This is a genomic window from Rhodocaloribacter litoris, assembly GCF_011682235.2.
GTDB lineage: Bacteria > Bacteroidota > Rhodothermia > Rhodothermales > ISCAR-4553 > Rhodocaloribacter > Rhodocaloribacter litoris.
Map to the genome: position 1 here is coordinate 1,072,280 of NZ_CP076718.1, position 56,833 is coordinate 1,129,112.

General features: G+C 68.6%; 51 protein-coding genes (2 of these 51 cut by a window edge). 25 read left to right on the forward strand and 26 right to left on the reverse strand.

Annotated elements, in window-relative coordinates:
• The 6 genes from GQ464_RS04505 to GQ464_RS04530 all read left to right on the forward strand — a co-directional run.
• Positions 1-95: the final stretch of a FlgD immunoglobulin-like domain containing protein gene (locus GQ464_RS04505; RefSeq protein WP_166975803.1), read on the forward strand. Its footprint begins 1,090 nt before the window's first position; only the last 95 of its 1,185 coding nucleotides appear in the window; its start codon lies beyond the left edge, outside the window; its stop codon occupies positions 93-95.
• Between the two features lie 68 nt (positions 96-163).
• A complete protein-coding gene (locus GQ464_RS04510; RefSeq protein WP_166975806.1) occupies positions 164-604 on the forward strand; it encodes a lasso peptide biosynthesis B2 protein in 441 nt (146 codons plus the stop codon).
• On the forward strand, positions 601-1,623 hold the full coding sequence (locus GQ464_RS04515; protein WP_166975809.1) for a hypothetical protein: 1,023 nt from the start codon (positions 601-603) through the stop codon (positions 1,621-1,623). The genes GQ464_RS04510 and GQ464_RS04515 overlap by 4 nt, the downstream gene beginning before the upstream one ends.
• A 110-nt stretch (positions 1,624-1,733) precedes the next feature.
• The gene (locus GQ464_RS04520; protein WP_166975812.1) at positions 1,734-2,228 is read left to right on the forward strand and encodes a SixA phosphatase family protein; all 495 of its coding nucleotides are present in this window, start codon (positions 1,734-1,736) and stop codon (positions 2,226-2,228) included.
• A gap of 125 nt (positions 2,229-2,353) precedes the next feature.
• On the forward strand, positions 2,354-3,955 hold the full coding sequence (locus GQ464_RS04525; RefSeq protein ID WP_166975815.1) for a CHAD domain-containing protein: 1,602 nt from the start codon (positions 2,354-2,356) through the stop codon (positions 3,953-3,955).
• Between the two features lie 22 nt (positions 3,956-3,977).
• Complete coding sequence (locus GQ464_RS04530; RefSeq protein WP_166975818.1) at positions 3,978-4,739, forward strand: ParA family protein; 762 nt, start codon at positions 3,978-3,980, stop codon at positions 4,737-4,739.
• Here the strand turns inward: GQ464_RS04530 and GQ464_RS04535 are convergent.
• On the reverse strand, positions 4,729-5,361 hold the full coding sequence (locus GQ464_RS04535) for a DNA-3-methyladenine glycosylase (RefSeq protein WP_166975820.1): 633 nt from the start codon (positions 5,359-5,361) through the stop codon (positions 4,729-4,731). The genes GQ464_RS04530 and GQ464_RS04535 overlap by 11 nt on opposite strands.
• A 176-nt stretch (positions 5,362-5,537) precedes the next feature.
• Here GQ464_RS04535 and GQ464_RS04540 point away from each other — a divergent pair, with 176 nt between their 5' ends.
• The gene (locus GQ464_RS04540) at positions 5,538-6,641 is read left to right on the forward strand and encodes a DUF4097 family beta strand repeat-containing protein (RefSeq protein ID WP_166975824.1); all 1,104 of its coding nucleotides are present in this window, start codon (positions 5,538-5,540) and stop codon (positions 6,639-6,641) included.
• A 21-nt stretch (positions 6,642-6,662) separates the two neighbouring features.
• On the opposite strand, the gene GQ464_RS04545 is transcribed toward GQ464_RS04540, so the two are convergent.
• Positions 6,663-8,762: a thioredoxin domain-containing protein gene (locus GQ464_RS04545; protein WP_166975827.1), complete on the reverse strand. Its 2,100-nt coding sequence runs from the start codon at positions 8,760-8,762 to the stop codon at positions 6,663-6,665.
• Between the two features lie 195 nt (positions 8,763-8,957).
• Here GQ464_RS04545 and GQ464_RS04550 point away from each other — a divergent pair, with 195 nt between their 5' ends.
• Positions 8,958-9,800, forward strand: coding sequence for an SPOR domain-containing protein (locus GQ464_RS04550; RefSeq protein ID WP_166975830.1), 843 nt, complete (start codon positions 8,958-8,960; stop codon positions 9,798-9,800).
• Between the two features lie 23 nt (positions 9,801-9,823).
• Here GQ464_RS04550 and GQ464_RS04555 read toward each other — a convergent pair whose 3' ends face one another.
• Together GQ464_RS04555 and rho are read right to left on the reverse strand one after the other, a co-directional pair.
• Entirely contained in the window at positions 9,824-11,047 is a 1,224-nt protein-coding gene (locus GQ464_RS04555) for a site-2 protease family protein (protein ID WP_228350593.1), read from the reverse strand.
• A gap of 118 nt (positions 11,048-11,165) precedes the next feature.
• Complete coding sequence (gene rho, locus GQ464_RS04560; protein WP_166975833.1) at positions 11,166-12,278, reverse strand: transcription termination factor Rho; 1,113 nt, start codon at positions 12,276-12,278, stop codon at positions 11,166-11,168.
• A 541-nt stretch (positions 12,279-12,819) separates the two neighbouring features.
• Here rho and GQ464_RS04565 point away from each other — a divergent pair.
• From GQ464_RS04565 to GQ464_RS04625, 13 genes are all read left to right on the forward strand, one after another.
• Positions 12,820-13,614, forward strand: coding sequence for an alpha/beta fold hydrolase (locus GQ464_RS04565; RefSeq protein ID WP_166975836.1), 795 nt, complete (start codon positions 12,820-12,822; stop codon positions 13,612-13,614).
• Positions 13,615-13,647: 33 nt separating this feature from the next.
• Complete coding sequence (locus GQ464_RS04570; RefSeq protein WP_228350594.1) at positions 13,648-15,279, forward strand: UDP-N-acetylmuramoyl-tripeptide--D-alanyl-D-alanine ligase; 1,632 nt, start codon at positions 13,648-13,650, stop codon at positions 15,277-15,279.
• Between the two features lie 77 nt (positions 15,280-15,356).
• Positions 15,357-15,959: a ribonuclease HII gene (locus GQ464_RS04575; protein ID WP_166975839.1), complete on the forward strand. Its 603-nt coding sequence runs from the start codon at positions 15,357-15,359 to the stop codon at positions 15,957-15,959.
• 121 nt (positions 15,960-16,080) lie between these two features.
• Positions 16,081-17,109: an SMP-30/gluconolactonase/LRE family protein gene (locus tag GQ464_RS04580; protein WP_166975842.1), complete on the forward strand. Its 1,029-nt coding sequence runs from the start codon at positions 16,081-16,083 to the stop codon at positions 17,107-17,109.
• Positions 17,110-17,696: 587 nt separating this feature from the next.
• Positions 17,697-18,863, forward strand: a complete 1,167-nt coding sequence (locus GQ464_RS04585; RefSeq protein WP_166975845.1) for an RNA-guided endonuclease InsQ/TnpB family protein — start codon at positions 17,697-17,699, stop codon at positions 18,861-18,863.
• A 200-nt stretch (positions 18,864-19,063) separates the two neighbouring features.
• Positions 19,064-19,453 (forward strand): response regulator, encoded by a 390-nt coding sequence (locus GQ464_RS04590; protein WP_166975848.1) that lies wholly within the window; start codon positions 19,064-19,066, stop codon positions 19,451-19,453.
• A gap of 187 nt (positions 19,454-19,640) precedes the next feature.
• Positions 19,641-21,110, forward strand: a complete 1,470-nt coding sequence (locus GQ464_RS04595; RefSeq protein ID WP_166975851.1) for a sensor histidine kinase — start codon at positions 19,641-19,643, stop codon at positions 21,108-21,110.
• Between the two features lie 413 nt (positions 21,111-21,523).
• On the forward strand, positions 21,524-23,857 hold the full coding sequence (locus GQ464_RS04600) for a nitrite/sulfite reductase (protein ID WP_166975854.1): 2,334 nt from the start codon (positions 21,524-21,526) through the stop codon (positions 23,855-23,857).
• Between the two features lie 28 nt (positions 23,858-23,885).
• Positions 23,886-24,491, forward strand: a complete 606-nt coding sequence (locus GQ464_RS04605) for a hypothetical protein (RefSeq protein WP_166975857.1) — start codon at positions 23,886-23,888, stop codon at positions 24,489-24,491.
• Complete coding sequence (cobA, locus tag GQ464_RS04610; RefSeq protein ID WP_166975860.1) at positions 24,488-25,303, forward strand: uroporphyrinogen-III C-methyltransferase; 816 nt, start codon at positions 24,488-24,490, stop codon at positions 25,301-25,303. The genes GQ464_RS04605 and cobA overlap by 4 nt, the downstream gene beginning before the upstream one ends.
• Positions 25,304-25,323: 20 nt before the next feature.
• Entirely contained in the window at positions 25,324-26,049 is a 726-nt protein-coding gene (locus GQ464_RS04615; RefSeq protein WP_166975863.1) for a phosphoadenylyl-sulfate reductase, read from the forward strand.
• Between the two features lie 26 nt (positions 26,050-26,075).
• Complete coding sequence (locus tag GQ464_RS04620) at positions 26,076-26,741, forward strand: precorrin-2 dehydrogenase/sirohydrochlorin ferrochelatase family protein (protein WP_166975866.1); 666 nt, start codon at positions 26,076-26,078, stop codon at positions 26,739-26,741.
• 335 nt (positions 26,742-27,076) lie between these two features.
• The gene (locus GQ464_RS04625) at positions 27,077-28,306 is read left to right on the forward strand and encodes a DEAD/DEAH box helicase (protein WP_166975869.1); all 1,230 of its coding nucleotides are present in this window, start codon (positions 27,077-27,079) and stop codon (positions 28,304-28,306) included.
• 67 nt (positions 28,307-28,373) lie between these two features.
• On the opposite strand, the gene GQ464_RS04630 is transcribed toward GQ464_RS04625, so the two are convergent.
• From GQ464_RS04630 to dapB, 3 genes are all read right to left on the reverse strand, one after another.
• Positions 28,374-29,225: a 2,3,4,5-tetrahydropyridine-2,6-dicarboxylate N-succinyltransferase gene (locus GQ464_RS04630; RefSeq protein ID WP_166975872.1), complete on the reverse strand. Its 852-nt coding sequence runs from the start codon at positions 29,223-29,225 to the stop codon at positions 28,374-28,376.
• A gap of 129 nt (positions 29,226-29,354) precedes the next feature.
• On the reverse strand, positions 29,355-30,251 hold the full coding sequence (dapA, locus tag GQ464_RS04635; protein WP_166975875.1) for a 4-hydroxy-tetrahydrodipicolinate synthase: 897 nt from the start codon (positions 30,249-30,251) through the stop codon (positions 29,355-29,357).
• Complete coding sequence (gene dapB / locus GQ464_RS04640; protein ID WP_166975878.1) at positions 30,248-31,030, reverse strand: 4-hydroxy-tetrahydrodipicolinate reductase; 783 nt, start codon at positions 31,028-31,030, stop codon at positions 30,248-30,250. The genes dapA and dapB overlap by 4 nt, the downstream gene beginning before the upstream one ends.
• A 182-nt stretch (positions 31,031-31,212) precedes the next feature.
• Here dapB and GQ464_RS04645 point away from each other — a divergent pair, with 182 nt between their 5' ends.
• Positions 31,213-31,890: a hypothetical protein gene (locus GQ464_RS04645; RefSeq protein ID WP_166975881.1), complete on the forward strand. Its 678-nt coding sequence runs from the start codon at positions 31,213-31,215 to the stop codon at positions 31,888-31,890.
• 20 nt (positions 31,891-31,910) lie between these two features.
• Here GQ464_RS04645 and GQ464_RS04650 read toward each other — a convergent pair whose 3' ends face one another.
• Positions 31,911-32,369 carry an OsmC family protein gene (locus GQ464_RS04650; protein WP_166975884.1) on the reverse strand — a complete coding sequence of 153 codons (459 nt, stop codon included), beginning with the start codon at positions 32,367-32,369 and terminating at the stop codon, positions 31,911-31,913.
• 191 nt (positions 32,370-32,560) lie between these two features.
• Here GQ464_RS04650 and GQ464_RS04655 point away from each other — a divergent pair, with 191 nt between their 5' ends.
• Complete coding sequence (locus tag GQ464_RS04655; RefSeq protein ID WP_423816183.1) at positions 32,561-33,139, forward strand: HD domain-containing protein; 579 nt, start codon at positions 32,561-32,563, stop codon at positions 33,137-33,139.
• Between the two features lie 22 nt (positions 33,140-33,161).
• On the opposite strand, the gene paaZ is transcribed toward GQ464_RS04655, so the two are convergent.
• The 15 genes from paaZ to GQ464_RS04730 all read right to left on the reverse strand — a co-directional run bounded on the left by paaZ (position 33,162) and on the right by GQ464_RS04730 (position 50,749).
• A complete protein-coding gene (gene paaZ, locus GQ464_RS04660; protein ID WP_166975890.1) occupies positions 33,162-35,228 on the reverse strand; it encodes a phenylacetic acid degradation bifunctional protein PaaZ in 2,067 nt (688 codons plus the stop codon).
• 66 nt (positions 35,229-35,294) lie between these two features.
• The gene (locus GQ464_RS04665; RefSeq protein ID WP_166975893.1) at positions 35,295-35,909 is read right to left on the reverse strand and encodes an acyltransferase; all 615 of its coding nucleotides are present in this window, start codon (positions 35,907-35,909) and stop codon (positions 35,295-35,297) included.
• Positions 35,910-35,998: 89 nt separating this feature from the next.
• Positions 35,999-36,526, reverse strand: a complete 528-nt coding sequence (locus GQ464_RS04670; protein WP_166975896.1) for a four helix bundle protein — start codon at positions 36,524-36,526, stop codon at positions 35,999-36,001.
• A gap of 110 nt (positions 36,527-36,636) precedes the next feature.
• Positions 36,637-37,842 carry a 3-oxoadipyl-CoA thiolase gene (gene pcaF, locus GQ464_RS04675; protein WP_166975899.1) on the reverse strand — a complete coding sequence of 402 codons (1,206 nt, stop codon included), beginning with the start codon at positions 37,840-37,842 and terminating at the stop codon, positions 36,637-36,639.
• A 153-nt stretch (positions 37,843-37,995) separates the two neighbouring features.
• Positions 37,996-38,436: a hydroxyphenylacetyl-CoA thioesterase PaaI gene (paaI, locus tag GQ464_RS04680; protein ID WP_166975903.1), complete on the reverse strand. Its 441-nt coding sequence runs from the start codon at positions 38,434-38,436 to the stop codon at positions 37,996-37,998.
• A 356-nt stretch (positions 38,437-38,792) separates the two neighbouring features.
• Positions 38,793-39,986, reverse strand: a complete 1,194-nt coding sequence (locus GQ464_RS04685) for a 3-hydroxyacyl-CoA dehydrogenase NAD-binding domain-containing protein (RefSeq protein ID WP_166975906.1) — start codon at positions 39,984-39,986, stop codon at positions 38,793-38,795.
• A gap of 54 nt (positions 39,987-40,040) precedes the next feature.
• A complete protein-coding gene (locus tag GQ464_RS04690; RefSeq protein WP_166975909.1) occupies positions 40,041-40,832 on the reverse strand; it encodes an enoyl-CoA hydratase-related protein in 792 nt (263 codons plus the stop codon).
• Positions 40,833-40,957: 125 nt separating this feature from the next.
• Positions 40,958-41,941, reverse strand: a complete 984-nt coding sequence (locus GQ464_RS04695) for a TorD/DmsD family molecular chaperone (RefSeq protein ID WP_228350595.1) — start codon at positions 41,939-41,941, stop codon at positions 40,958-40,960.
• 134 nt (positions 41,942-42,075) lie between these two features.
• A complete protein-coding gene (locus GQ464_RS04700) occupies positions 42,076-43,002 on the reverse strand; it encodes an alpha/beta fold hydrolase (RefSeq protein WP_166975915.1) in 927 nt (308 codons plus the stop codon).
• A complete protein-coding gene (locus GQ464_RS04705; RefSeq protein ID WP_166975918.1) occupies positions 42,999-44,513 on the reverse strand; it encodes an acyl-CoA synthetase in 1,515 nt (504 codons plus the stop codon). The genes GQ464_RS04700 and GQ464_RS04705 overlap by 4 nt, the downstream gene beginning before the upstream one ends.
• Complete coding sequence (locus GQ464_RS04710; protein ID WP_166975921.1) at positions 44,510-45,985, reverse strand: sodium:solute symporter family transporter; 1,476 nt, start codon at positions 45,983-45,985, stop codon at positions 44,510-44,512. The genes GQ464_RS04705 and GQ464_RS04710 overlap by 4 nt, the downstream gene beginning before the upstream one ends.
• A gap of 10 nt (positions 45,986-45,995) precedes the next feature.
• Positions 45,996-46,970, reverse strand: coding sequence for a 3-oxoacyl-ACP synthase III family protein (locus tag GQ464_RS04715; protein ID WP_166975924.1), 975 nt, complete (start codon positions 46,968-46,970; stop codon positions 45,996-45,998).
• Between the two features lie 4 nt (positions 46,971-46,974).
• Complete coding sequence (gene fabG / locus GQ464_RS04720) at positions 46,975-47,718, reverse strand: 3-oxoacyl-ACP reductase FabG (protein WP_166975928.1); 744 nt, start codon at positions 47,716-47,718, stop codon at positions 46,975-46,977.
• 2 nt (positions 47,719-47,720) lie between these two features.
• On the reverse strand, positions 47,721-50,150 hold the full coding sequence (locus tag GQ464_RS04725; protein ID WP_166975931.1) for a TonB-dependent receptor: 2,430 nt from the start codon (positions 50,148-50,150) through the stop codon (positions 47,721-47,723).
• 95 nt (positions 50,151-50,245) lie between these two features.
• Positions 50,246-50,749, reverse strand: a complete 504-nt coding sequence (locus GQ464_RS04730; RefSeq protein ID WP_166975934.1) for a GbsR/MarR family transcriptional regulator — start codon at positions 50,747-50,749, stop codon at positions 50,246-50,248.
• A 186-nt stretch (positions 50,750-50,935) separates the two neighbouring features.
• Between GQ464_RS04730 and GQ464_RS04735 the strand changes: the two genes are divergently transcribed.
• Both GQ464_RS04735 and GQ464_RS04740 read left to right on the forward strand, forming a co-directional pair.
• Positions 50,936-51,439: a MarR family winged helix-turn-helix transcriptional regulator gene (locus tag GQ464_RS04735; RefSeq protein WP_228350597.1), complete on the forward strand. Its 504-nt coding sequence runs from the start codon at positions 50,936-50,938 to the stop codon at positions 51,437-51,439.
• Between the two features lie 75 nt (positions 51,440-51,514).
• On the forward strand, positions 51,515-52,063 hold the full coding sequence (locus GQ464_RS04740; RefSeq protein ID WP_166975937.1) for a YceI family protein: 549 nt from the start codon (positions 51,515-51,517) through the stop codon (positions 52,061-52,063).
• A gap of 73 nt (positions 52,064-52,136) precedes the next feature.
• Here the strand turns inward: GQ464_RS04740 and GQ464_RS04745 are convergent, their stop codons facing one another.
• From GQ464_RS04745 to GQ464_RS04755, 3 genes are all read right to left on the reverse strand, one after another.
• On the reverse strand, positions 52,137-53,339 hold the full coding sequence (locus tag GQ464_RS04745) for an NAD(P)/FAD-dependent oxidoreductase (RefSeq protein WP_166975940.1): 1,203 nt from the start codon (positions 53,337-53,339) through the stop codon (positions 52,137-52,139).
• 51 nt (positions 53,340-53,390) lie between these two features.
• On the reverse strand, positions 53,391-54,023 hold the full coding sequence (locus GQ464_RS04750) for a helical membrane plugin domain-containing protein (RefSeq protein ID WP_166975943.1): 633 nt from the start codon (positions 54,021-54,023) through the stop codon (positions 53,391-53,393).
• A gap of 203 nt (positions 54,024-54,226) precedes the next feature.
• Positions 54,227-56,833, reverse strand: the 3' portion of a protein-coding gene (locus GQ464_RS04755) for a molybdopterin dinucleotide binding domain-containing protein (RefSeq protein WP_166975946.1). 315 nt of this gene lie beyond the right edge of the window; the window shows 2,607 of its 2,922 coding nt (coding positions 316-2,922); the start codon falls outside the window, past its right edge; it ends in the stop codon at positions 54,227-54,229.

The following is a 56,833-nucleotide window of genomic DNA, read 5'->3' on the forward strand; positions in this document are numbered from 1 at the left end:
ACGAAGCAGGCGACGCGGTGGCCGGTGGCGTCTACCTCTACCACCTGGAGGCCGGCGGCCATACCGAAGGCCGGCTCATGACCCTCGTCCGCTGACCCGCCGAACCGGTGACGCAACCCGGCGTTCGATGCTTTCCCCGACAGCCAGAAAACGAGAAGCACGGGTGTTTGGTCGCATACGGCAGTGGCACCGCCGGCTGGGCGGCTTCCGCCTGCGGGATCTGTGGTGGGGGCTACAGATCCTCGGGCTGGTGACGCTGGCCACCCTGGTCAAGAGCCGGGTGTCCATTCCCCGGCTCGTACGCCTCTTCGACGCACGTCCCCGCCCCACGCCGGGCGGCGACTGGCAACGCCTGAACCTCATCACACGGGGCCTGCTCCGCCGCACCCTCCGCCGCGACTTCTGCCTGCCTCACGCGCTCGTCCTCTTCCACTTCGGCCGACGATGGGGCTACCCGACCCGCATCTTCATCGGTGCCCGCAAAAACGAGCACGGGCTCGACGGGCACGCCTGGGTTCGTATCGACGGCACGGCCGTCCCCGGCCTGACGCCACCCGAGAACGCTTTCACCACCTTCTACGCCTACCCCGAAACGCCCTCGTGAACCGTCTCGCTGCCGAACGCTCCCGCACTTACAAACTCCATGGCCTCGCCCTGACGATCCACACCGACGAGGAAATCCTCCACACCGCCGTGGGTCGCCTGCTCGGTCTGCTGCGGGCCCATCCGGCGACCGGCGGGGCAGCCGGGGGGCTGACGCTGCGCTTTGCCCGCACCCTCGGCGCGGTCCCTCCGGATGCCGTCCTCGTGGATACGCATGAGCGCGGAGTGGAAGTACTCTCGGCCCGTACCGGCCGGAAAACAGCGGAGCCGCTCTACCTGCGCCTCGACGACTCTACGGTCGAACTGGCCCCGGCGCAGGGGACGGCCACGTTCCGGCTTGCCTCGGAGATCTATGACGAAGAGGGCGTCCCCCATCCCGGCCCCCTCTTCGACCTGCTGATCCTGAGCCTGCTGATCCTTTTCCAGCCCCGCGGCCTCTATTTACTGCATGCCGCCTGCCTTGTCCACGAAGAGGCCGGCGTGCTCCTCTCGGCCCACAGCCGCAGCGGCAAGTCGACGCTGGCCACCGGCCTGGTCTGCGCCGGATGGCGCTTTCTCTCAGACGACATCCTGCTGCTGCACGAGCAACCCGCCGGCGTCGAAGCCCTCGGCCTGGGCACGCAGTTCCGCCTCCTTCCGGACACGCTCCGCCGTTTCCCCGGCCTCGCCGCCCGCCCGGATGCCGCCCCCTTCGTCGTCGAAAAACACCACCTCGACGTCGACGTGCTCTTTCCCGGTCGCTATACCCCCCGGTGCCTGCCCCGCGTGCTGGTCATCCCCGAGCTCGCCGACCGCCCGGACAGCGAGCTCCAGCCTCTGCCGGCCTCGAAGGCCCTGCTGCATCTGCTCGGTCAGACCACCCTCCTTTTGCGCGACCGCCACCTGGCCCGGCGACACCTCGCCACCCTCAAGCGCCTGGCCTCGCAGGTCCAACCCTACCGCCTCCAGGCCGGCCGCGACCTCTACGACGATCCCGCGAAGGTCGCCACGCTCCTGACCCCGCTCCTCAAACACCTCTGAAGACGAACCGACACGGTTTCGGGTGCGTTGAGCGCCCATCAACACGCACAATCCTTTGACCCAACCCGGCGGCGGATAGCCTGCAATCCGAAACCTGGACCTCCGATGCCATGAAAACCCTTCTTTTCTTCCGCCACGGCAAATCCGACTGGGAAGCGGCCTACGACCACGATCACGAGCGCCCGCTGGCGAAACGCGGGCGGAAGGCTGCCCGGCGCATGGGACGCTTCCTTGCGGGCATCGGGCAGTACCCGGACGCCGTCATCACCTCATCGGCCGTACGGGCCCGGGCGACGCTGGAACTGGCAGCCGAGGCCGGAGCCTGGCCGGCCTGCCCGGTCCGGGTGACCCGGGCACTCTATGAAGCGGCGCCCGACGACCTGCTGCGCGAGGTGCGCCAGGAAACCGATGACACCGGCCGGCTGATGCTCGTCGGGCACGAACCCGCCTGGTCGCAGACCATCAGCGCCTTCATCGGCGGCGGGACGCTCCGCTTTCCGACCGCCGCTCTGGCCCGCATCGACCTGAACGTCGCCCACTGGGCCGACGCGGCCTTCGGCCAGGGCACCCTGATCTGGCTGGTGATCCCGAAGGCCCTGCCCTGACGTGCCGTCCCCTGGCCGGCCTCCGGATGCGGCCCCGGGCACCTTTCCGATTCCCTCGCGGGTACCGTACCTTCACCCGGCGCATACCGCCCTGGAACCCCCCGCCGTTCTTCGATTTTCCGAGCATGCCGGATCGCCTGCGCACGTTCTTGCTGGCCGAACCTGCGGACGTCCCGGCGCGGACGCGCCAAGAAACCCTGGCCGAGGCCCTGCAGGTTGCCTTCCGCACCACCGCCGAAGGTCCCTTCCGGCTGGTGCGCCGCTACCTCGACACGTTCGACGGACGCGTCGAGGCGGCCGGGGGGGGTCTCTTCGTGGAAACGCCGGCACCTCCACACCGGGACGGGCCCGCCTTCATACTCCGGTGGGAAACGCACACGCCGCCGGCCCCGCAGCACAGCCTCCCGGTCGAGTCGGTTCCGGAGCGAGCCGGCGACCTGCCGCCGGGCCCGTTCCGCACGGCCCTGGCGACCGTCATCGCCCCCCGGATCCTCCTGCCGGTCTTCGAGGTGGCACGCACCGCCCGGCGCCTGGAGGTCCGCAACCCCGCCGGTAAGGTCGTGGCCCGGCTCTTGATTGCCGGCCCCGGCACCGTCCGGGCACCTGACACGGACCAGACGGCCACGCTGCCCGGGCTCGTGTGGCTGTTCCCGGTGAAAGGCTACCCGAAAGCAACACGCGCACTCCTTCGCTTTCTCCGGGAATGGAAGCACCTCACGGAAACGGAGGCCCACGAGTTCGAACTCGCCCGGGCCGCCCTGGGCCGCCCGCCCCGCCGTGCCGTCCAACCCGGCGCCGGTCTGGAACCCGGAGAACGCGCCGACCGGGCCGTGCGCCGCCTTCTGGGCCACCTCCTCGACACCCTGCGGGTCAACGAGCCGGGCCTCCGCGACGGACGCGACCCCGAGTTCCTCCACGACTACCGCGTTGCCCTCCGCCGCACCCGCACGGTGCTCGGCCAGCTCAAACGCCTCTTTCCGCCGGAGGCGCTGGCGACCTTCCGCGCCGAATTCAAGTGGCTGGGCCAGATCACCGGCTCCGTGCGGGACCTCGACGTCTACCTCCTGCGCATGGACGCCTACCGCAGCCACCTGCCTGCACCCATCCAGCCCGACCTGGACCCGCTCGCCGCCTTCCTCGAACGACGGCGACGTGAGGCCCATGCCACCCTGGTTGCCGCGCTGGACTCGCCCCGCTACACCGCCCTCGTGCACGACTGGCGCACCTTCCTGGAAGCTCCCGTACCTGAACCGCCCCCGACCCCGGAGGCCGGCGCCCCGATCCGCGACGTCGCAGCCCGGCGGATCTGGCGTGCCTACCGGCGGGTGTTGAAAAAAGGCCGCGCCGTCACCCCGGCCTCCCCCCCGGAAACGCTCCACGCCCTGCGCATCGCCTGCAAGAAGCTCCGCTACCTGCTCGAAATCTTTCACCCCCTCTTCCCTTCCAAACCCGTCAAACGTCTCGTCAGGGACCTCAAGGCCCTGCAGGACGTGCTCGGAGAGCACCAGGACTTCGCCGTGCAGCAGGAAACACTCCAGACCTTCGCCCGGCAGATGGCCGCCGAAGGAACGGCCCCCGCCGAGACGCTCACGGCCATGGGACGCCTCGAAGCCCACCTGGCCGACCGGCAGCGACAGGCCCGCGAGGCCTTCGCCGCGTGCTTCGACCGCTTCACCCGGCGCAAAAACCGCGACCGCTTCACCCGGCTTTTCAGGCCGGCCTCCTGACGCCCACCCAGCCGCTTCCACCATGCAGCTCCTCGCCGTGTACAACCTCAAGGGCGGCGTCGGCAAGACCGCCACCGCCGTCAACCTGGCCTACCTCTCCGCCCGCGACGGATACCGCACGCTGCTCTGGGACCTCGACCCCCAGGGCGCCGCCAGCTTCTACTTCCGCATCAAACCCCGGATCGACGGCAAGCTGCGACACCTCATCAGAGGCAAAATCACCCCCGAAGCCCTCGTCAAAGGCACCGACTTCGAACGGCTGGACCTGCTGCCGGCCGACTTTTCCTACCGCCACATGGACCTGGTCCTGAACGAGACCGGAAAACCGGAGCGCCGGCTCGGCCGGCTCCTGCGTCCCCTCGCACCGCAGTACGACCACCTCGTCCTCGACTGCCCGCCCGGCATCTCGCTCGTCTCCGAGAGCATCTTCGGCATTGCCGGCCTGCTGCTCGTGCCGTTGCTGCCCACCCCGCTCTCCCTGCGCACGTTCACCCAGCTCCGCCAGTACCTGAAGCACCAGCCCTTCCCCGACCTCAGCGTGCTTGCTTTCTTCACCATGGTGGACCGGCGCAAGCGGCTGCACCGGGAGGTCTGCACGGCGTTCCTGGACCGCGACGACTTCCTCAAAACGACCATCCCGTATGCAAGCGTCGTCGAACGCATGGGGGTCGAGCAGGCCCCGCTGCCCCACTATGCCCCCCGTACGGAGGCCGCGCAGGCCTATGAAGCCCTCTGGGCCGAACTCCGCGGGCGCCTCTGGAAACCGGCCGGCCCTACGACCTGACACGGTTCCCATGCCGCACCGGTGTGACGCACGGGTGGCCGGGGATGACGAAACGATACGGCAGGTCCCTTCCGAAACGCACCCCGACGCGCGGCGTCGCCACGACGGCGGGCGGCGGCGCACCTTGCGCCAGGTAGAGCGGCGGCCGGGTGAGGTCGGCTCCGTGATGCCGCCGGTCGAGGTCGAAAGCCTGGCAAAGCCGCCCCGGCCCGGCCGCCAGGCCGGCCTCATGCCGGGCCGCCGGGCGACGCGCCCACATGACATGCACCCCCTCCTCCGGCGCGACGGCGCGGATCAGTACACCTCCCGCCACGCCCTCGGGCTCGGTGACGACGTTGAGCAGCCAGTACACATGTACCCGGTAGAGGTAGGCCGTGCCCGGGCGGCCGAAAAAGTCCAGGGCACGCCCCTCCGGGCGGACCCGCTCCGCCACGGGATCGAAGACGCCCCAGCTCCGCCATGCAGGATCGTCCGCCGGGTACGCCTCCGTCTCCACGATGGTGCCAGCCCGCCGCACGCCGTCCGCATGCTCGTAGACGAGCCGGCAACCGACGAGCGCCCGCGCCACCTCTACCGTGGAACGTGCAAAAAAGTCACGGTCGAGCGGGGATGGACGATGCATCGGAAACTGGAGAAATTGCAGATCGGCTATAGCGATGGTCGCCGGCTTTGACTGTATGAAAGAGCTGGATTCTTCCCGAGGGCCCGTAACCCATCAGGCTGCTGCCCCGTAAGGCCCTGCGACGGTCTTACGCCGGCAGATGCTCTCTTCTTCCCCGTCACCCAGCCCCCTGCGTCATGAAAGCAAAGCTGATCTACCTGCTCCTTGCCGCGCTCGCCGTGCTTGGCGGCCTGAATGTTTTCCAGAGCCTGCAGGACCGGCTGCGGCCCCACGAGGAGTACATCGCCGTCGAGCACGTCGACTTCGATAAGCGGCAGACCGTCCACAGGGAAAAAGTCGTCGCCTCGTTTCCGGTCGATGACGACGCGGGCGGCGAGGTGGTTATCGACAAACGTTTCAAGGTGAAGCCCGGCGAGCGCCTCCTCGTCGAAGTGCCCCATACGGACGTGGTCATCGAGACGGGCACCGGCGACGAAGCCCATATCCGCCTGACGCTCGACGGATCCGACATGAAACGGGCACGCGAGGTTTTCGAGGAGATGGACTTCCGCATAGAACAGACGGGCGACGCGGTCCGCGTTACGGCCACGTCGCCGCGAGGGGGCTGGTCCCGGGACGACGTGGGCGGGGCCGAGTTCGATCTGCTCATCCGCATTCCCACCCGCTTCAACGTCGAGATCGCGACGAGCCACGGCGATCTCGTCCTCGCAGACCTCGAAGGAGAGGCCCGTGTCCGGACGTCCCACGGCGACCTAGAGGCCGGTCGCCTGCAGGGCAACCTTCTCCACCTCCAGACCTCGCACGGGGACCTGTCCGCACACCGGCTCTCCGGCGAGGTGGTCCACCTGCAAACGTCGCACGGTGACCTTGCCGCGCGGGAGGTCGTCGCCACCCGGTTCGAGGCGTACACCTCGCACGGGGACATCGCGCTGGGCGACGTCGAAACCGCCGGCCTCAAAGCCCGCACCTCGCACGCCGACTTGCGTATCGGCCGGCTGGAAGGCCGGGCCGACCTGGCCAACGCCCACGGAGACATCGAGGTCTTCATGGTCAAACCGGCGGAGGCGACCCTTCAGACGAGCCACGGCGACATCCACCTGAGTTTCCCGGAATCCTTTGCGGCCGACATCGACCTGCGCGGCGAGCGGGTTCACCTCGGCGGCGCCGGTCCCTTTTCCGGCGACCTCGAAAAAGACCGGGCCCGGGGTCGCCTGGGCCGCGGCGGCCCGCCGATCACGGCACGCACCTCGCACGGCCGCGTCACCCTGGCGCATCACTGAACGGCGGCGCTCCGGGCTCCCTCAGGCATCTCCCTTGCGGGTCGTTTCGAGGTGGGCGAGCAGCTCCGCCGGTTCCGTCGCCGGCCGGTGGCAGGCAAAGTTCCGGCAGACGTAGGCCGCGGCCCGGCCGTCCACCGGGTGCTGGGCGGCGGTGAAGGGGGCCAGGCGGGTGATCGCCGCATCGCCCGGCGGGCGCAGCAGGACCACCTTGTTGGGCAGGTACGTCCGGCGAAGCACGTCGAGCAAGGTGCGGGTGTCCTCGGCCCCGGGGTCGCCGGCGACGACCACCTCGTAGGTGGGACCGGCGGCAAAGTCGAGTGCGAGGAGAAAGCCGGTGAAGGCCGAAGGCATCCGCTTCACGAAGGAGCCGGCCCACTCGCCGAGCGCCGCGGCCTTGCGCTCGAGGGCGGCATCCCCGGTGAGCCGGGCCAGCCGCAACAGGTTCAACATGGCGACGGCGTTCGCCGAAGGCAGGGCGCCGTCGTAGACGGGTTTCTGACGCGCCGGCAGGGCCTCGCCGTCCTCCGGCGTGAGGAAGAAGCCGCCAGCGGCCTCGTCCCAGAAGTGTTCGAGCAGGGTGCGGTTCAGGGCCAGCGCCGCTTCGAGGAACGTGGTGTCGAACGTCGTTTCGTACAGTTCGATCAGGCCCCAGACGAGGGCGGCATAGTCGTCGGCCAGGGCGGGGATGCCGGCCTGGCCCCGCCGCCAGCGGTGCAGGAGGCGTCCTTCCGGTGTGCGCATCGTCGAGAGGAGGAAGCCGGCGGCCCGCCGGGCGGCTTCGGCGTAGGCCGGTGCGTCCAGGACGCGGGCCGCCACGGACAGCGCGGCGATCATCAGCCCGTTCCAGTCGGTAAGCACCTTGTCGTCCTTCTCCGGATGCACGCGCCGCGCCCGGTGCGCAAAGAGCCGTTGCCGTAGCTGCTCCCACCGTGCGCACAGCGTCTCCACGGGTATCCCCTGCGCCGCCGCCGTCTCCTCCAGCGGCCGCCCCAGGTGCAGGATGTTCTCCCCGGTCCGTTTTCCGGTCGCCTCCTCTGCAAAGTTGCCTTTTTCCTCCACCTGGAAGAGCTCGATCACGAACGCGGCGTCCTCGGGTCCCAGGACCTCGCGCAGCTCGCCGGCGGTCCAGAGGTAGAACTTGCCCTCGCGCTCTTCACTGTCCGCGTCCTCGGCGGAATAGAAGCCGCCTTCGGGCGCCGTCATGTCGCGCAGGACGTACGTGAGCACCTCGCGCACCGTCCCGGCGAAGCCTGCCTCTCCGGTCGCCTGGTAGGCTTCCGCATAGGCCATGACGAGCAGTGCCTGGTCGTAGAGCATCTTTTCGAAATGCGGGAGCACCCAGCGGGCGTCGGTCGCATAGCGGTGAAAACCGAAGCCGACGTGGTCGAAGAGGCCGCCGAGGCGCATCTGCCGCAGCGTGTGCGTGGCCATGTGCAAGGCCTCCGGCTCACCCGTGCGCTTCCAGTAGCGGAGGAGGAAGAGCAGGATGTGGGGCGAGGGAAACTTCGGGGCCCGGCCGAAGCCGCCATGCCGTGCGTCGAACTGCCGGGTGAGCTGGTGAAAGGCGATCCGGAGCCAGTCTCCGTCCATCTCGACGTTTTCCTCCAGCGGGCGGGTGGTCTGCCGGAGCGCGGCGGTGATCTCTTCGGCCGAGGCCTCGACCTCGTCGCGACGCTCACGCCAGAGCCGGGCGATCCGGGGCAGGAGGTCCAGCATCCCGATCCGCCCGAAACGGCTCTCCTTCGGCAGGTAGGTGGCCACGAAGAACGGTTTCTTCTCCGGCGTCATCACTACGTTGAGCGGCCATCCGCACGCATTGCCGATCATCTGGCACACCGTCATGTAGAGATGGTCGATATCCGGCCGCTCTTCCCGGTCCACCTTGATCGAGACGAAATGCTCGTTCAGCAACGCGGCGACGTCCTCGTCCTCGAACGACTCGTGCTCCATCACGTGGCACCAGTGGCACGTGGCATAGCCGATGGACAGGAAGATGGGCTTGTCTTCCGACCGGGCTTTCTCGAAAGCCTCCTCGCCCCACGGAAACCAGTCCACCGGGTTGAACCGGTGCTGGAGCAGGTAGGGACTCTGTTCGCGGGCAAGACGGTTGGGGCGCGGCATAATCGGAATGGGAGAACGGGTGTCGCAGGGTCCACCGGCACCGGTCGAACGAGACGCGGCCCGGAAGGTGGTTATAAGCACCGCTCCCGGCTTTGTGCCCCGTTCCCGGCCCGGCGGGTTCCGGGCAGGCCGGAGAGAACATGGGCGGGCCGGCGGGCGTACCGGAGACACCTCCGCCGCCCAGACCATACCTTCATGACGGCACGTCCTTCCCTGCTCGCCATCGGCCTGAGCCTGATGTTGCTGGCCGGCTGCCGGGCCACCCGCCCGGACACGGCACCGGCGCCCCCGGAAGAGACCACCCTTTCGAAGATCCCGGCCGGCGCGCACGGCACGGTGCCGGCGAAGGACGCCCCGCGTTCCCGCTTTGGCAGCGGCCTGCAGGGCCTGGCCCTCGGCGCCCTGGCCGGCACCCTCACGAGCTTCGGCGTCCTGCTCTTCGGCGACTCGCACGAGAAGGCCCGGCTCGGCGTCAGCACCCTGATCCCGGCCGGCGGTGCGATCGGCTTCGTTGCCGGCCTGGTCCTGGGCGGCAGGCGTACGGAGACGGACGGACCGGCCCCACCCCTTCCGGTGATCCCGGATACGCTGCACGTCCAGGCTCCGCTCCCTCCGGCCGCCGACACCGTCGCGGTGGATCCCCGGCCCCTGCCCACCCTGCCCATCGGCCCGCCGGCTTCCGACACGGTGCACGCCGCCCTGCCCGACACTGCCGCCGCGCCGGCCGCCGTCACGGCAGACACGGTTCGCACCCCGGCGCCCGAGCCCCGCACCCGGGAAGACCTCCCCCCGCGGCGCGGCTGGACCATCGTGGTGGCCTCCCTCCGGGACCGGGACACCGCCGTGCAGGTGGCCGGCCGCTACCGCACGCTGCTGCAACCGCACGGCCTGGAAGCGGGCGTCCTGGAAAGCCAGGTGAACGGTGTCGTTCACTTCCGCGTCATTGTCGGCCCCTTCACCTCGCTGCAGGCCGCCACGTCGGCCCGGCGCCGGCTGGCAAACGTCCTGCCTCCGAGTGCCTGGCTGCTCCGGCATTGATCCCCTCCCGAAGAAGCCAGCCCTCAGACGAAGTAGAGGGGGCGCAGGCTGAAACAGAGGAAGAAGATGAGGATGCAGAGATAGCCGAGCCACCGGCGACCCGGCGTCAGCGGCTCCGGCTGGAGCACGGGCGGGTGCTCGACGCGTACCAGAAAGACGAGCAGCAACGAGAAGACCAGCCATCCGCTGTAGCCGAAGCGCTGCATCGCCGGTCCCACCCACTGGCTGGCCGCCACCAGCAGCATGATGCCGAAGAGCACCGGCGCGATGATGCGGTGGTCGCCCTCGAACACCCGGTTCAGGTAGAGAAAGAGGATGGCCGAAAGGAGGAGCCAGGCCAGGACCGGCCCGCCCCATTCGTGGATGGCGGCCAGCAGCACGTCGTCGGTATCCATGAAGCCGATGGCGCCGGAGACGAGCAGCAGCATGAAGAAGCCGTGAGCCAGGCGCCGGTGCCACACCGGCCCCACCAGGGCATAGAGAATGTGCCCGCCGTCGAGCTGGCCGACCGGCAACAGGTTGAGCGCCGTGAAGAACAGCCCCAGCCATCCGGCGAAAAGCACCGGGTAGTGATACAACTCGTACATCGGCGGGACTTCGGGAAAGAGCCGGGCCAGTAACCAGAACAGCGGCGTCTGCCCGACGACCAGGCGCAGCCCCTCGGTGCCCGGATCCGCCGGCAACATCTCCTCCGGGAAGGTGCCGTGCTGCCGGACGTAGTCCTTCAGGACCTCGTGCCCCCCCAGGTCGAAAACGTATGCGGGGGGGGGCAGGGTGGCCAGGGCATAAAAGAGCACCCCCAGGGCCACGACGAAGCCCGCCAGCGGCCCCGCCGCCCCGATGTCGAAGAGCTTGCGCGTGCTCGGGATCGGCTCGCGGATGCGGATCACCGCCCCGAACGTGCCGATCCCGATGAACGGCGCGGGGATGTAGTACGGAAGCGAGGTATCGACACCGTGTCGCCGCGCGGCCACGTAATGACCGAACTCGTGCACGGTCAGGAAGAGCAGCAGCGCCACGGCAAAGCGCAACCCGTCGAGCAGGAAGGCACCGAGCCCGGCCTGTTCGTATACCAGGACCCGCCCGGCCCACGTACCGCCGGCCTGCACCGTGGCCGCCAGCGTCAGCAGGAAGAGCAGCAGGTGCAGCCAGTAGCGGTCCCGGTGCTTTCGCTTCGGTGCCTCCCGGCGGCCGGCGAAGCGGCCGTCCTGCACATACGAAAACTCGGTCCGGGTTGTGGGTTCCACGTACGCTTTTCCTCTCGTTGAAACGCCGGGTCGTGCCGCCGGGCCGGCCATCCTGCCGCGTTCCCCGGCCGCGTGCCCGGCTCTCTACGCTTCCTGCAGGCGAAGGTTCACCGCGGCGTCAGAGCGCGGGAATCAGTTCGTCGAGCAGTTCCTCGTTGGAGGCCGTCTTCTGGATGTGCCGCATGAGGGCCTGCATGGCCTCGATCGGATGCCGGGTGTTCAGCGCACGGAAGAGCCGGTGGTGCTGGTGCACCTTGTCCCCCAGCAGCAGCTCCTCGTTCCGCGTGCCGCTCTTGCGCAGGTTGATGGCCGGAAAGATCCGCTTGTTGGCCATCTCGCGGTCGAGCACGATCTCGGCGTTGCCGGTGCCCTTGAACTCCTCAAAGATGACCTCGTCCATGCGGCTGCCCGTCTCGATGAGCGCCGTGGCGATGATCGTCAGCGAGCCGCCGCCCTCGATGTTGCGGGCCGCCCCGAAGATGCGGCGGGGAATCTGCATGGCGCGGGCGTCGAGACCGCCGGAAAGGGTGCGCCCGCTGCCCTCGACGTACAGGTTGAACGTCCGCCCCAGCCGCGTGAGCGAGTCGAGCAACAGGACCACGTCCCGCCGGAGCTCGACCAGGCGCTTGGCATATTCGAGGGCCAGCGTCGAAACGCGCACGTGGTTGTCCTCTTCCCGGTCGTTCGACGAGGCAAAGATGGTGGCCGGGGTGGAGCGTTTGAAGTCGGTCACTTCCTCCGGCCGCTCGTCCACCAGCAGCGCCACGAGCTCCACCTCGGGATGGTTCTGCGCGATGGCCGCCGCCATCTGCTTGAGGATGTACGTCTTGCCCGTGCGCGGCGGCGCCACGATCAGCGCCCGCTGCCCCTTTCCGAGCGGCGCCGCCAGGTCGATGACACGCATCGTCACATCGCCCGGCCCCGTGACCAGGTTGAGCTTCTCGTTCGGATAGATGATCGAGCCGGACTCGAAGTCACGGGTGCGCGCCCACGTCTCGGGCGGCACGCCCATCACCTTGTGCACACGGTGCACCTGCAGGTCTCCCTTCCGACCGGGGCGCAGGGTGCCTTCCAGCAACACGCCGTCGCGGAGCTTGTGCTTGCGAATCAGCGGCGGCGGCATGAAGGCATCGTTCGGTCCCTTGGGCAGATCGTGGCGAAATTCGCGGATGAACCCGAACTTCTTGTCCCCGATCATCTCGAGCATGCCCGTGAACGGTTTCTCAGCCATAAACGTGTTTGGATGTGTGAATAACACGTGCCGATCCGGTGCACCTCCTGCCAGAACACAGCGGCACCCCCGGAAGACACAACCCGGAAAGAAAATCGAGATCCGAACCGGATCCTGCGAAGCAAACCATGCCGTCGACCGGCTACCTGCTCTGTGGCGCGGCGAAGCCTGCCGCGTCCCCGGATGCCCCTCCGATCCCGTCGTCCTGCGGGAACATATCACGGCCCTCCCTCTCGCCACACGACGAGCACACCTCCTCGGAAATAACGCAAAACGGACCCGGCACGGCTTCTCAAGCAAAGACAGGGGCGACGTCGTCCGTTCGTCACATGCGGGCCCTGGGAACCCTCCGGAAAAAGCCCCGTGACGAACGCTCGAAAACCGGCCAGGATAGAGGCGCCGACGCTGTGTCGTGTGGAACGACGGCGCCCCTGGATGGTTTCCGACCCGGTCTCCGGGAGACCGCGCCGGCTCAAACGACCGGACCCGGCGCCCGGTGCCACGACGCCCCCCGGCCTCCTCCACCGCGTTGCATGCCCCTATGTCCACGACGCCTGCCTTCGGTTACGAACAGCTGTACCTGGAACGCAGTGGCCCCGAGGAAGGCCCGCCGGTGCTGCTCCTGCACGGATGGGGCAGCCGGGCCGCCCTGATGCGGCCCGTGGCCGAGGCCCTGTCCGATCGCTACCGGATCTACAACCCGGACCTGCCCGGACACGGGCACTCGCCGCCGCCGCCCGAGCCCTGGGGCGTGCCCGAACACGCCGCCCTCGTGCAGGCCCTGATCACCGGCGAGATGAACCCGCCCGTGACGATCGTCGGCCACTCGAACGGCGGGCGGATCGCCCTCTACCTGGCCAGCGACCCGGACACGGCCCCGCTCGTCCGGCGGCTCGTGCTCGTCAGCCCCTCCGGCATCACCCCCCGCCGAACCTGGCGCTACCATGCACGCCGTGCCCTGGCCCGCACCCTCAAGGCCCCCTTCGAACTCCTCCCGGCCCCGCTCTCGGACCACGGCCTGGACTGGCTCCGGCACTCGCTCGTCTGGAAAGCCCTGGGCTCGTCGGACTACCGCGCCCTCGACGGGGTCATGCGCGGCACCTTCGTCAAAACCGTCAACTGCCACCTCGACGACCGGGTGCACCGCATCACCGTCCCGACGCTGATCTTCTGGGGCGACCGGGACACGGCCGTCTCGCGCGAACAGATGACCCTGCTCGAAACCCGGATCCCGGACGCCGGCCTCGTCGTCCTCGAAGGCGCCGGCCACTACGGCTACCTCGACGACCCGGACACCTTCATCGCCGCCACCCGGTATTTCCTCGAACACACCTGACGTACGCCGTCGTCTTCCGCACGCGATCCCTCGATGATCCTGATCTACGTTCTCGCCGTCGTCGCCACGCTGTTCGCCGCCTGGAGGGCGGGGCGGCGGCTGCGGTTCTTCCTCCATCTGTTTCAACTCGAAGGCTACAAGCCGGCGGGCTACCTGAAGTGGCTCCGGGAACGGCTCCGGGACGCCGTCTTCCGCCGCTCCCACGCGGCCGGCCTCGGCCTGCTCGCCCTGGCCGGTGCCGGGTACCACCTGCTCCGGGCGCCGTTCTGGACGACGGTGCTCGTGCTCCCGGCCTGGGCCGTCGCCTTCGCCTCATCCCGGCGATACCGGCGGGCACGGGAGAAAAAGCCGCTGGCCTACACGAACCGGATGAAACGGCTCCTGGGTGTGGCCGCCCTGCTGGCGGCGGTGCCGGTCCTGACGGGACTGCTCCTCGCACTTCGGAGCGGCGGGCTCGACGGCTTCCTCCCCTATCTGGCCGGTCTCTTCGTGGCCGATCTGGGCGGGCCGCTCTGGGTCCTTCTGGCCGCATGGCTCCTCGGCCCGGTCGAACGGTCCATCCAGGAGGGCTTCAAGCGCCGGGCGCGTCGCCGCCTTGCCCGCCGCCCCGACCTGACGATCATCGGGGTGACGGGCTCCTATGGCAAGACGAGCGTCAAGTTCATCATCGCCGAGCTGCTCGGCTGGCGCTACCAGGTGCTGGCCTCTCCCGGCTCATACAACACCCCGATGGGCCTCTGCCTGGTCGTCAACGAACGGCTACGCCCGGAACACCAGGTGCTCGTGCTCGAATACGGCATCCGCCATCCGGGCGACATCCGAGAGCTGTGCGAGATCGCCCGGCCGGACCTGGCCGTGGTCACCACCGTGGGGGTGGCCCACCTCGAAACGATGGGGTCCATCGAAAACATTGCCCGGGAGAAGGGCAGCCTGCTCGAACACATGAAACCCGGCGGCCCGGTCGTGCTCAACGCGGACGACCCGCGCGTGGCCGCCATGGCCGCGCGGGCCAGCGGGCCGGTCTGGCGCGTCTCGGTCGAGGGGCATCCGGAGGCCGACATCATCGCCCGCGACCTCCGCTACGGGCCGGAAGGCACCACCTTCGTCGTCCGAGACGAGACCGGGCGCGAAGCCACCTTCCACACCAGGCTGCTCGGCAAGCACAACGTGCTCAACATCCTGCTGGGGGTGGCCGTCGGGCGGGCCATGGGACTGCGCCTGCGCCAGATGGCCCACGCCGCGGCCCGCCTGCGCCCCGTCGAACACCGGCTCCAGCTCCGGCAAGAAGGCCCCGTCACCGTCATCGACGACGCTTTCAACAGCAACCCGGTCGGGGCCCGCAACGCCGTCGAGATCCTGGGGCAGTTCAACACGGGCCGCCGCATCATCGTCACCCCCGGCATGGTGGAACTGGGCGAACGACAGTGGGAGGAAAACCACCGCCTCGGCACCCACATCGCCCGCCACGTGGACCTGGCGATCCTCGTCGGCGAGAAACAGACCGCCCCCATCCGGGAAGGCCTGCGGGAAGCCGGCTTCCCGGACGAGCAGATCCGCGTCTTTCCCGGCTTGTTCGCCGCCCGGGACTTCCTGAAGACCTACCTCCGCCCGGGCGACGTGGTGCTCTACGAGAACGACCTGCCCGACCAGTACGACGAAGCCTGACGGCGGCTTGCGTTTGAGCGACGGCCCGGCGTAACATGACGCCCCGCCCACGCTCGGACGAACCTGCCCACCCCACGATGCCGCCGACGACCGCGACGGAACGGGACCTCTGGAACCGGGGCTACCGGCTGGTCGCCGGCGTCGACGAAGCCGGGCGCGGCTGCCTGGCCGGGCCTGTGGTCGCCGCCGCCGTCATCCTCCCTCCCGAGGCCGCCATCCCCGGCCTCGACGACAGCAAAAAGCTCTCGCCGGCCCGGCGCGAGGCGTTGCTCTCCACGATCCAGGCCGAAGCCGTCGCCCTCGGTGTGGGCCTGTGCTCCCCCGCCGAAATCGACCGGATGAACATCCTGTGGGCGGCCCTGGAGGCCATGCGCCGGGCCGTGGCGGCGCTCACCCCGTCCCCGGACTACCTGCTGATCGACGGCAACCGCTGCTTCCCGCACTGCACCTACCCGTTCACGACGCTCGTCCGGGGAGACGCCCGCAGCCGCAGCATCGCCGCCGCCTCCATCGTCGCCAAAACCACCCGCGACCGCATCATGCACGACCTCGACCACCACTTTCCCCAGTACGGCTGGCGCCGGAATGCCGGCTACCCCACACGCGACCACTACGAAGCCCTGGCCGCCCACGGCCCGACCCCGCTTCACCGCCGCTCCTTCCGGCTCTCGCGCGACTGAAAGCCGGAGGTGGCCTTCGCCCCCGCCGGTCACCACGAAGGCTCGACGGCCACAGAACACGCCGGAATTTTCAAATCCCGAAATTCGTACACAGCCCGCCGATACCGATCCGGGACAGACCATGCGAACCCCCGCCCGCCTGCTGCTCGCCACCGGCCTCCTGGCGGCCGCCGCATGCAGCCCCCAGACCGAACCGCCGCCAGAAACGCCCCGCACCACCGGCCGGGTCGAACGCCTCGACGCCCGCCTCGACGAACTGGTGCCGCCCGGTGCCGTCTTTGAGATACTGGCCGAAGGATTCGAGTGGGCCGAAGGACCCGTCTGGCGAAAAACGGAAGGCTACCTGCTCTTCACCGACATTCCGAAGAACACCATCTACCAGTGGTCCGGGAACCGGGGCCTGCAGGTCTTTCTGCGTCCCTCGGGTTACACCGGCTCCGACCCGCCCGGCGACGAACTCGGCGCCAACGGGCTGGCCTTCGCCCCCGACGGCCACCTCGTGCTGTGCGACCACGGCAACCGGGTCGTCGCCCGGCTGGACGAGACCAACTACACCCGCGTGACCCTGGCCGGCGGCTACGAAGGCCGGCGCTTCAACAGCCCGAACGACCTCGTCTTCCATTCCGGCGGCGACCTGTACTTCACCGACCCCCCGTTCGGCCTGCGACACCAGGACGCAGACCCCGCCAAAGAGCTGCCCTTCAACGGCGTCTATCGCCTCCGCCCGGACGGCACGCTCTCGCTGCTCATCGAGGACCTGACCCGGCCGAACGGCATCGCCCTCTCGCCGGACGAACGCACCCTCTACGTCTCCAACGCCGACCCCGAACGCCCCGTGTGGATGGCCTACAACCTGCGCCCGGACGGCACGCCGGAACAGGGCCGGGTGTTTTTCGACGGCACCGCGCTCGTACGCGCCGGGAAACCCGGCCTGCCCGACGGCATGGCCCTCGACCGCGCGGGGAACCTCTTCGCCACCGGCCCCGGCGGGGTGCTCGTCTTTTCACCCGACGGAACCCACCTGGGCACCCTCGAAACCGGCCGGCCAACCGCCAACGTCGCCTTCGGCGAGGACGGCTCTACCCTCTTCGCCACCGCCGACGACACCCTGCTGCGCATGCGCCTGACAACCCGGGGACTCGGCTTCTGACCGGCACCGGACCCCGGGGAATTTCCCCACAGCAAATTGGGGAATTCCCCCCTTTCAACCGCCCCGAACGCCTCGGTATCATGCAATTGTTCCCTGCGCGTATGGGGCAGGGGTTTCGAACAAGGGTGATTGACTTGGCCCACTCCCGCGTCACCCGGAAAAGGCGGTTCTTCGGAGCCGCCTTTTCTCGTTTTCCTCCTGCCGCCCCGCCAAAGGATGCCGTGCGACGCCGCGCCACCTGTCCCGCAGGCAACGGGGCGGCCTCCATACCCGACCACGGCCTGCAGGAAAACGCCTCCTCTCCCGCCTCTCCCCACCACACCTCAGACCTTTACGATTTAAGGGTGAGATAAAGAGCGATGAAAGCCCACGGCTTCAGGGCTATCTCATGGGGCCGTCCGGCCGCAAGGGCCGTGTAACACGGCCAACGCGGCCCTACACGGCCAACATAGCCCATGTGGGATGAAATCGCCAGCAGAGTGTGACACACTAGGACGCGGAACGCGTCCAATGTCGTTGGCTTGTGTTAACTTTATACACATAGCGGCGTGTACGCGCCGCATAGGTTTGTAGATACTCGCTAAACGATGCGCAGAACGTTCAAATACCGCCTCTATCGATCCAGGAAGAACAGGTACCTGATCGAGCAGATCCATGTGGCTGCGTCCATCTGGAACCACTCGGTTGCGCTCACGCGCAGGTACTACCGCCTCTACGGGAAATACCCCGGCGCGAACCGGCTGATGAAGCACATCGCTAAACTTCGCCGTCGCAATCCGTACTGGCAGAAGCTCGGTTCACAGGCCGTGCAGGACGTAATCCAGCGACTCGACAGGGCCTACCAGCGCCTCTTCTCTGATCGCGCCGCGTCTGGACGCGGTCGCAAAGCCGGGCGGCCCGGTTTCAAGAGCCGACACCGGTACTCCTCGTTCACCTTGAAACAGGCTGGGTGGAAGTACCTCGGAGGTAACCGGCTCCGCGTAGGCCGCCACAATTTCAAGTTTGTCCTCTCTCGTCCGCTTGAGGGAGAGATCAAGACGCTGACCATCAAGCGTGACCGCTGCGGGGATCTGTGGGTTTGCTTCTCCGTCGTCGTTGCCGATGTCGCCCCTTCGGCAGTAGGCTGTAATGGCCACGCCGTTGGACTCGATTTCGGACTGAAGACGTTCCTGACGACCTCGGATGGAGACAGGTACGAAGCCCCACAGCCTCTCAAGCAGAGCCTTAAGGAGATGGCAAAGCGTCAGCGTAGTCTCTCCCGTAAGCTCCGAGGCTCGAACAACCGCCGCAAGGCCCGTATCCGTGTGGCCAGGCTGCATCGCCGCATCGCAGATCAGCGGCGGGACTGGCATTTCAAGTTGGCCCACAAGATCTGCGACGGCGCCGACGTGATCTGCCTTGAAGATTTGAACCTGAAAGGGATGCAGGCCATGTGGGGCAGGAAGGTTGATGATCTCGGCTATGGGCAGTTCGTGTCGATTCTTCGGCATGTCGCACAGAAGCGCGGCAAGACCGTGGTGCAGGTGGATCGCTTCTTCGCCAGTAGCAAGACCTGCTCGGACTGCGGAGCCTTGAATCAGACGCTCAGCCTCTCGGATCGGGAATGGGTATGTGCTTCGTGCGGCAGTCTGCATGATCGCGATGTAAACGCGGCCATAAACATCTACAGGGAAGGGGCATCTTCCCTTGGGGTAGGCGACGTAAGACCGTCTACCACCCCACCGAGGTGGGGTGGGACGGCTGTCGCTGCCTGATCCCAGGATCCCACGTGCTTCAGCCGTGGGAGTATGTCAAGACATTTTTTCAACCTTGGGACTTAAAAAATATCTTCCCCGGACGATACTATGCCGTGCCTCGTATACCTTGCGCCCGGCGAACGTTCAGGGCATGATATGGTATCCTCACGCCGGGCCCTTTCTTCCAACCCGTTCTCTCTACAAAAGCCAGCAGCCCTATGCCCTCTTACAAGCCCTCCATCCTTCTCGTCGAAGACAGCGAGCACACCCGTCTTCTCGTCGAATACTGGCTCAAAGACGCATTTGAACTGCAGGTGGCCACAAACCCGAAAGCGGCGCTCGCCGTCGCCGACCGTCCCTACGACGTCCTGCTGATCGACATCAACCTGGGATCTCCAAACAACGGCATCGACCTGCTGGCGACCCTGCGGAAGCGTCCCGATTTCGCCCACACGCCGGCCATCGCGTTCACAGCCTACGTTATGCCCGAAGACCGGGAGCGCCTGCTCAAGGAAGGGTTCGATTATTACCTCGGCAAACCGTTCAGCCAGCGCGAGCTCCTGGAAGTGCTGGGCACCGCGCTGGCGCGCCCGTGCACCACCTGCTGAGGATTCTCTCCCGGCAAATTCTACCCGCTTCATGAAATCTTTGCCCGGAAGAACCGGTTAACGTCCCGGGAACACCGTGTCCTTTCCCGCACGCACACGCTGGTACGTGTTTTGACCGGGGCCGCCCGCGCAAGCTCACCCCCCTTGCCGGACCGGCACCACCCGTCGAAACCCCACGTGTTTGCCGATGCTGATTTTTACGAACGCCCCTGCGGCTTCCTCTCCTACCCGCAACCCCTCTTTTCTGCACGCCCTTCGTCGCCTTGCGGACCGGCTGTTGCCTTCGGACTGGAGCCGAACCGAACGCCGGCAGGGCCGGCTCCTGCTGTTCAGCCTGTTGCTTTTGCTGGCGCCGGCCCTGTTTTCTCTGGGCCGGGCGATCGGAGCGGCGGGAACGTTCGACCTCACGGCCGGGGTTCTGGCCATGCAGGTGGGAATCCTGCTGTTGCTGGGCTGTGGCCTGTGGATCGGGGTTCGCCCCCGCCCCATAGGGAACCTGCTCGTCCTCTCGCTGGCCCTTTTCGCCGCCGCCTCGGTGGGGCCGGCCCGCAGCCCGGAGATCCCGCTGACCTACGGGCTCTTCACCCTTCCGCTGGCCGGGCTGCTGCTGGCCGGCCCGGTGACGGCGCTCGCTGCCGCCGGCCTGATCGGTCTGGCCTACCTCCCGTTCCCCCCCGTTCCGGTAGACCTCCGGACCGAGCACCTCACCGGCTTCCTGACCCTTTCGAGCCTGTTCCTGTGGACGGGCCTGGGCCTCGGCGGCTGGGGCTACGCCCTGCGACTGCAACACCGGCTGCGGCGGAGCCACACGTTGCTGCGACGGGCCCGGCAGGCTTCCTCCACCCGGCACGCCGCGTCCCCGGCCGCAGACGGTGCCGGAGAGCAACCCCCCGGACCAGACCAGGCCGCCGCCCTCGATGCGCTCCGGCGCCGGCACGAAGAGCTGGAACACCTGAAAAACACCCTGCTTTCGAACCTGAGCCATGAGGTCCGCACCCCGCTGACCGGCATCCTCGGCTACGTCGCCATCCTCGAAGACCTGCTCGACGAGCCGGAACGCTCCCTGACCCAGCCCATTCGCTTCAACGCCGAGCAACTGCTCGAAACCCTCAACGGCATGCTCGCCCTCGCCCACCTGGAGAAAGAGATGATGCACTTCCGGCCCCGACCCCTCGTGGCCGCCGAACAGGTGGAACATACGGTGCGCTCCTTCTATCGCCAGGCCCGCTCCAAAGGCCTGCGCTTCAACGTGCTGATCCACGACGCCGAGGCCTGCTCCCTGCTGGACCCCGACGGCTTCGACATGATCCTCTTCCACCTGCTCTCCAATGCCGTCAAGTTCACCGAAAAAGGCGGGATCCTGCTCGAAGTGCGGGCCGACGAAGACCGCGTGCACATCAGCGTGCACGACACCGGCATCGGTATCGAGCCGGACTTTCTGCCCCACCTGTTCGATCCCTTTCGCCAGGCTTCGACCGGTGAAACCCGTCGCTTCCGGGGCAACGGCATCGGCCTGACGATCGTCAAGAAGCTGGTGGACCGCTTCAACGGAGAACTTACCGTGGCCAGTATCCCCGGCCAGGGCAGCGTCTTCACCGTGCGCTTCCCCCGGGTTCCCGCTCCCGGGAAAACGGCGCCGGTGCGTCTCGCCGCGTGAAGCGATCCGAGGCCGGAGCCCGGCCGATCCGACCGCTTTCCGCAAAATGGAAGCGATTCCGGCAAAAAGAAAGCGGTTCCGGTACAAAAAGCCCCCTTGCCTCCGGGAACCCGCACGGCTATCTTCACGTCCGAGTGCCAAGTTTTTCCGCATCAGGCCCTTTCAAGATGCCTCTTCCCCTCCACATGGATCGGCGCTTCGGCCCTGCCGGGTGTTGCAGCACCTGCGGGTGTTGTTGTATGCCCTGCGGTCCCGAACGCCGCCTGCGATCCGTGTGGTTGATGCGCTCCGCCTCTAGTCCCGGTTGTTGAAGACCGGCTCCATGTGCGCCGAAAGCCCACTCCCATCGCAGGGGGTGGGCTTTTTTCATGATGGTGCGCCTCCTGCTCCCGCACAACCCTTTTCAGAGAACGATGCACGAACCGACCTGGAAAGACCACCTGCACGACCGGATGCCCCCGGACCTGGCCCACGAGATCGACCTCTTCGAAGGCCAGATGGCCCTCATGCGCCAGGGCAAGCTGGACGAGAAGGTCTTTGCCGAGACGCGCCTGCGCCGGGGCGTCTACGGGCAGCGCTACGACAACGGCCAGCGCCACGACGGCCTCCGCACCCAGACGCTCGACTTTCCCCAGGACCTCGTCAAGGGACCGAACACGCTGTGGGATGCGCCGGGCATGCAGCGCATCAAGATCCCCTTCGGCGGCCTGACGCCCGAGCAGATGGAGGTGCTGGCCCAGGTGGCCGACGCCTACGCCGACGGCATCCTGCACGTGACCACACGCCAGGACTTCCAGCTGCACTACGTCCACATCGAAGACACGCCGGACCTGATGCGACGCCTGGCCGCCGTGGGCATCACGACGCACGAGGCCTGCGGCAACGTCGTGCGCAACGTGACGGCCTGCCCCCTCGCCGGCGTCTGCCACACCGAGGCCTTCGACGTGACCCCCTACGCCCATGCCATGGCCCGCTTCCTGCTGGGCCACCCGGACGCACAGGACTTCGGGCGCAAGTTCAAGGTGGCCTTCTCCGGCTGCGCCCACACCGCCTGCGGCCTCGTCATGATGCACGACCTCGGCCTGCTGGCCCGGACCCGCCCCGACCCGGACGGCGGCCCGCCCCGGCGCGGCTTCGCCGTCTACGTCGGTGGCGGCCTCGGGGCCGTCCCCGAGCAGGCCAAGCTCCTGAGCGACTTCGTGCCCGAGGAGGAAATCCTGCCCCTGGCCCAGGCCATCGCCCGCGTCTTTGCCCGCCACGGCGAAAAGAAGAACCGCAACCGGGCCCGCATCAAGTTCCTCGTGGCCCAGCTCGGCATCGAGGCCTTCCGCCGGCTGGTCGAGGAGGAACGGCAGGTGCTGCCGCCCGACGACCGCTGGACGGCCTACCTCGAGGCCGTGCCCGGCGCCACCGAGGAACCCCACCGCCCCCCGCTGCTCCTCGACGGCGACGACCGGCCCGACGGCTTCGACGCCTGGTATGCCACGAACGTCTACCACCAGCGCCAGCCCGGCTACTGCGTCGCCACGATCCACCTGCCGCTGGGCGACCTGACGGCCCGCCAGATGATCGCCCTGGCCGACCTGGCCCGGCGCTATGCCGGCGGCCACGTCCGCACCACCGTCGAGCAGAACATCGTCTTCCGCTGGGTGGCCGAGGCGGACCTGCCCGCCCTCTACCGCGACCTGAAGGCCCTTGGCCTGGGCGAACCGGGCGCCGGCACCATCGTCGACATCACGGCCTGCCCCGGCACCGACACGTGCAAGCTGGGCATCGCCTCCTCGCGCGGCCTCGCCGGCGAACTCATCACCCGCCTGACCGCCCGCCGCGCCACGTTGCCCGAACCCGTCCGCAACCTGCGCATCAAGGTCAGCGGCTGCTTCAACTCGTGCGGCCAGCACCACGTGGCGGACATCGGCTTCTTCGGCAACAGCCGCAAGTCCGGCAACTACCGGGTGCCCTACTTCCAGGTGGTCCTCGGCGGGCAGTGGCAGCACAACGCGGGGCAGTACGGCATGGCCATCGGCTCGGTGCCGGCCCGGCTCATCCCGGACGTGGTCGACACCCTCACGACCCGCTACGTCGAGGACCATACCCCCGGCGAATCCTTCCAGGACTGGGTGAAACGGCTGGGCAAGGCCGGGGCCCGCGAGCTCATCCGCCCCTTCATGATCACCCCGGTCTACGAAGAACAGCCGGCGTTCTTCTCCGACTGGGGCGATCCCCGCGTCTTCACCCTGGGCGACCTGGGGGTGGGCGAATGTGCCGGCGAGGTCGTCTCCCTCTTCGCGATGGAGATCAGCAAGGCCGAATCGGAGCTGTTCGAGGCCCAGGAAGCCCTCGACCGGGGCGACTTCGCCCGCGCCGATGCACGCGCCTACCAGGCGATGCTCATGGCCGCCCGCGCCCTCGTCCGCACCGAATACCTGGATGTGGGCGAGGACCCGGACCGCATCGTCGAAGCATTCCGGGCCCGCTTCTACGACACCGAGCGCTTCTTCGACCCCTTCGCGCGCGGCAAGTTTGCCCGCTACCTCTTCAGCCGGCACGAGCACCCGCCCGCCCGGGTGGACGAAGACGCGGCCCGCCGGATCGTGGACGAGGCCCAGCTCTTCATCGAGGCCACCCACGCCTGCGAGATGCGCATGAGCGAAGAGGCCGCCCGGAAGGCGGAAGAAGCCCGCCGGCAGGCCGCCCGGAACGAGCCCCGGCGAGAGGTCCTGCTCCCGCCCGGCTTCGCCTCCTGAATCCTGCTCACCCGTCCGACGAACCGCCATGCTCCCCCATCGCCTCCGCGTCAAATACTTTCTCGAAGACCCGTCCGCCCCGCCGTTCGACGCGATCGTGCCGGTCTTTCACCGGTGGATCCAGCAGCGCCGCGTCGAGGAGTTGCTGATCGACGTGGCCAACTACCGGCACGTCCACGAAGGCCCTGGCATCGTGCTCATCGGCCACGAGGCCGACTATGCCCTCGACCACGGGGGACGACCCGGCCTGGCCTATACGCGCAAGCGCGACCTGACGGCCGGCGCCGGTGACGACCTGGCCGCCGCGCTCCACCTCGCCCTGGGACAGGCCCTGAACGCCTGTCACCTCCTGGCGACGGAGCCCGAGCTGGCCGGCCGGGTCGCCTTTCGCACGGATGAGGTGGAGATCACCTTCTTCGACCTGCTCCGCCACCCCAACACGGCGGCGACGGCCGGGCGGCTCGCCCCGGTGATCCGGGCCGTGGCGGCGGAACGCTACGGCCGCGAGCCGGCCCGCCTCGAGCGGGTCCACGACGACCCCCGCTTCCACCTGACGCTGCGCCTGGCCTTCCCCGACGCGCCCCCGCTGGCGGCGTTGCGCGATCGTCTCCCGCTGTCCTCAGAAACCCCATGAACACGCTTACCCTCGCACAACCCGGAACCGTCTACCTGGTCGGCGCCGGACCGGGAGACCCGTCGCTCATCACCGTGCGCGGCCTCTCGCTGCTGCGCCAGGCCGGGGTGGTCGTCTATGACCGGCTGGTGCACCCGGCCCTGCCGGCGGAGGCTCCCGCCGGGGCCGAACGGATCTACGTGGGCAAGGCCCCGGGCCGGCACAGCTGCCCGCAGGCGACGATCAACGCGCTGCTCATCGCCCAGGCCCGGGCCGGCAAGGTGGTCGTCCGGCTCAAGGGCGGCGACCCGTTCGTCTTTGGCCGGGGCGGTGAGGAGGCGCTGGCGCTGGCCGAGGCCGGCGTGCCGTTCGAAGTGGTGCCCGGCGTCACGAGTGCGGTCAGCGTGCCGGCCTATGCAGGCATCCCCGTCACCCACCGCGGCCTGAGCAGCGCCTTCACGGTCGTCACCGGTCACACCTGCGATGCCGCCGAACCGGACTGGGCCGCCCTCGCCCGGGCGGGTACGCTCGTCATCCTGATGGGCCTGCGACGCCTGCCCGAGATCGCCCGGCACCTTCAGGACGGCGGGCTCCCCCCGGCCACCCCCGTGGCCGTCATCCACAGCGGCACCACCGCCGGGCAGGCGGTCGTCACCGGCACGCTGGCCGACATCGGCGAGCGGACCCGCCACCTGGCCTCACCGGCCACGATCGTCGTCGGCGAGGTCGCCCGGCTGCACGCCGCCCTGGCCTGGTTCACGCCGCCGGCCGATCCTCCGGAAACCGCCGTGCCCGCACGTCCCGCGCGCCCGGCGCTTGCCGTCCCTGCCTGAACCGGAAGCCCCGCTGGCCTATGAACGATCCCAAGCAGCCTCCCTTCCCACCGGAAACCCTCCGCGCCCTCTCCGACGACTTCGCCCGGCGCTCCCCCCGGGAACTGCTGCGCTGGGGTTTCGACACCTTCGGCGACGACATGGTCCTGGGCACCGGCTTCGGTCCCTCCGGCATCGTCCTGACCCACCTCGTCGCCACCCTCAAGCCCGACGCCACCATCTTTTACCTGGACACCGACCTGCTCTTCCCCGAAACCTACGCCCTCCGGGACCGGCTCGAGGAACGCCTCGGCGTGACCTTCACCCGGGTGACGACGGAGCTCTCCCTGGACGAGCAGGCCCGCCGGCACGGCCCCGAACTCTGGCGTCGCGACCCGGACCGCTGCTGCTTCCTGCGCAAGGTGCTCCCGCTGCGGCGCTTTCTGGAAGGCCGCCGCGCCTGGGTCACCGGCCTGCGCCGCGACCAGTCGACGGCGCGTGCGGGGGTGCCCCTGCTCGCCTGGGAACCGGCTTACGGCGTCGTCAAGCTCAACCCGCTGGCGCACTGGACCAGCGAGGACGTGTGGAGCTACCTCCAGCTGCACGACCTGCCCTACAACCCCCTGCACGACCGGGGCTACCCGAGCCTGGGCTGCCTCCCCTGCACCGCGCCCGTCCCCGAAGGCGCCGACGAACGCGCCGGTCGCTGGGCCGGCTTCGACAAGACCGAGTGCGGCATCCACGTCCCCTCCCACCAGGCGGCCTGAGGCCGCGAACGAGAACCCGGGATCCGATGAACGTCTATCCGATCTTTCTGAACGACCTGGCCGGCCGGCGGTGCGTGGTCTTCGGCGGCAACCATGAGGCCGAGCGCAAGGTGCGGGAGCTGCTCGACCTCGGCGCGGACGTCGTCCTGATCGCGCCGGCGCCGGAGGCGAGGCTGCGGGCGCTGGCCGAGGACGGCCGCCTGACCTGGCACGCACGGGCGTACGTGCCAGGCGACCTGCAGGGCGCTTTCCTCGCCATCGTCGCCGAGCGCAACCCGGAGGCGACCGCCCCCATCTACCGGGAGGCACAGGCCGAGAAGGTGCTCATCAACGCCATGGACGACGTGCCGCACTGTACGTTCGTGGCCGGCTCGGTCGTCCGGCAGGGAGCCCTGACGATCGCCATCTCGACAGCCGGCGCCGCCCCCGCCCTCTCGGTGCGCCTGCGCGAGCGCTTCGAGCAGGCCTTCGGGCCCGAGTACGCCGCCTTCCTCGACCTGATGCGGGCCCTCCGCGCACCGATGGCCACACGCTACCCGGACTTCGAGGAGCGCCGCCGCCGCTGGTACGCCCTGGTCGACGGGGACGTGCTCGCGCTGCTCCGCGCCGGCCGCCGCGAAGAAGCCCTCGACCGGATCGAGGCGCTGACCGGCCTCCGCGTGCCGGAGCGCGAAACCGCCCCCGAACGATAGTTCCCCGCCAAATCTTCGCACACTTTCCGGCAGGTGGAGCAACAAAAGGCGCCCCACCGGGTAGGAAGGGGCCAGACCACCCGTTCCCGGTTCCCTTCCGTTCCGGTGGCGGATCCCGAAAAAACCGCTTACCGGGCCTGCCGGGGCCCACGGACCGCGCGCCGGTTCACCGCCCCGTAGCTCTTCTCCTCATCGAGATTGCCCCGGATGGGTGTGCCCTGCCACCGGCAACGGCCTCCCCCGCATGCAGCTCCGCGTCAGCACTTCCTACCTACCGGGAAGCACCGGCATCCGGCCGTGAGGCTCCCCTTTCTTTCCTTCTTTCCTGTTTCAACATGCATACGTTCAAAGCCCTCGGGCTCACCGGCGACGTTCTCAACGGCGTCATCTCCGCCGGGTACACCACCCCCACCCCCATCCAGACCGAGGCCATCCCGGTCGCCTGTGCCGGCCGGGACCTCATCGGCTGCGCCCAGACGGGCACGGGCAAAACGGCCGCCTTTGTCCTTCCCCTGCTCGACCGGCTGGCCGGGCCCACGGCGTCCCGCCGGGGCCGTCGCCCCTGCGCCCTCGTCCTCACGCCGACGCGTGAGCTGGCCCTGCAGGTCGAGGCCGCCATCCGCACCTACGGGCAACACACCCGGCTCCGCAGCCTGGTCGTCTACGGCGGCGCCGGCCTGCGACCCCAGATCGAACGCCTGCGGCAGGGCACGGACATCGTCGTCGCCACGCCGGGCCGCCTGCTCGACCTCATGAACCGGGGGCACGCCGACCTGTCGCAGGTAGCCTGCCTCGTCCTTGACGAAGCCGACCGCATGCTCGACATGGGCTTCATCCACGACATCCGCAAGATCGTCGCCGGAACGCCTGCTACGCGCCAGACGATGCTGTTTTCGGCGACCATGTCCCGCGACGTGCAGCACCTTGCCCGCAGCATCATGAAGGACGACACCGCCACGGTGAAGGTCGGCGAACAGCGCAACCCGGCCGAAACGGTCACCCAGCATGCCTGCCTGGTGCCGAACCCACGGAAGATGGACCTGCTCGTCCATGTGCTGGAGAACGAACCCGTGCAGAACGTGCTCGTCTTCTCCCGCACCAAGCGCCGGGCGGACCGCATCACCCGCCAGCTCGTCCGGCGGGGCTTCTCGGCCACGGCACTCCACGCGAACAAGTCGCAGAACCAGCGACAACGCGCCCTCGACGGGTTCAGACAGGGGCGATTCCAGATCCTGGTGGCCACCGACGTCGCCGCCCGGGGCCTCGACGTCGACACGATCTCGCACGTGATCAACTACGACACCCCCAGCCAGGTCGAGGACTACATCCACCGCATCGGCCGCACGGGCCGGGCCGAGGCCACCGGCGACGCCCTCACCTTCGTATCCGGCGACGAACGGGGCTATCTCCGAAGCATCGAGCGGCACACGTCGCAGCGCCTGCCCCGCAAGGTGTACGACGGCTTCACACCGGAGACGGACCGGGAGGATGAGCCGACCGAACCACGCCGGACGGGCTACCATGCCCCGCGGAGCCGGAGACGGAGAAACCGGCGCCGACGATGAAACGACCCGCCGTTCCGGCACCACGAACCGCGGAGCACCCCGGGATCCCGTCGCAGGAAGCGAGGAATCACCCTGTCCGTTCGCGCAGGGCCGACTCCAGCGTCGTCGCCGCGTCCGTCTTCTCGTCGCGGTACTTGACGATGACGGGCGTGTAGAGGGCCAGGCCGTAGGTGGCGGCGAACGTGCCGGCGGCGGGCCGGCTACCGGGGACGACCACCGCGCCGGCCGGCACTTCGAGCACGCCATGCCTCGCCGTGTGGATGCGCTCGCGCACCAGGTCGTAGATCCGCGTCGAGCGCGTCAGCGTCACGCCCGGAGCCAGCACCGCCCGCTCCCGGACCAGACAGCCCTCGTACAGGCCACACCCGCCGCCGATGAACACGTCGTCCTCGACGATCACCGGCAGGGCGCCGACGGGCTCGAGCACCCCGCCGATCTGGACGGCCGCCGACAGGTGCACGCGCCGGCCGATCTGGGCACAGCTTCCCACCAGCGCGTGCGAGTCGATCATCGTCCCCGCATCCACGTACGCCCCGACGTTGACGTACATCGGCGGCATGCACACGACGCCGGGCGCCACGTAGGCCCCGGTACGGATGGCCGACCCGCCGGGCACCACCCGCACCCCGTCCTCGGGCCGCAGCGACTTCGGCGGGTACGTATGCTTGTCGAAGAACGCAAAGGGGCCGGTCGAAAAGTCCTCCAGCCGTCCGAGCCGAAAGCCGAGCAGGATGGCTTCCTTGACCCAGGCGTGCACGTGCCAGCGGCCGTCTTCGTCGCGGGTGGCGGCGCGGATCGTGCCGTCGTTCAGCCCGGCCAGCACCTCGGAAAAGACCGCCTCCGCCTCGGTCGCCTCGAAAGCGTCACGCAGGCGCGCCACCCGCACGGGCAGCGTCTCCGTCGTCGTGTCCGTCGTCATATCCGGTTCATGGTTCAGGTTGATCACACGTTCGCCTCACGATACGTCATCCGCCTCTTTTTTCTCCAGGACGGCATAACGGGAAAAGGCCCCGATCTTCCCGCGTGCAAGGCGCCCTCTCCAGACCGCTCATGCGACGGCGTGGACGAACGGCGCGAACGCCTCGAGCACGCGGCGGCGGGTCGGCTCGGCGGCGGGGAGGAGCGGCAGGCGGAGTTCAGGTGCGATCAGCCCCATCTCGGCGAGGACGGCCTTGATGGGAATCGGGTTCGTCTCGAAGAAGCAGGCCCGCATGGCCGGCAGCAGCGCGAAGTGCCGCCGCCGTGCCGCCGCCAGATCGCCGGCGAGGGCGGCCCGGACGAGCTCCCCGAAGGGCCCCGGCAGGGCGTTGGCGATCACCGAGACGACCCCGTCGGCGCCGAGGGCGGCCAGCGGCAGCGCCATCTCGTCGTCCCCGGCGTAGACGGCCAGCGAGGCCGGGCGATGTGCCAGGATGTCGGTGATCTGCGCCAGGTTGCCCGAAGCTTCCTTGATCCCCCGCACGAGCGGGACCTCCTCGGCCAGCCGGAGGACCGTCTCCGCCGTCATGTTGAACGACGTGCGCCCGGGGACATTGTAGAGGATGATCGGCAGATCGGCCGCCCCGGCCACGGCCGCCACGTGCGCCCGGAAGCCGTCCTGCGTGGGCTTGTTGTAATAGGGCCCGACGAGGAGCTGCCCGTCCGCGCCGGCGGCGGCCGCCTGCCGGGCAAAGGCGATGCTCCGCCGCGTGTCGTTGTCGCCCGTGCCGACGATGACCGGCACGCGCCCGCCGGCCTGCTCGACGGCGAGATCCACCAGGCGCGCGCGCTCGGTGTCCGTGACCGTGGGGTTCTCGCCGGTGGTGCCGAGCACGACCAGCGCCTCGACGCCGTGGTCGATCTGGTAGTCGATCAGCCGGCGGAAGGCCGCCTCATCGACGGCGCCGTCCGCGGTGAACGGCGTCACGAGCGCCGTGGCCGTTCCGGTGAAAAGGGGTGTACTCATGGCGAAACCGCGTTGTGGATCGTCTGTGGATCGTCGATAGGATGCGCCAGCCAGTCGGCCAGCAGGTCGTCCAGGGTGAAGAGGCCGCGCCGGGAGCGGAGCCAGGCGGCGGCGGTGAGCGCCCCCTCGGCGAAGCCCTGGCGGCTCTTGGCCTCGTGCGTGAACGTGAGCCGGTCGTGCTCCCCGTCGATGGTGACGGTGTGCACGCCGAAGATGCGCCCGACCCGCGCCGCCGTCACCTGCAGGGCCGCCGGGTCGAGGGGGCCTTCGGGAAGACCGGTCGCCAGGTGGGTTTTGCGCGAGAGGCCGTCGAGCAGCACCTGCGCGAGCGTGCGCGCCGTGCCGCTGGGATGGTCGGCCTTGCGGACGTGGTGCACCTCGTGCACCTGCACATCGTAGCCGGGCAGGCGTTCGAGCAGGGGCACGAGGCCGCGCAGGGCCTGCACCAGCAGCGCCACCCCCATCGAAAAGTTGGCTGCGTAGAGGACAGCACCGTCGTGCGCGGCTACGGTGGCCCGCACCGTCTCCAGCGCGTCGTGCCAGCCGGTGGTGCCGATGACCAGCGGCACACCCTGCCGGCAGCACCACGTCACGTGGCCGGGCACGGCCTCCGCCCGCGAGAAGTCGATCGCCACGTCGGCGCGGGCGAGCGCCTCCGCAGCGGCGGCATCGAGCGGATGCCGGCGGTTGAAGCGGGCCACCACCTCGTCGCCGCGCGCCCGCGCCAGCGCTTCGACCGCCGCGCCCATCTGTCCCGTCCCGATCAAGGCCAGTCGCATCGTCTCCTCCCGTTGCACACGCGAGTTTGAATCCGGAATAAAAGGCACGCCCCGGCCCGAACGAAGTTTCTCGCCAGAATTATCGAAACGCAACGATATTCGTTATATTTACAACACAACTTCTTTGCCGGAAAGCCTCAGTCCATCGTGCTTCAGGCACAACACGAAACGACCGCCCGCCCATGCGCACCATCTCCGAAGCCGTCGAGACCGTGATCGAGGGCAACGCCTTCCTGCGCTTCGGCCTGTATCACCGGTTGCTCAACCTGAGCCAGGTGGCCCGCTTTCTCCAGCCGCTGGTGGAGGCACGGTGCCGGAAACCCGTGCGCCCGTCGGCCATTCTGATGAGCCTCTCCCGCCTCCAGAAACGGCTGCATGCCCGTCCACCCGCCGCGGCCCCTCCCACCTTCTACATCGACCGCATCAACGTCCACGCGGGGCTTTGCTCGATCACCTTCGCCAAGGAGGCCGAGACGCATCAGGCGATGAACCGGCTCTTCAACCGCATCCAGGCAGAGGAAGGATACATCACCTACACGGAGGGCAATACCGAGATCACCGCCATCATCGAGGAACGGCACCTGCCGCTGGCGCGGGCGACCGTGCCCGCCGCGCCGCGCCAGGTCGCCCGCCGCATTGCCGGGCTGGGGATCCAGTTCGCGGCCGCCTACACCGAAGCACCCGGCCTGCTCTACGGGATCCTCCAGCAACTGGCCCTCCTCAACATCAACGTCGTCGAGGTCGCCTCCACCATGACGGAGTTCAACGTCTACCTCGACGAGGCCGACCTGATGACCGCCTTCGACGCGCTGCTCAACCGTTTCTCACGCGACCGCGCCGGCCGGGACCCGATCCCGTAGGGCGTGGTCCCCACACCGCCTCAACCTTCCTCCGGCCAGGCGTCGAAGCGCTCGCCGTTGACCGTGCACGACGCCGTGATCCGGGCCGTCTTTTCGAGCGTCTTCGAGACGGAGCAGTACTTGCCCAGGCTGAGGGCCACGGCCCGCCGCACCCGGGCGGGGTCCAGGTCGCCGGTGAGGATGTAGTGGAGATGAATGTGCTGGTAGAGGGAGGGGCTCACGCCGGTGGGCTTGGCGCCCTCCACCTCGATCTCGAACGTGTCGATGCGCTGCCGCCCCTTCTGCAGGATCGAGACGACGTCGATGCCGCTGCACCCGCCGATGGCCATCACAAGCAGTTCCATCGGCCCGGCGCCCTTTCCCCGGCCGTCTTCGCGGGCCGTGGCGTCGTCGATGTCCACGGCGTGGCCCTGTGCGTTCGTGGCGCGGAAATGGAAGGCCTCGTCGAGGCGTTCGAGGCGGACCCGGACGTGTTTCATGACAACGGCGATGGTGGTTGGCAAAAGCACGGGCGGCGCAAGATACGTGATCTCGCCAGCCCTCGCCAGGGGCGGGTTCCGGATGCGTGGGCCGTAACGTATGCAGTCCACCCAGCCCGCACGACGAAATCCGGTCGCCGAACCCCGGGCCCCGCCCGACGTTTACGCCCGGCCAGACCTGCCCGATCATGCTGACGCCCGACGAACTGAACGGCCTGCTCGACTTCCTGCGACAGGCGGAACGGCTGAAGAACACGACCCGGACGGCCTACACGTCCGAGGGACGACGCGAGAGCGTAGCCGAGCACACCTGGCGGCTCTGCCTGATGGCGCTCGTCCTGGCCCCTTACGCGCCCGACGTGGACTTCGCCCGGCTCATCAAGATCTGCCTCGTCCACGACCTCGGCGAGGCCCTCTCCGGCGACATACCCGCTCCCCTGCAGACCGGCGACAAGACCGACCGGGAACGCCGCGACCTCCTGACGCTACTCGCCCCGCTCCCATCTCCCCTGCGCGGCGAGATCCTGGCGCTGTGGGAAGAATACGAGCAGGCCGCCACGCCCGAGGCCCGGCTGGCCAAGGCGCTCGACAAGCTCGAAACGATCCTCCAGCACAACCAGGGGCGCAACCCCGACGACTTCGACTATCGCTTCAATCTCGAATACGGGCGCCGGTACACGTCCGGCGATCCACTCGTTGAAGCCATCCGCCGCGTGCTCGACGAGGAGACGAAGCGCCGCGCCCGAAAAGCCGGGCAAGAACGGGACTGACACCGGCCCCGCTTCTTTGCTCTCATCCCCGCCGGGCCACGAGGGTCAGGATGTCGTACGTGGCCACGAGTTCGCCGTCCTGGTTGGTCACGTCCACGTGCCACTCCACCACCCCGCTCGGCCGCTCGCCCTCGCGCGGCTCCTTCGACGTCTTTTTCTTCACCGTCAGCTTCGCCTGGATGGTGTCGCCGGGCCGGACGGGTTTGGTGAAGCGCAGGTTCTCCAGCCCGTAGTTGGCCAGCACCGGCCCCTGCCGGGGGTCGACGAACAGGCCGGCGGCCGCCGAGAGGACGAAGTAGCCGTGGGCCACGCGCCCCTCGAAGATCTCGCTCTCGCGGGCCGCCAGGTCGTCCATGTGGGCGTAGAAGTAGTCCCCGCTGACGCCGGCGAAGTTGACGATGTCGGCTTCGGTGACGGTGCGCCGGGCGGTGGTGAGCGTCTCACCGACGGTAAGCTCGTCGAAGTACTTGCGGAAGGGATGGACGTCGGCTTCGGGGCGGGCGGCGCCGGGCATCCACTCGCCGCCGACGACCGTCAGCGTGGTGGGCGAGCCCTGGATGGCGGTGCGCTGCATGTAGTGGTGCAGCCCGCGGATGCCGCCCATCTCCTCGCCGCCGCCGGCGCGGCCGGGGCCGCCGTGCACCAGGTGCGGCAGCGGCGAGCCGTGGCCCGTGTTCTCCTTCGCGCAGTCGCGGTTGAGCAGCAGGAGCCGCCCGTGGTAGGCCGCCGTGCCCAGCACCACGTCGCGGGCCACCCGGTCGTCGGCCGTCACCAGCGAGCCCACCAGGCTGCCCTTGCCCCGCTTCGCCAGGGCGATGGCCTCGTCGAGGTCGCCGTAGGGCATGATGGTGTTGACGGGCCCAAACGCCTCCACGTCGTGCGGCGCCGTGTGCTCGAACGGGCGCGGGCAGTAGAGCAGCGTCGGGGGGAAGAAGGCGCCCTTCGCGGGGTCGGCGTCGACGACCTCGAAGCCATTGTTCAGGCCGCCGTAGACCACCTCGCCGGCGGCGGCCAGCTCGGCCAGGCGCTCCCGCACCTCCGCCACCTGCCCCCGGCTCACCAGCGGCCCCATGCGCACGGCCTCGTTGGCCGGGTTGCCCACCGTCACCCCGCCGAGCCGCTTCGAAAGGGCCTCGACGACGGCCTCCACGCGGTCCGCCGGCACGAACGTCCGGCGGATGGCCGTGCACCGCTGCCCCGTCTTGATGGTCATCTCCCCGGCCACCTCCTTGATGAAGATATCGAACTCGGGCATGTCCGGCGTCACGTCGGGGCCGAGCATGGAGAAGTTGAGCGAGTCCGCCTCCATGTTGAAACGCACCGACTCGCGCAGGATCGTGGGGTGCGCCTTGAGGCGCCGGCCCGTCTCGGCCGAGCCGGTGAAGGTGACCACGTCCTGCCCGGTCAGGTGGTCGAACAGGTCGCCGACGCCGCCGCAGATGAGCTGCAACGCCCCCTCCGGCAGGATCTCCGACTCGATCATCGCCCGCACCATCCGCTCGGTGACGTAGGCCGTCACCGTGGCGGACTTGATGATGGCGGGCATCCCGGCCAGGAACGTCGGGGCCAGCTTCTCGAGCATCCCCCAGCAGGGGAAGTTGAACGCGTTGATGTGCACGGCCACCCCTTCGAGCGGTACCAGGAGGTGGTGGCCGATGAACGTCCCGCCCCGCGAGAGGATCTCCGGCTTGCCGTCGAGCAGGAACGGCTCGTCAGGCAGCTCGCGGCGGCCCTTGCTCGAATAGACGAAGAACGTGCCGATGCCGCCTTCCACGTCGATCCACGCATCTTTCTTCGTGGCACCGGTGGCCCAGGAGGCTTCGTAGAATTCGTCCTTCCGCGCCATCAGGTACTGGGCCATCGCCTTGAGCATCCGGGCGCGCTCGTGGAAGGTCATCTTCCGCAGCTTCGGCCCGCCGACGGTGCGGGCGTAGTCGAGCATCCCTTTGAAGTCGAGCCCCGCGCTCGACACCTCGGCCACCGGCTCCCCGGTGACGGCGTGATAGACCGTGCGGGCCTCGCCTTCGCCCGCGTGCCAGCGCCCCTGCGCATAGCTCTGCACTTTCCCGAGATAGACTGTCGTTTCCATGGCTGCCGGTATCGTTCAGGGTGAATACGGGGAGGGCCGCAAAAGGCCCACGAAGCGCGGGACGAATCAGGCCTTCGTCTTCTCGGCCATCGTCTCCCGAAACGTTTTGTACGTCGTTTCCATTTTGGGCCGGTCGGGCGGCACCTCGCGGAGGGGTTCGCAGGGCCGGAGCGAGCGGCGGAGCTGCGCCGGGAGCTGCTGGTAGAGCCGCGTCCCTTCCGTCTTCCACGCCAGCCGCTCGTCGCTCACGTCCGCCACGATCTTCGCCGGGTTGCCGACGACGATCTTGCGGTCGGGGATGTGCATGTCCGCCGGGACAAAGCACAGCGCCCCGACGATGCACCCGGCGCCGACGACCACGTTGTCCATCACGACGGCGTTCATCCCCACGAGCGTGTTTCGCCCGATGCGCGCCCCGTGGATGACGGCGCCGTGGCCGATGTGGGCGGCCTCTTCGAGGCGCACCGTCACCCCGGGAAACATATGGATGGTGCAGTTCTCCTGCACGTTACACCCGTCCTCGATGACGATCTCGCCCCAGTCCCCCCGGATGGCCGCGCCGGGCCCCACATACACGTCCCGCCCGATGATAACGTTGCCCACCACTGTGGCGTTCGGGTGGATGAAGGCGCTCTCGTGGATGACCGGGCGAAAGCCCTCGAACTCGAAGATGTTCGGCATGGGATAATAGGCGTAGTGCGTGGTTCGTAGTGCGTGGTGCGTGGTGCGTAGTGCGTAGTGCGTGGTGCGTGGTGCGGGACAGACCCGTTTTACATAGAAACAACGGGAACAGAGCGAAGAAGGGCTTCCATGGGGGGAGGCCATCCTTCAGAAGTTTGTTCTAAACTGGAATCTTGCCCATAAATGACTTCTGGCTCGAATGCTTTTCCAGCACGCTCAGAAGGAATCATGCGAAGCAACATACGTATGACTTGCTCCAGACATTTCATCCTGTGAGTAATCACCTCATCGCCCAGAACATGGCGGGCCTGATAATACCAACTTCGGCACTCTCTGGCTGAACCGAGTGCATATTCATAATAACGAGCGCGGTCACGCCCGCTCGCACGCGAATACCCCTCGGCAATATTGGCCCCGATCGATCCCAGCGCACCATACAGTTGCTCAGCAACCCTGTACATTCGCCTATCCTGCATCAAGGCAGACACATCCCCCCAGCCCACGTCAACCAAAAATAGTGCGATGCGATACACCTTCATGCGCCATAGTGGATCGTGCAGAAGCGTCTCCGGCACCGAGGCCACCCATGCTCCATACGCTTGCGATGTCTCATCCATGGTACCAGCTCCCAAAGTCAAATACGGATCTACGCACTACGAAATACGCACTACGCACCGCCCGCCCCCAATTTTCCAATATTCAATATGCAATCTTCCAATCCTCCCCCTCATACCCGTTCGATGACGGTGGCCATGCCCTGGCCGACGCCGACGCAGAGGGTGCAGAGGGCGTAGCGCTCGTTGCGTTCTTCGAGCTCGTGGAGGGCGGTCAGCAGGAGGCGGGCGCCGGTCATGCCGAGGGGGTGGCCCAGGGCGATGGCACCGCCGTTGGGGTTCAGGCGCGGGTCGTCGTCGGGCAGGCCCCACTGGCGGATGCAGGCCAGGCTCTGCGCGGCGAACGCCTCGTTCAGTTCGATCACCGCCACGTCGTCGAACGTGAGGCCGGCGCGGGCGAGTGCCCGGCGCGAGGCCTCCACCGGCCCGATGCCCATGATGCGCGGTTCCACCCCCACGACGGCCGAGGACACGATCCGGGCGCGGGGCGTGAGGCCGAAGCGCCGGACGGCCTCCTCCGAGGCCATGAGCAGCGCGCAGGCCCCGTCGTTCAGCCCCGAGGCGTTCCCCGCCGTGACGGTGCCGCCCTCGCGGAAGGCCGGGCGCAGCTTCGCCAGCCCCTCCAGCGTGGTGTCCGGCCGGAGGAACTCGTCGGCGTCGAAGACCAGCGGAGGGGCCTTGCGCTGCGGCACCTCCACCGGCACGATCTCGCGGGCCAGCCGCCCCCGCTCACGGGCCGCCGCCGCCTTCCGCTGCGAGTGGTAGGCGAACAGGTCCTGGTCCTCCCGGCTGATGCCGTACAGTTCCGCCAGGTTCTCCGCCGTGCAGCCCATCGCCTCGGCGCCGTACCGGGCCTCCATCTTCGGGTTGACGAACCGCCAGCCCAGGCTCGTGTCGAACAACTCCACGTCGCGGCCGAAGGGCTGGCTGGCCTTCGACAGGACGAACGGCGCGCGGGTCATGTGTTCGACGCCCCCGGCCAGGTACAGGTCGCCGTCGCCGAGACGGAGGGCGCGGGCCGCCTCCACGGCGGCGCTCATGCCCGAGGCGCACAGGCGGTTGACCGTCACGCCGGGCACCGTGTGCGGCAGGCCCGCCAGCAGCAGCGCCATGCGGGCCACGTTGCGGTTGTCCTCGCCGGCCTGGTTGGCGCACCCCATGTACACGTCGTCCACGGCGGCGGGATCGAGGTCGGGGTGCCGGTCCAGCAGGGCCCGCAGCACATGGGCCGCCAGGTCGTCGGCGCGGACGTTCGAGAGCGACCCGCCCAGCCGCCCGATGGGCGTGCGAAGGCCGTCGATCAGAAACGCGTCTCTCATGCGTTGGAAAAAAAGGGGATACGTGGATTTCGTAGGGCGTGGTGCGTGGTGCGTGGTGCGTAGTGCGTAGTGCGTGGTGCGTAAAGATCGAATTCTACGTACTACGAAATACGAACTACGCACTACACCCCGGAAGCGCTACCGGAGAACGGCTCAGTCGTGCGACTGTTTCGTGCGGTAGACCGTCCCCCGGAAGACGGCCACCTTGGTGCCGTCGGCGCGGGTGACGGTTACGTCGTAGGCCGCCACCCGGTTCGCGGCGCTGATCTCCTCGGCCACGGCGGTGAGCACGTCCCCGGCGTGGACGGGGGCCGGGTAGAAGATGGAGTTCTCCAGCGCCAGGGCCACCCGCCCGCGGGTGTTCGAGGCGAAGGCCAGGGCGCTGTCGGCCAGGGCATACGTGACGCCCCCATGGGCCACGGCAAAGCCGTTGAGCATCTCCTCGCGGACGGTCATGCGGAGCCTGGCTCGCCCCGGCGCCACGGCCAGCACCTCGATGCCCAGCCACCGGCTGAACGCGTCGCGCGCCATCATCTGCGCCACGATGCGCTCGGCCCGGGCCTGCGCGTCGTCGTCCCGGGGTTCGTCATCCATACCGCGCCTTAATTTGGTAAAAAGATCATGGTGGGGGGCAGACCGGGCAGACCCGGCCCCCTCCGTTCACCTTCGCAACCGGTAGCATGCCCGGGCTGAAGCCCGCGGCCACATGCATCAACCCTGTAGCCGTACCCTTTACGGGTGCGCCCCCGCAACCGGCAGTAGCATGCCCGGGCTGAAGCCCGCGGCTACATGCATCAACCCTGTAGCCGCACCCTTTACGGGTGCGCCCCCGCAACCGGCAGTAACATGCCCGGGCTGAAGCCCGCGGCTACATGCATCAACCCTGTAGCCGCACCCTTTACGGGTGCGCCTCTGCAACCGGCCGTGCGTCCGGCTGGATCCGCCCCGCGTCACGTACCCTCGTCGAAGAAACGCTCGCCGCGCCGGAGCATCCGGCGGAGGAGCGGGCTCGGGCGATAGCGTTCCTCGTCGTATTCTTCCCGCAGCGCCTCCAGCCAGCCGAGCACCGTCTTCAGGCCGAGCTCATCGGCCCAGTGGAGCAGCCCCTTCGGGTAGTTGACCCCCTTCGTCATGGCCAGGTCGATGTCGGCCGGGGCGGCCACGCGCCAGAAGACGGCGTCCACGGCCTCGTTGATGAGCATCGCCAGGATGCGCTGGAAGATGGTCTTGCCGAGCGCGGGGCTGGTGACGGGCTCGGGGTTCGTGGCGCCCTCGCGGTAGTCGTAGTAACCCCGCTTCGTCTTGCGCCCGAGGCGGCCGGCCTCCACCATACGCTTCTGGGTGAAAGAGGGACGGTAGCGGGGTTCGTAGAAGAAGGCCGTCCACACCGTCTCGGTGACCTTGTAGTTGACGTCGTTGCCGATGAGGTCCATCAGCTCGAAGGGCCCCATGCGGAAGCCGCCGATCTCGCGCATGGCCCAGTCGATGGTGGGCACGTCGGCGAGGCCCTCCTCCAGGATGCGGAGGGCCTCGCCGTAGAAGGGCCGGGCCACCCGGTTGACGATGAACCCCGGCGTGTCGCGAGCCAGCACGGTGGTCTTGCCCCAGGCGTCGACCAGGGCGCGCGCCCGCGCCAGGGCTTCTTCCGACGTGGCCACGCCGGGGACGACCTCGACCAGCGGCATCAGGGGTGCCGGGTTGAAGAAGTGGAGGCCCAGCACCCGCTCGGGCCGGTCGCACGCCGCCGCGATGGCCGTCACCGAGAGCGACGAGGTGTTCGTCGCCAGCAGGGCGTCCTCGGCCACCAGCCGGTCGAGCCGGGAGAAGACGTCCTGCTTGACGGCCAGGTCCTCGACGATGGCTTCGATGACGAGGCCGCAGGCCGCCAGCGGCTCGGGCTCGTCCGAGAGGAACGTGATGCGCCCGAGGATGGCGGCCTCCTCGCCGGGAGCCATCCGTCCCTTCTCCACCTGCCGCGCCAGAATCTTTTCCAGATGGGCGCGGGCCTCGTGAAGCACCTTCGTGTTCGTGTCGTAGAGCAGCACCGGGTGCCCGTAGGTGGCGGCGACCTGCGCGATGCCGCGCCCCATCGTCCCGGCACCGAGCACCCCGACGGTCGTTTCGGCGGTGAGGGGTTCTGCCATGAAGGCTTCCTCGTCTTGCGTGATTCTTGATGCGCGGGCGCGTCCGGCACCTGCCTATTCCCCCCGGAACACCGGCTTGCGCTTCTCCAGGAAGGCGGCCACCCCCTCGTGATAGTCGTGCGTCTGCCCGGCTTCGCGCTGGAGCCGCTCTTCGACGTCGAGGTGGGTGTCGAGGTCGTTGGCGAAGGCCTGGTTGAGGCCCCGCTTGATGAGGCCGAGACCGCGGGTGGGCATCGTGGCCAGGTGCCGCGCCAGTTCCGTCGCCTCGGCCAGGAGGGCTTCGGGCGCACAGACTTTGTAGATCAGCCCCATGGCCTGCGCCTCGGATGCGGGCACCTTGTCGGCCAGCATCATCATGGCCGTGGCACGCGCCAGCCCGACCAGCCGGGGCAGGAAGAAGGTGCCGCCGCTGTCGGGAATCAACCCGATCCGGGCAAAGGACTGAATGAACGCGGCGGTCTCGGCCGCCAGCACGAAATCGCACGCCAGCGCGAGGTTGGCCCCGGCGCCGGCGGCCACCCCGTTGACGGCCGCCACGAACGGTTTCTCGGTGTGCCGGATGAGCCGCACGAGGGGATTGTATTGCGTTCGAACGATCTCGCCCAGATCCGCCGGCGGCTCCCCTTCTTTCGGCAGCACGGCCTGCAGGTCCTGCCCCGCACAGAAGGCCCGGCCGGCCCCCGTCAGGAGAACGGCCCGCACCGTCGGGTCGGCTGCGGCCTGTTGCAGCGCGTCGATGGTCTCCTCCGCCATCGGGCGGTGAAAGCTGTTGAGCACGTCGGGGCGGTTCAGCGTCAGCATCGCCACCCCGGCGTCGACCTCGTATCGGATGAACCGGTATGCCATGCGTCTCCGATGGTCCGTAGATGAAGGTGTGTGGCGGGAAGGTACTCAGGAAAGGCGAAAAAGGAAAAGCCGCCCCGCCGGCTGGTCTGCCGCCCGGCCTCCGTGCCCTCACGAAAGCCCCACGGCTACGAGCGCCCCCGTTCCTGCGCGGCCCCGCGCACCCGGTCGAGCAGGCGATCCGTCGTCTCGAGGCGTTCGAGCCAGGGTGTGAGGGCTTCCCTCAACCCGGGCAGATCGCCCGCCACCAGGTCGCGCAGGCCGGCCCTGGTGACGGCCACGCGCTCCTTCAGGGCCGCCACCAGGTGCACGAGCCGGTCGTACTCGGCGGCAGCCCGCACCAGGTTCACCAGCATCTGTTGCCGGTTGCCGAAACCACACGGGACGCCGATCCTCCGCCCCAGCGCCCCGATGTCGTCCCGGCCGAGGAAGAAACCGGCCCAGACCGGCGTGGCCAGATAGCCGGCAATCTCCTTCAGGCCCGTCTCCGGCAGGTCGAGCAGAGCCGGCGGCGCCGGCAGGGTGAAGGGCGTCGCCTCCTCGGGCGGTGCGGGTCCCAGGGCACGGCGATGGGCCCATACGACGTCTTGCGTCAGATCGAGAAGACGTCGAAAGAAGGGCGACGCCTGCCCCCGGGCCGCCTCCAGAAAGAGGGGAAGCCAGCCGAGCAGGTGGTGATCCAGGAAGCGGCGTTGCATCCACCGGATGCGCCGGACTTCCGCGGCGATGCCGTCCTGCAGGGCCTCGGCCTCCGCGTGCATCATGTGGGCGAGCCACGCCAGTTCGTGCCCCAGGTGGTCAAGACTCTCCCCGGTCAGCGGAAGCGGGCATCCCGAACGCAGAAAGACCTGCCGGACCTCATCGGCCACCGGCCCGTTGAGCCGCCCGTCCGGATCGAGAAAAACGCCGGCGTAGGGAAAGACGTTGAAACCGAAGAGGTGCTGGTGGTCGGCAGCCATCCCGTCCCAGTCGATGGCGCCGGGAAGTGCCTGGACCAGCATCGGTACCTCGCGGAGAGCGGGTAGAAGCGGGTCTTTCAGCCCTTCCAGGTAAAGGCGACTGAGGAGCCGGCACGTACGGCCCCGACGAAGCAGAACGTCGTGATCGGACATGGAGAGCAGACTGAACGCAGTCAGGGCTGCGCCCGCTCGTAAGGATGGCTCGAGGACCAGACAGCCCCATACTAAAAAAAGCGGTGCAAAAGTGCGAATGCGCGACCCGGTGAGACAGAACCGCGATCGTCATTCTAATCCGCCGGCCACAGAAAACGCCGCACCTGTGCCACGAACGCTTCGGGCTGCTCCAGCACCAGCAGGTGCCCGGCCCCGGGGAGGAGCACGCCTTCGGCGTTTGGCAGCCGGTCGAGCGCCCGCTGGAGCACATCCGCCGGGGTTTCCGAAGGCCGGAAGAACCGGTTGGGGATGAGCTGATCGTCCTCGCCGAACACGACCAGCGCGGGGTGCGGCACGCGCGGCAGGTACTCGAACACCGGCTCGTCCAGCATGCCGGCCACAGCCCGGGCGTTGGCCCCGGCATAGGCCCGGAAATCCGGGCGTTGCTGCATCTGCTCGCGTTGCGTCAGGAGCCAGCCATACCGCTCCGGGTCCCACCGGGCAAAATTGCGCTGCACGTTCTGTGCATAGAGCGCCGGCGGCATGGCGGCAATGGCATCGGCCGTGAACAGCGCTTTGAGCTGCGCGGCGGCCTCGGGCGTGAAGGTCTCGATGCCCGCCGGCGCGGCCACCACGAGGCGGCGGATGCGGTCCGGGTGCCGCAGCGCCATCATCAGCGCGACCTGCCCGCCCATCGACAGGCCCACGACGTCGACCTGCGCCAGCCCCAGCGTGTCCAGCCAGGCGGCCAGCACGTCGGCGTAAAACGACGGCGTGGCCGGCACGTCGTGCTTGTCCGAAAGCCCGAAGCCCGGCAGGTCCGGCGCCAGCACGCGCACCTCCGGGCTGAGCCGCGGCAGCACCTCCCGCCAGATCGACAGGTTGGTGCCGAGCCCGTGCACGAGCACCACCGGAGGCCCGAAGGTCCCGCTATCGTGGTAGACCATCTGGTAGCCTTGCACCTCAATCGTATCGAGTGAGGCCGGATAGCCCACAAGCGGCTGGGCCACCGCCCCGGTAATCGTGAGCAGCATCATCAACAGGAATCCGATGAGTTTCATGATGGGAGCGCGCTCAGCGCCTGTTCTCGCAGCGATTGCTTGTCGCACTTGCCGGTGGGGCCGACCGGCAGGGCCTCCAGGAAAAACACGTGGCGGGGCACCTTGTAGCCGGCCAGATGCGCCCGGACGTAGGCCCGCACGGCATCGGGCGTGAGCGTCCGCCCGGGCTTCAGGACCAGAAAAGCGGCCCCGGCCTCGCCCCACTTCGGGTCGGGGACCCCCACTACGGCGACATCGGCCACGTCCGGATGTGCCCGGAGCACGGCCTCGATCTCGGCCGGATAGACGTTCTCCCCGCCGCTGATGTACATGTCTTTTTTGCGACCCACCACGTAGAAATACCCTTCGGCATCCCGCCGCACCAGGTCGCCCGTGTGGAACCAGCCGTCCGCGTCGATGGCCTCGGCCGTCGCCTCGGGGCGTCGCCAGTAGCCGGGCGTCACCACCGGCCCGCGCATCAGTAGCTCGCCCACCTCGCCGGTCTCCACGTCGTGCCCCTCTTCGTCCACGATCCGTGTCTCGATATAGAAGTTGGGGAAGCCGATGGAGCCGATCTTTCGGAGGGCGTCGGACTCGGGCAGCGAGAAGCAGTTGACGCCCACCTCCGTCATCCCGAACCCCTGGCGGATCGGGACGCCCTTCGCGTGCCAGCGCCGGATGAGGGGCTCGGGCATGGCCTCGCCCCCCACGATGGCATAGCGGACCGTCTCGAACGATGTATCCTCGAACCGGGGATGGTCGGCCAGCATCCGGAGCATGGTGGGCACGCCCCACAGGATCGTGATGCCGGCCTCGTCACAGAGCCGGAGGATCCGCTCCGGGTCGAAACCGTCGAGCAGGTACGTATGACCGCCTTTGAACAGGAAGGGCGTCAGCAGCACGTTCCAGCCGCCCGTATGGTAGAACGGCGCTGCGTTGAAGGAGACGTCCCGACCCGTCAGGTCCAGCCGGTGGATGGTGTTGAAGGCGTTCCAGGCGATCATGCCGTGCGTGATGAGCGCACCTTTCGGGCGGCCCGTCGTGCCGGAGGTGTAGAGGATCATGAGCGGATCGTCCAGGCCGATCGACGGCCGCGCTCCGAGGCGGGCCCCGGAAGCGGCCCACGTGCGGAGCGTCTCCAGCGGAAGCAAGGTCTCGGTGCCCAGCTTCCGGGCCGTGCCGGCGTACGCGGCGTCGTAGACCAGCAGCGCCGGTGCGCTGTCCGCTACCTGATAGGCCAGTTCGGGCACGGCCAGCCGGTAATTCAGCGGCACCAGGATCCAGCCCGCCTTCTGGCAGGCCACGAACAGCAGTACGTGCTCGGGCCGGTTTTCCGCCAGGATCGCGACGCGATCGCCTTTCCGCAGGCCGAAGCGGTCCGCGAGGGCGGCGGCCAGGGCTTCGCCTTCCTCGTGCAGCCGGGCAAAGGTCCAGGTGGTGCCGTCCGGCACCCAGGTGAGGGCCGGGCGGTCCGGCCCGTACAGCGCGTTGCGCTCCAGCCAGTCGGTGCGGATGAAGGGGGGCCTCGTCATGTCGCCGGTTGCGCTGCTTTTTTCTGCGTCCACCGGCCCAGCAGGGCGACGGCCGTGCTGCCCAGCACGGCCCAGGTGGCAGGGACGGCCGGGTTGTTCCAGTAGGGGCCGAGCTGTCCGTAGTAGATGCCGAAGTGGATGACCAGCGCAGACAGCGCCGCCGCCACCACCACCCGCGGCCGGAGCGCGACGCCCAGCACCCCCATCAACACCGGCGCGAACGTGGCGGCAAACAGCGCATAGACGCCATTCTGCGCCAGAATCGCCACCGAGAGGGCCGGTGTGAGCTGGTCGTAGCCGAGCACGAACAGCACGGGGGCCAGCACCACCAGCGTGAGCTTGCCCAGCCGGAGTGCCCGCCGCTCGGCCACCTCGGGCGCGATGCCCCGGAGCAGGGCCCAGGACCGGTACAGGTCGTTGGCGACGATGGCCGCCAGCGCCACCATCAGCCCCTCCAGCGTCGAGTAGCCGGCCGCCAGCAGCCCGATGGTGATCAGGCCGCGCACGACGGGTCCGAAGCGCTCGACCAGGTAGGTCGGGATGACCGCATCGGCCACCAGCCCGGCGTCCGGCATCAGCAGCCGGGCGTACAACCCGGTCAGCAGCACCGAGAAAAAGACGAACGCCACGCCGAAGCCGACCAGCAGGTAGCGCCCCACGTCGGCCTCCGAGCGCAGGTAGAGCGCCTTCGAGAGCAGGTGCGGCTGGGTGATGACGGCCACGCCGACCACGAAGTTGGCCACGAACACTTCGAACAAACTGCGAAACAGGAGGCTCTCGGGGTTGACCGGACGCGCCAGGTTCGGGTCGATGGCGGCCAGCCGCGCCAGCAGGCCGGACAGGCCGCCTTCCCAGTAGGCCAGCCCCGACCCGATCAGCAGCACGGCCACGACCAGCATGATCAGCGCCTGCGCCGTGTTCGTCAGCGTGTGCGCGCCCGCGCCGCCCAGCAGCAGGTACACCAGCGGGATGGCGATGGTCAGCACCAGCGCCACGACCAGCCCGATGCCCAGCACGCTGGCGAGCACCCGGGCCAGCCCCACCACGATCAGGATCATGAACGTGACGAGCAGCAGGCTCAGCAGCGCGTAGAGGACACCGAGGCGCCGGTCGCCGAAACGGGTTGCGATCCATTGCGGTAGCGTCAGGGCGGCATGACGGTCGCCCAGTTGACGGAAGCGGCGGCTCAGCACGATCAGGCCCACCAGGATGCCCAGCGGTGTGGCGAGGCCGTAGCCCAGGTAACCCGCCCAGCCGTAGAGGTAGACCAGCCCCGGGTTGATCACGAAGGTGGCCGCGCTGGTCAGGTTGGCCGCCAGCGAGAGCCCCACCATCACCGGGCTGACGGTGCGGCTTCCGACGGAGAAGCCTGCCAGCCCCCGCGCCCCGCGCATCCCCAGCAGGGCCGCGCCCCCCACCAGCAGCAGGTAGGCCAGAAAAAATCCCCAGCCGATGGTATGGTCCGTCAGCATGGCTTGCCCCTCAGGTGTCGTAGGCCCAGCGGAGCGCCATGGCCGCCAGCGCTGCGCCGCCGCCCGAAGCGATCAGGTACACCAGGTCGCCGCGTCGCAGGCGGTGCGCGCGGGCCGCGTCGGCCAGCACCATCGGGATGCAGGCGCTGCCCGTGTACCCGAAGCGATCCATCACGTAATGGGTGCGCGTCTCCGGCAGACCCAGCGTCTCCAGCGTCTCCCGGATGCTGAGTACGTTGATCTGGGTGAAGAACAGGTGGTCGACCGCTTCCGGCTGCACGCCCAATTCGTCCGAGAGCCGGCGCACCAGACGCGTCCAGTGGTCTACGTTGTACGTTTTGGGAAATTTCTGGCGGAAGGACAGCACCTGGTGGCCGTTCGGGGCGCAGGCGCCGCCGGCGTAGATGCCCATGTGGCCGTGGTACTGTCCCTCCGCCTCCAGCCGGGACAGCAGGATGCCGGGCTCGTCGCCGGTGGCGGGGGCCAGCACCACGGCTCCGGCACCGTCGGCAAACAGCGTGGCGATGTTGCGCTGCGAGAAGTCGAGGAACCGGCTCATCAGGTAGCCGCCGGCCACCAGCACCGGCCCGACCCCGTCCTCGACAAACCGACGCCCGATGTCGAGCGCCGTCACGAAGCCGGCGCAGGCGGCGTTGACGTCGAACGTGCCGGCGCGTCGCGCCTCGAGCTTGTGCTGCACCACCGTGGCCGTGGCCGGCGACAGATAGTCCGGCGTGTCGGTTGCTACGATGATCAGCGCCAGGTCCTCCGGCGTCATACCGGCCTCCGCCAGCGCCGCCCGGGCCGCTTCTACCACCAGGTCCGACGTCGTCTGCCTGTCGCCGGCATATCGCCGCTCCCGGATGTTTCGCTGGGTGCGGAGGAAGCTATCGACGTCTTCGCCGTAGTAGTCGTTGAAGTAGGCGTTCGTCACCACCCGCGGCGGTGCGTACATCCCGGTTCCAATGATCTGTGCTCGTGCCATTCCGCTACAGCGTTAGCCCTCCATCCACGTTGAGCACCGCGCCCGTGATGAACGAGGCCTCGTCCGATGCCAGAAACAGGTAAGCGCGGGCCACCTCGTCGGGACGCCCCAGGCGCCCGAGCGGCGTGCGCGCCCGCACGGCATCGAGCACCTTCTCCGGCACCTGTTGCGTCATGTCGGTCTCGATGAACCCGGGCGCCACCGCATTGACCCGGATGCCGCGTCGCCCCAGCTCCCGTGCCCAGGTTTTCGTCATCCCGATCACGCCGGCTTTCGTGGCCACGTAGTTCGTCTGCCCGAAGTTGCCGGCATGGGCCACCACGGACGAAGCGTTCAGGATGCACCCGCGCTCCTGCGCCTCCATGTAGGGCAGCACGGCCTTTGTGCACAGGAAGACGCCGGTCAGGTTGACCTCGACGACGGCCCGGAATTGCTCCGGCGTCATCTTGCGGAGCGTGGCGTCCTGCGTGATGCCCGCGTTGTTGACCAGGATGTCGATGCGGCCAAAGCGGTCGGCCGTCTCGCGGGCCATACGCTCGGTATCCTCGGGCCGGGTCACGTCCACCGGGAGCGCCAGCGCGCGGGCGCCCTCGGCCTGCAAGGTGCCAGCGAGGGCTTCTGCCGCCTCGCGGTCCCGGTCGGCCACCACCACGGCCGCCCCCTCGCGGGCGAACAGCGTCGCCGTGGCCCGGCCGATGCCGCGGGCGCCGCCCGTCACGATGGCCATCTTATCTGCCAGTTTCCCCATGATTAGAACCGCAATCCCGGAAGGTGATAGGTGAGGCCGAACCAGACGAAACGGCCGCGTACGGGCGCGCCCAGCGCGTCGTATCCCGCCTCGTCGAGCAGGTTCGAGATGCTGAGCGTCAGGTCCAGGCCGGTGCGAGGAACCTTGTAGCCCAGCGTCAGGTCCAGCACCGTGCGGGCCGGCACCTCGCCGTCGGGCAGCAGGGTCTCGCTGTTCCAGTAGCCCGACACGAAGCGGTAGGCGCTCTGGTAGCGGGCGCTCAGGCTGACGAAGTAGCCCTGCAGGCCCACGTTGCGGACGGTCACGTTGCCCTTGAGCTTGGTCTCGGGCACATTGAGCGGCAGCTCGGTCTGCCCGGCCGCCTCGGTGAAGCTGCGGAGCGAGATGAGCGAGACGCTGCCCGAGAGGGTGACGTAGGGCGAGGGATACAGCGTCAGCCCGGCATCCAGCCCGGCCACCTGCGCCCGGCCAAAGTTCAGGTAGGTCAGCAGGCCGTTGAAGGCGGCGTCGGAGGCGGGGGCAACCACCGGCGTGGTGCCGTCGGCCTCGTAGGCGATCTGGGTGAAGCCGTCGGCCACCAGCGTCAGCGGGCTTATGAAGTTACGATACCAGGAGTAATAGCCCACCACATCCACGAACGCCCGGCTGCCGAAGGCGCCTTTGTAGCCCAGCTCCAGCGCGTCGACCTGCTCCGGCTCCAGCCCATCGACCCGGCTCACCACCTGCCCGGCCGGGTCCTTGATCACATAGCCGTCCCGGTTGCCGAAGGCGTTGACGTAGTAGCCGGGGGCCAGGTCGAAGCGGCGGATGGGAATGAACAGATAGTTCTCCAGGATGGTGGGACTTTTGAAGGCGCGGTTGTAGCCGACGCGGACGTTGTGGCCGGGGAGGGCCGTGTAGACCAGCGCCGCCTTGGGGCTGAACTGGGTGCTGTAGTTCGAGTGGCCGTCCAGGCGGGCGGCCGTCACCAGGCGGAGGCGGTCCGGCACCAGGCGCAGGTCGAGCTGTGCGTAGCCGCCCACCTCGGTCGCGCTCAGGTCTTCGCCGCCCGCGTCGGCCAGGAACGTCCCGTCGGAGTCGGGCCGGTAACGCCGCATCTGCAGACCGGTGACGACGCGCCCCTGCAGGAAGGGCAGGTCGTGCCGGTACTGGACCTCGCCGTCGAGCAGCGCCCCGCGATCGACGAACATACTGGCCCGGCGGAGAGCATCCAGGTCCACCTGCTCCAGGGGCACGCCGGCCGCCACCTGCGCAGCCGCCGCCTGCACCACGGCGTTGAGCTGGTACGTCTTGCCGGCATCGTTCTTCGTGTGGGTGAACTGGGCGTACCAGTGGGGGTGACTCACCTGCACGGTCTGGTAGAGCACCTCCCAGCCGCGGATGTGGTTACGCCCGTTGTTGGTCAGGCCGAAGTTGTCGTTGGTCGAATAGCCGGCCCCGCCCTGGGCCTGCCACGCGCCGAGCCGGTAGTACAGGAACCCTTCCAGCTTGGCCGAGCGGATGTGGTAACCGTCGAGGTCCCGCAGCACGTCGCCCTCGTAGATCGACGTGCCGTAGTCGTGCAGCCCTTCCTCGCGGCTCGGCTCGAAGTCGTCGGCCTCCAGGTATTGCCCGGTGACCTTCCAGCCGAAGGCGCCGGCCGTGCCGGCCGCCCGGCCCGTCACGTCGATCAGCGAGCGCTCGCCGGTGCGGGCCGCCAGCGAGACGCCCGCCTCGTCCCAGGGGTCCTTGGTGATGACGTTCACCACGCCGGTGTGGGCGTTGGGGCCGTAGAGCGCCGAGGCCGGCCCGACGACCACCTCGATGGCCTTCACGTCCAGCGGAGCCGTCGGCAGGAAGTTACCCTGCGGCAGGCCCGTACCGGGCAGTTGGGCCATGCGGCCGTCGGTCATCGCCAGCATGCGCGTGTTGAACTGGCTGTTGAAGCCGCGGGCCGAGATCCCCTGCGCATTGATACCGGCGTCCACGAAGTCGATGCCTTTGAGGCCGGCCAGGGCCGAGAGGAAGGTGCCGCCGCCGGTGCGGGTCAGGTCGGCCGCCGTGATCGTCTCGATGGTGACCGGCGCATCGAGCAGCTTTTCCGACTGGCGCGTGCCGGTGACCACCACCTCGTCGGCTTCGAGGAGGACGGGGGACAGCGCCAGCGTCAGCCGGACCGGGGCCGTGCCCACGTCCACGGTTTCTGCCAGTGTCTGGAACCCCACGAACGAAACCTGGAGCACGTAGCGCCCGGGCGCCACCGGACCCAGGCGGAACGTGCCGTCCGGGCCGGTCGTGGTGCCCTGCTGCGTTGCCGGCAGGACGACGTTGGCGCCGGGCAACGGCGCGCCGCTGCCCGCTTCCTGCACCTGCCCCTCGATCCAGACCTGCTGTGCCAGGGCGAGCGGGCCTGCCAGCCAGGCCAGGCAGCATAGCCAGAGCAGTCGTTTCATGGCCACCTCCGTGTTTTTGTGATCTCGCCGTAAGAGGATGTCGTATAGCCTCAACGTTTGAAATTTTTCAAACGTGATGGTCAAAAAAAAGCGGTTCAGGGGGTCCGCGCCGCCTCCTCCAGGCTCGCCTGGACCTGCTCCCACTCCTGCGTGAAGCTCTCGTAGAACTGTTCCATGAGCCGGTAGAAGGCTTCCATGTGACGCAGCCGTCCGAGGGCTGCGTGGTAGGTGCTCTCCCCGGTGGCCTCCATCTCGCGCAGGAACTGCTCGGCCGTGCGCCGATTCTTGCGCACGGTCGCCAGGTTAAACTTGAAGTTGTTCAGGAAGAGGTCGGGGTGCGCCACGTAGTAGTCGCGGCGGTTCTCCGGGCCGTTGACCTTGCGCACCAGGCCGATGCTGGCCAGCTCCCGGATGGTGCTCGAGATGGGACCCTTGGACCGGTTGAGCATCGTGGCGATCTCGTCGAGCGAGAGCGGATCGGCCTGGGTCAGCAACAGCCCCACGATCAGCCCCTTCAGCCGCGCGAGGCCGTAGCGCTCGTAGATGTTGCCGAACTCTTCAACCAGGTCTCGCTGCAGGGGCGTCAGGGTGCGCTGCACGACAGGGAATTTTTGTTTTGTTTGAAAAAATTCAAACGAAAGGTAACGAAAGCCCTTCCGCCTGTCAAGAGCATGTGAAGCGAGGCGACCGATTCGGGCTTTTCGGCCACGATGGCGTGGCGCGCAGGCGCACACGTTTCCGCAACCGGCCCTTCGGCGTGAGCCGTCCTGAAACCCCGTCATTCCATGTTGGTATATTATCTCGAATTCGAGATAAACGAGGGCGGGATGCCGCTGGCCAACGGGACATACGATCCGGCGCTGAAGCTGTGGGTGGTGCTGAACCGTGTCGTCCGCAGCATCGCGGAACCGTTGCGCCGGCAGGTCGAGGCGCACGGGCTCAGCTTCACGGAGTTCGGGGTGCTCGAGGTGCTTCTGCACAAGGGGCCCCTGCCCATCGGGGAGATCGGCGGGCACCTGCTGCTCGGCAGCGGCAGCATGACCTACGTCATCGACAAGCTGGAGCGGCGCGGCCTGCTCGAACGCCGCGCCTGCGAAGCGGACCGCCGCATCGTCTTTGCCGCGCTCACCCCGGCCGGAGAGGCCCTCATCACGCCGGTCTTCGACGAGCACCGGCAGCTCGTGCATCGCCTCATGGCCGGGCTGAACGCCTCGGAACAGCAGGCCGCCATCGACCTGCTCAAGCGCCTCGGACGGCACGCACAGCAGGTCGCCGCAGCGGTTTCCTGACCCCGTCGTTTCGACGCTCCCCCGGCCCGTTTTCTCGTGCACAAATACTTGTTCAACCAAACAAATGACCGAGCCATGTCCAACCGCATCACCTACGCCATCGACCCGTCGCACTCGCGGCTGGGGTTCACCGTCCGTCACATGGGCTTCGCCAAGGTACGCGGGGCCTTCGAAAAGTTCGAGGGCACGATCTCGATGGAAGACGACGACCTCGCCACGCTGGCGGCCGAGGTGACCATCGAGGCGGCCTCCATCAACACGCACGACAACCAGCGGGACGAGCACCTGCGCTCGGCCGACTTTTTCGACGTGGAGAAGTACCCGCAGATCACCTTCCGCAGCACCGGCATGAAGGACGTGTCGGGCACGTCGTTCACGCTCGTGGGTGCGTTGACGATCCACGGCGTCACGCGCACGGTGGAGATCGAGGGGGCCCTCACGGGCAAGGGCCGCGACCCGTGGGGCAACAACCGCGTCGGCTTCGAGGGTCGTACCACCATCAACCGGAAGGATTTCGGGCTGACGTGGAACGCAGTGCTCGAGACCGGCGGGGTGCTCGTCAGCGAGGACGTGCAGCTCGAGCTGGAGGTCGAGGCCGTCGAGCAGGTGCCCGAGACGGCCTGACGTTCCGCGCCCCCGGTCTCCGGGCGGACGCGGCGGGGAGCGTCCGCCCGGAGATGCACCGGGGCCCTGGCGTTCAGGCGCGGCCGCGGAGCATACCGTGCCAGTACAGGTTCGGCAGCGCGTACAGCTTCAGCGCGTACATGCTGTAGCGCTCCTGGGTCGTGTCGAAGGGAAAGGAAGGCACCGGCCTGTTATCGTAGTCGAACTCGGCCAGCACCAGCTTGCCGTAGCCGGTCACGAGCGGGCAGGAGGCATAGCCGTGGTACGTCTTGGGCTGGTCGAGGGCGCCGGTGGCGCGGAACTGCAGCAGGTTGTGCACCACCGTGGGCGCCTGCTTGCGCACGGCCGCGCCCGTCTTGGCGTTGGGCGTGCCGGCGGCGTCTCCCAGGCCGAAGACGTTCGGGTAGCGCGTGTGCTGGAGGGTGTACTTGTCCACGTCCACCCAGCCGGCCTCGTTGGCCAGCGGGCTCTGCTTGATGAAGTCGGGCGCGCTCTGCGGCGGGGTCACGTGGATCATGTCGAAGCCGACCACCTTCTCCGACGTGTTGCCCGCCTCGTCGGTGACGCGGAAGACGGCCTCCTGCTGCGGCCCGCGCACCTCGATCAGCTCGTGCTTGAGGTTGAACGTGATGCCGTACCGGGCGATGACTTTCTCCAGCGTCCGGGCGAATTCTTTCACGCCGAAGACCACCGCGCCAGGCGACATGAACTGGATGTCAGTCTGATCGAGCAGCCCCTTGCGGCGCAGGTGGTCGGCCGCCAGGTACATGATCTTCTGCGGGGCGCCGCCGCACTTGATGGGGGTGGCCGGCTGGGTGAACAGCGCCCGCCCGCCCTTCAGATTGCGGAGCGTCTCCCAGGTGTACGAGACGGTGTCGTAGCTGTAGTTGCTGCACACGCCGTGGGAGCCCAGCGCTTCTTTCAGCCCGGGGATCTTGTGCCAGTCGAGCTGGATGCCGGGCGCTACGACGAGGTAATCGTACCCGATGGTTCGCCCGTCGCGCGTGGTGACGGTGTTGTTGTCCGGGTCGAAGGCCGTCACGGCGTCCTGGATCCAGGTGACGCCGTCGGGGATGTAGTCGGCCTCGTCGCGCTCGGAGACCTCGCGGGGCACCACCCCGCCGCCGACGAGCGTCCAGATGGGCTGGTAGTAGTGCTTCTCGGAGGGTTCGATGAGGCCGACCTCGACGGGGTCGGGCTGGTTGCGGAGCTGGGCGGCCACGGTGAGGCCGGCCGTGCCGCCGCCGACGATGAGAACGTGATAGTGGTCTTTCATGGCGATCCCGGGAATGGGTTGGTTGTCAGGGAGGACGGGCTGCGCTACGGGTCAGCCCTTGCGGCGCAGCGCCCGGCCGAAGGCGCGGGCAAACTGGAGGCCGAAGGCCAGCGCCCGCTGGATGTCGGCGTCGCGGAGGGCGCGGAGCAGGCCGAAGGGGCCGAGGCGGGGCGGGGTGGCCGGGGTGGTGGCCGAGGCTTCGGCCAGGGCCAGCGTGGCCGACCCGGCCAGCGTGCCCGCCCGCTTCAGGGTCTCGTCCAGGTCGACGCCGCGCTCCCGGGCGCGGGCGGCGGCCTCGTCGGCGATGTCGACGAACATAGCGGCCATGCCGGGGGCCTGGTCGGCCAGCGCCAGGAGCGCTTCGAGCCGGTCCATGCGGTCGAGGAGCTGCTTGAGGACGCGCGTCGTCTCGGGGGCCGTCAGCCGCTCGACGAGGTCGAGGGCGTCGTGCAGGCGCTGGTCCAGGTCTACGCCGCGTTCCTGGGCGCGGGCGGCGGCCTCGTCGGCGATGTCGACGAACATAGCGGCCATGCCCGGGGCCTGCGTGGCGGCGGTCTCGGCGGCCGCGAGGGCCCGGTCGAGCACGTCGAGGCGGTCGAGGAGCCGGTTCAGGGCCGCCGCCGTCTCGGGCTCGTGAAGGCGGGCCTGCAACGTGGCCGCGCCGTCGGGTTGCGTCGGTTCCATGGCGTTTCGGCAGGATCGGGACGAGGTCGGGTTCAACATAAAGAGGCCCGGGCGGGCCTTTCCGTGACGTTGTCACGCGGGCACCGCCGCGGCGTGGCCGGACGACGGGCGCCGGAGAGGGAGTATACACGCCCCCGGCCCGGCGCATCGACAGGCAAAACGGGGCAAGCGGTGTAGGGGAATCCCCGGCAGGGGCCGTCGGTTCACCGCCCGAAAGGCTTGTCCGGGAGGCGATAGGCTTCCTTCACGGGCTTGAGCGGGCGCTTGAGCCAGTAGGGGCGGCGGGTGCCGTCGGGGCTGTGGTCGAGGGCCGAGCGCGTCAGGGCCAGCCACTCGCGGTAGACGGCCATCGAGCGGTTGGTGTCCACGAAGACGTCGCCGTGGCGGTCGTCCGGCCCGGCCTTGCGGACGCTGACGGCCTTCTGGAGCCAGCAGTGCGCCCCGCTGACGGGGTCGGGGTGGACGCCGTGGGTCAGGTTCTGGTGCACGCCCACGTCCTTCCACCAGATGCGCTCGGTGTCGGCGTCCCACGACCGGAAGGCGGTGGCGCCGTGGAGCACCTCCAGGTTGTGACGCCCCCCGCCTTCGTCGTGCAGGCGCACCAGGTTCGAGGCGCCCCGGTTGACGCCCATCCCCTCCTGCAGCCGCCAGCGGCCCAGGTGGTGGCTCATGGCGATGACGCCGGGCTTGATGCCCTCGGTCACCCACACCCGGTCGACGAAGTAGCCGATCTCGGTCTCGACGCGCACCAGGTCGCCGCTCTCCACGCCGAGCCGTTCGGCGTCGGAGGGGTGCATCCACACGGGGTTCTTGTGGCTGATCTCGTAGAGCCACTTGGCGTTGGCCGAGCGCGTGTGGATGAGCGTGGGCAGGCGGAAGTTGGGCAGCAGCAGCATCTCGCCCTTCGCCCGGTCGATGCGGTCGGGGTGGACGTGGCTCTGGAGGGGCCACGGGATGGTGTAGTCGCGCTCCTTCCAGCCCCAGGCGTGGAGCGTCTCGGAGAAGAGCTCGAGGCGGCGGCTGGGGGTGGTGAAGCCCGCCTTCGGGACGCCGTCGACGACCACGCCGACGACCTCCTCGCCCCGCCGGAGCCGCCCCAGGGCGTCGGCCGTGGCATCGGCGGCCTCGACGGGCCGGTCGTACGGCGCGTAGTTCTCGCGTGTGACTTCGAAGGCGCCGTACTTGCGCATGTAGGCGAGCGGCGTCAGGCCCTCGGCGGCGGCGGCCTCGGGCAGCCCCGGCACGCTGTTCTCGAAGATCCACCGGTAATACTCTTCCACGGTGATGATCTCGCCGGGCCGGTACGGGCTCTCGAAGTGCTTGCGGATGCCCAGGCTGCCGTCAGGGTCCATGCGGGCGGAGAGCTCGATCCAGAACTCGTTCTCCTCCCACACCTCGCCGGGGTTGGCCTCGTAGGTGAAGCGCACCTTCTTGCCCAGCCGCTCCAGGGCCACGCGGCGCACGGGCTGCCGGAAGGCGATCCACTGGCCGGCGTGCGTCTCCTGGCTCATCAGGTCGTGCCGCTCGCCGGCGTGGCCCATGGGCAGCACGTAGTCGGCAAACCAGGCGCTCTCGTTCCAGGTGGGCGTCAGCGCCACGTGGCATCGGATCTTCTCCTCGTCGCGGAGGGCCTTCAGCCACATGAACCCGTCGGGGTTGATCCACATCGGGTTGTAGACGCGGGTGAAGTAGACGTCGACGGTGCCGCGTCCTTCCTCCAGGAAGTGGGGCAGGAGGAAGCTCATCTCGTAGTGCGCCAGCGGCCACTCGTGGGGCAGGTGCAGCTCGTTCCACGCGTTGAAGGGCGGGGGCTGGTCGAAGGGCTTCGGGACGAACTTGTTCCACGCATTGCCGGAGGTGCCGCCGCGCACGCCCACCGAGCCGGTGAGCACGTTCAGGAAGAAGAGGGCGCGGGTGACCTGCCAGCCGCCCAGGTTGCCGATGCTGGCGCTGCGCCAGTTGTGGGCGGCCAGCCGCCCCTGGCAGTCGGCCACGTAGTCGGCGGCCTGGCGGATGCGGTCCTCGGGCACCTGGGCCTCGGCGGCGGCCCGGGCAAAGGTGAAGCGGCCGTAGAGGTGCTTCAGGAGCCGGTCGAACAGGTCGAAGGCGGCGTCGCCGGCGTCGATCGTGGCCTGCTGGATCTCGTGCTTCAGCGCGTCGTCGTCCACGGCCAGCCGGCCCTCGGCCACGGCCCGGAGCGTCTCGCGCCAGTTGACCCAGCGGCGGACGAACGCCCGGTCGTAGCGGCCGGTCTGGATCAGGTGGTTGGCGATGGCGAGCAGGACGGTGGTCTCGCTGCCGGGCCAGGTGGGCAGCCACACGTCGCTCTTCGAGGCGGTGTTCGAGAGGCGGGGGTCGAAGGTGATGAGCCTGGCGCCCTGCTGCATGGCCTCCATGATGCGCTGGGCGTGGGGGTTGAAGTAGTGGCCCGTCTCGAGGTGGCTGGAGATGAGGAGGATGGTGCGGGCGTGGGCATAGTCGGGGCTGGGGCGGTCGAAGCCGGCCCACAGGTAATAGCCGAGGCGGGCGCTGGCCGAGCAGATGTTGGTGTGGCTGTTGTGACCGTCGACGCCCCAGGCCTGGATGACGCGGTTGGTGTAGCCGTCCTCGCCGGGCCGCCCGACGTGGTACATGATGCCGTCGCGGCGGCGCAGGCGGCTCTCGCGCATCTTCGCGCCGATCTCTTCGAGGGCCTGCTCCCACGAGATGCGTTTCCACCGCCCCGCGCCGCGCGCCCCGACGCGCTTGAGGGGGTAGAGGATCCGCTCGGGGTCGTACGTCTGGTTGATGGTGGCCGGCCCCTTGGCACA

Bases quoted from the DNA above. Each gene is read 5' to 3' on its own strand.
- GQ464_RS04530 (WP_166975818.1), top strand. From the start codon at position 3,978: ATGCAGCTCCTCGCCGTGTACAACCTCAAGGGCGGCGTCGGCAAGACC.
- fabG (WP_166975928.1), bottom strand. From the start codon at position 47,718: ATGGGGAAACTGGCAGATAAGATGGCCATCGTGACGGGCGGCGCCCGC.
- paaI (WP_166975903.1), bottom strand. From the start codon at position 38,436: ATGGATGACGAACCCCGGGACGACGACGCGCAGGCCCGGGCCGAGCGC.
- cobA (WP_166975860.1), top strand. From the start codon at position 24,488: ATGAACACGCTTACCCTCGCACAACCCGGAACCGTCTACCTGGTCGGC.
- GQ464_RS04705 (WP_166975918.1), bottom strand. From the start codon at position 44,513: ATGACGAGGCCCCCCTTCATCCGCACCGACTGGCTGGAGCGCAACGCG.
- GQ464_RS04745 (WP_166975940.1), bottom strand. From the start codon at position 53,339: ATGAAAGACCACTATCACGTTCTCATCGTCGGCGGCGGCACGGCCGGC.
- GQ464_RS04525 (WP_166975815.1), top strand. From the start codon at position 2,354: ATGCCGGATCGCCTGCGCACGTTCTTGCTGGCCGAACCTGCGGACGTC.
- GQ464_RS04650 (WP_166975884.1), bottom strand. From the start codon at position 32,369: ATGAAACACGTCCGGGTCCGCCTCGAACGCCTCGACGAGGCCTTCCAT.
- dapB (WP_166975878.1), bottom strand. From the start codon at position 31,030: ATGCGACTGGCCTTGATCGGGACGGGACAGATGGGCGCGGCGGTCGAA.
- rho (WP_166975833.1), bottom strand. From the start codon at position 12,278: ATGGCTGAGAAACCGTTCACGGGCATGCTCGAGATGATCGGGGACAAG.
- GQ464_RS04690 (WP_166975909.1), bottom strand. From the start codon at position 40,832: ATGGCATACCGGTTCATCCGATACGAGGTCGACGCCGGGGTGGCGATG.
- GQ464_RS04710 (WP_166975921.1), bottom strand. From the start codon at position 45,985: ATGCTGACGGACCATACCATCGGCTGGGGATTTTTTCTGGCCTACCTG.
- GQ464_RS04585 (WP_166975845.1), top strand. From the start codon at position 17,697: ATGCGCAGAACGTTCAAATACCGCCTCTATCGATCCAGGAAGAACAGG.
- GQ464_RS04670 (WP_166975896.1), bottom strand. From the start codon at position 36,526: ATGGATGAGACATCGCAAGCGTATGGAGCATGGGTGGCCTCGGTGCCG.
- GQ464_RS04620 (WP_166975866.1), top strand. From the start codon at position 26,076: ATGAACGTCTATCCGATCTTTCTGAACGACCTGGCCGGCCGGCGGTGC.
- GQ464_RS04540 (WP_166975824.1), top strand. From the start codon at position 5,538: ATGAAAGCAAAGCTGATCTACCTGCTCCTTGCCGCGCTCGCCGTGCTT.
- paaZ (WP_166975890.1), bottom strand. From the start codon at position 35,228: ATGGAAACGACAGTCTATCTCGGGAAAGTGCAGAGCTATGCGCAGGGG.
- GQ464_RS04665 (WP_166975893.1), bottom strand. From the start codon at position 35,909: ATGCCGAACATCTTCGAGTTCGAGGGCTTTCGCCCGGTCATCCACGAG.
- GQ464_RS04685 (WP_166975906.1), bottom strand. From the start codon at position 39,986: ATGGCAGAACCCCTCACCGCCGAAACGACCGTCGGGGTGCTCGGTGCC.
- dapA (WP_166975875.1), bottom strand. From the start codon at position 30,251: ATGAGTACACCCCTTTTCACCGGAACGGCCACGGCGCTCGTGACGCCG.
- GQ464_RS04695 (WP_228350595.1), bottom strand. From the start codon at position 41,941: ATGTCCGATCACGACGTTCTGCTTCGTCGGGGCCGTACGTGCCGGCTC.
- GQ464_RS04550 (WP_166975830.1), top strand. From the start codon at position 8,958: ATGACGGCACGTCCTTCCCTGCTCGCCATCGGCCTGAGCCTGATGTTG.
- GQ464_RS04625 (WP_166975869.1), top strand. From the start codon at position 27,077: ATGCATACGTTCAAAGCCCTCGGGCTCACCGGCGACGTTCTCAACGGC.
- GQ464_RS04535 (WP_166975820.1), bottom strand. From the start codon at position 5,361: ATGCATCGTCCATCCCCGCTCGACCGTGACTTTTTTGCACGTTCCACG.
- GQ464_RS04645 (WP_166975881.1), top strand. From the start codon at position 31,213: ATGCGCACCATCTCCGAAGCCGTCGAGACCGTGATCGAGGGCAACGCC.
- pcaF (WP_166975899.1), bottom strand. From the start codon at position 37,842: ATGAGAGACGCGTTTCTGATCGACGGCCTTCGCACGCCCATCGGGCGG.
- GQ464_RS04590 (WP_166975848.1), top strand. From the start codon at position 19,064: ATGCCCTCTTACAAGCCCTCCATCCTTCTCGTCGAAGACAGCGAGCAC.
- GQ464_RS04565 (WP_166975836.1), top strand. From the start codon at position 12,820: ATGTCCACGACGCCTGCCTTCGGTTACGAACAGCTGTACCTGGAACGC.
- GQ464_RS04750 (WP_166975943.1), bottom strand. From the start codon at position 54,023: ATGGAACCGACGCAACCCGACGGCGCGGCCACGTTGCAGGCCCGCCTT.
- GQ464_RS04740 (WP_166975937.1), top strand. From the start codon at position 51,515: ATGTCCAACCGCATCACCTACGCCATCGACCCGTCGCACTCGCGGCTG.
- GQ464_RS04520 (WP_166975812.1), top strand. From the start codon at position 1,734: ATGAAAACCCTTCTTTTCTTCCGCCACGGCAAATCCGACTGGGAAGCG.
- GQ464_RS04725 (WP_166975931.1), bottom strand. From the start codon at position 50,150: ATGAAACGACTGCTCTGGCTATGCTGCCTGGCCTGGCTGGCAGGCCCG.
- GQ464_RS04735 (WP_228350597.1), top strand. From the start codon at position 50,936: ATGTTGGTATATTATCTCGAATTCGAGATAAACGAGGGCGGGATGCCG.
- GQ464_RS04570 (WP_228350594.1), top strand. From the start codon at position 13,648: ATGATCCTGATCTACGTTCTCGCCGTCGTCGCCACGCTGTTCGCCGCC.
- GQ464_RS04605 (WP_166975857.1), top strand. From the start codon at position 23,886: ATGCTCCCCCATCGCCTCCGCGTCAAATACTTTCTCGAAGACCCGTCC.
- GQ464_RS04600 (WP_166975854.1), top strand. From the start codon at position 21,524: ATGCACGAACCGACCTGGAAAGACCACCTGCACGACCGGATGCCCCCG.
- GQ464_RS04715 (WP_166975924.1), bottom strand. From the start codon at position 46,970: ATGGCACGAGCACAGATCATTGGAACCGGGATGTACGCACCGCCGCGG.
- GQ464_RS04630 (WP_166975872.1), bottom strand. From the start codon at position 29,225: ATGACGACGGACACGACGACGGAGACGCTGCCCGTGCGGGTGGCGCGC.
- GQ464_RS04580 (WP_166975842.1), top strand. From the start codon at position 16,081: ATGCGAACCCCCGCCCGCCTGCTGCTCGCCACCGGCCTCCTGGCGGCC.
- GQ464_RS04700 (WP_166975915.1), bottom strand. From the start codon at position 43,002: ATGAAACTCATCGGATTCCTGTTGATGATGCTGCTCACGATTACCGGG.
- GQ464_RS04595 (WP_166975851.1), top strand. From the start codon at position 19,641: ATGCTGATTTTTACGAACGCCCCTGCGGCTTCCTCTCCTACCCGCAAC.
- GQ464_RS04545 (WP_166975827.1), bottom strand. From the start codon at position 8,762: ATGCCGCGCCCCAACCGTCTTGCCCGCGAACAGAGTCCCTACCTGCTC.
- GQ464_RS04575 (WP_166975839.1), top strand. From the start codon at position 15,357: ATGCCGCCGACGACCGCGACGGAACGGGACCTCTGGAACCGGGGCTAC.
- GQ464_RS04615 (WP_166975863.1), top strand. From the start codon at position 25,324: ATGAACGATCCCAAGCAGCCTCCCTTCCCACCGGAAACCCTCCGCGCC.